Here is a 57,671-nt window from a genome sequence, read left to right as displayed (position 1 = left end):
GCTTTTCATCTTGCCAAACACGAAAATGCAGCCGGCTTTATGGCAGAAGCAGTACACCATCGAGATGGCGCACCCGCCATTCTGGTAGCAACTTTAGGTCCCGGAGCCATGAATGGGGTCAATGTCGTTGCCAACGCCATGCAGGACAGGGTGCCTATGATCGTGTTGACAGGTTGTGTCGACGCTGACGAAGCGCTGACCTACACACATCAAGTGATGGACCACGGCCAGGTATTCCAATCCATCACCAAGGGTACGTTTCTTTTGACAGCCCGTGGCGCCGACGTAATCACGGACAAGGCCGTTTCCCTGGCCAATCAACCTCGTCCCGGTCCTGTCCATATTGATGTGCCGATCTCAGTTGCCGATACCCGCGTGAAAAATGTTAAACGCCGCCGTTTGGCTAAAGCGGCTGCAGTCTCACCGAAAGGCGAGTGCCTTGAAAAGGCCCGTCGGTGGGTGTCAGAAGCAAAACGACCGATCGCCATAATTGGGCTGGACGTAATGTATGACGGCTCTCGCTGTGTCGTGCAGGCGTTTTTGGAACATTTCGGCATCCCGTTCGTAACGACGTATAAAGCCAAAGGAATTGTGCCCGAGGATCACCCCCTGTGCCTTGGCGGCGCGGGCTTGTCGCCATTGGCCGACAAACATCTGGTGCCCCTGGTGGAACAGGCTGATCTTGTCCTGTGTATCGGCTATGACCCTATCGAAATGCGTCCCGGCTGGCGCGAGATTTGGGACCCAGAGGAAAAACGGGTCATCGATATATCGGCCGTAGCCAATGACCACTACATGCATCAAGCTGGTTTAAACCTGGTCGCAGATACCGGATTGACCCTGGAGGCCATAGCCAAGGGAACCTCGGCCCGTGAAACTTGGCCAAATGGTGAGCCTGATGCCGCTAAACTTGCTCTTTCAAAGGACTTTCCAATCGATGATGAATGGGGGCCGGGTGCAGTGATCGCCGAAACCCGCGCCGCGTTACCCCCAGAAACACTTGCCGCTGCCGACAGCGGTGCGCATCGAATATTACTAAGCCAGATGTGGCAATGTGCCGAAGAGCGCGGTCTAATTCAGTCCACCGCGCTGTGCACAATGGGATGCGCTCTACCGATGGCGATTGGTCTGAAACTAGCGGAACCCGATCGCCCTGTGATCAGCTTTTCCGGTGACGCCGGTTTCCTGATGATTGCAGGAGAGTTATCGACCGCAGCCGAACATGGCGGGAACCCAATATTCCTGGTCTTTGTTGACGCCAGCCTAGCCTTGATCGAGTTGAAGCAACGTCAACGGCAAATGGGTAATCGCGGAGTGGACTTCGACCGTCATGACTTTGCTGCCATTGGCCGGGCATTTGGCGGCTACGGACACACCGTCCGCAATCGCACGGAACTTCGCGCCGCCTTAGATGAAGCGATAAAAGCCGACAAATTCAGCGTGATTGCAGCTGAAATCGACCGCGGAGGTTACGATGGCCGCATCTGAAGGCCCATTGAAAGGTGTTAAGGTTCTGGACCTGTCTCGCATATTGGCTGGACCTACTTGCACACAATTGCTGGGTGATTTGGGTGCCAGCGTCATAAAAATTGAAAACCCTGCGACTAGGGGCGATGATACACGTCAGTGGGGGCCGCCTTATGTCGAAGATGCCGAGGGCAACCGCTCGGACCTGAGCGCTTACTTTATGTCATCGAACCGCAATAAAAAGTCGGTGGCATTGGATATTGCTACACCAGAGGGGCAGGCGCAAATTCGGCGCTTGGCTTCACACGCGGACATTTTGATTGAAAACTTCAAACCGGGCGGTTTGGCCAAATATGGTTTAGACTACAAGACTATTTCGCAAGAGTTTCCCGGCCTCGTCTATTGCTCAATCTCTGGATATGGGCAGACTGGTCCAAACGCTTCAAAACCCGGCTACGATCTGATGGCACAAGGTTATGGCGGTGTCATGTCGTTGACCGGGGACCCTAGCGGTGCGCCGATGAAGGTAGGTGTCGGGATTGCCGACGTAATGTGCGGCATGTACGCATGCGTCGGAATTCTCGCCGCTTTGCGCCACCGCGATCTTACCGGCGAGGGCCAACAAATAGATTTGGCTCTGGTTGACACGCAAGTTGCTTGGTTGATCAATGAAGGGGTAAATTATCTGACCTCCGGCGATGTACCACAACGGCGCGGCAACGGGCACCCAAACATTGTGCCCTACGACGTTTACGAAACCGCAGACGGTCATGTTATTTTGGCGGTAGGGAATGACAGCCAGTTTCAAAGGTTTTGCCAGTTTTTGGAAAGGCCAGACCTTGCGGTGGACCCGCGGTTCGCAACCAACCCGTCCAGACTGGAACACCGCGAGGAATTGAACGCAGTGCTGCGCCCTGCTGTCCGAGGCCGAGATACAGACGCTGTTATTTGTGGTCTGGAAGCACTGAAGGTGCCAGTAGGACCGGTTCAATCTATTGATCAAGTCTTTGCGACAGAACAGGTCTCCGCACGGCAAATGCAGATCAAGATGCAGGCCGAACCAGGTTCCGTGAACCTGATTGGAAATCCGCTTAACTTTTCGCGGACACCTGTCACCTATCGCAGCGCCCCACCCGTTTGCGGGGCCGATACAGATGCTGTTTTGAGTGCTCAAAACCCCTTTGAGGATTGAAACACTCTGCCTAATTCGGCAGCAAGTTGCTGAAACATGTCGTTGAATCGGCGGTTTTATTCGCTTTTTCCATACACGAACTTTCACCAATTCGAGAGCAGGGTCGATACTGTTACGACGCCGCTGCACACTCTGATAAATCGAAATGTGTCAGATACCTCAATCGGATTGGACCCAAGCATGAAGCAAGACGTTTTCGGACAGATGAACACCTTGACGCAGCCGGCGAGTGTCGACGCGTGGAATGGCGTTCTTCTTGGGTTCATGGCCCATGCTGCGGTCACACCTCAGCATTTGGGTAAGGTTCTCGAGCTTGAGCCGGATTTTGCACTGGGTCACGCGGTTAAAGGATTATTCATGGTTCTGCTTGGCCGCCGCGAAATGCTGCCCGTTGCGGTCGAAGCGTTGTCGGCGGCCCAATGCGCAGCGGAACGTCAACCTGTTACTGAGCGCGAACAACTTTACATGGAAGCCTTGAAACTGTGTTTAGACGGGCAACATGTGCAAGCCGTCCAAAAGTTCGAAGCAATCCTGCGCAACCACCGCGAAGATACGCTGGCGATGAAGCTCAGCCACGCGATCCGCTTCGTTTTGGGCGACTCGAACGGAATGAGACGGTCGATTGAACGGGTTATGCCCGCTTATGCGCCCGATCATGCAGGGCGCGGTTATCTGCTGGGCTGCCATGCCTTTGCTCTGGAAGAAACAGGGGCTTACGAAAAAGCCGAAATTGCTGGTCGCCAAGCCTTATGGATGGTGTCGGACGACGCCTGGGGATTGCATGCGGTGGCGCATGTCCATGACATGACCGGCAACGCGGCTTTGGGACTAAATTGGCTGGCTGGACGTGAAGATGCATGGGCCCACTGCAACAACTTTCGCTATCACGTCTGGTGGCACAAAGCCTTGATGCACTTAGACTTGGGACAGGTCGATGAGGTGATTGATCTTTATGATCAACAGATTCGCCAGGACAAGACAGATGACTATCGCGACATCTCGAACGCCACTTCACTGCTTTCGCGCCTAGAGCTTGAGGGTGTGAACGTCGGAAACCGCTGGGAGGAGTTGGCCGACCTGAGTGCCACAAGAACAGAAGATGGCTGCCTGATATTTGCGGACTTGCATTACCTGTTAGCTCTGACCGGCGACAACCGACAGGACGCGACAGCCAAAATTTTGCACCGCATCCACAAAGACGCAAGCACGGCAGAAGATGACGTTACCGGCCGAATGGCTGATCCGGGCGTAGCTGCCGCCAAGGGGCTTGAAGCATTTGGCGACGGGCGGTACGGAGCGGCCTTCGAATACCTGAGCGCCGTACGCGGATCAATGCAACGGGCTGGTGGGAGCCACGCGCAACGTGACATCTTTGAACGGATTACAATCGATTCCGGCCTGCGTGCAGGACGTCTGGACGACGCAGAACGAATTTTAGATGACCGACGTATGAAACGAGCAGGCGGCGAGGACAATTATGCACTTGCACGTCGCGAATTGATTGAAGCCGCCCGCAATAACGGCGACGTCCAAAGCGTCCCGGCAGAATGACAAAGTAGACTAAGAAGGACAGAAAACGTATGGCGACCGTTTCGCCCGCTTCTGATTTCGCGCAGGTTTCGGTTTCGGCCGCGACCCCTGCTAGAACGCGCGATCCAAGGCTGGATTTTTATCGTGGAATCGCGATGTTCATTATCCTGATCGCACATATTCCTAACGACCCTTGGGCCAGATGGATTCCTGCACGATTTGGTTACTCCGATGCGACTGAAATATTTGTTTTCTGTTCGGGCATGGCCTCGGCTATTGCATTTGGCGGTGCGTTCATGCGCAAAGGGTGGTTGCTAGGCACCGCGCGCGTCGCGTTTCGCATCTGGCAGGTTTACTGGGCTCACATCTGTCTGTTTTTCTTTGTTGCCATGTCTATGGCTGCACTGGATCAATCCGGACTGTTTGAAAAGTCTTATGTGTCATCGCTAAACCTGCAGCATTTTTTTAATGACCCGATGCCCCAGATGGTTGGATTGTTCACTCTGACATATGTCCCGAACTATTTTGACATTTTGCCAATGTACCTGGTCGTCCTTGCCATGATGCCTTTGTTCATGGGGCTTTATCGAATTGGTTTTTGGGCCGTAGCCTTAACTTCCGCCACAGTATGGTTGGTGGCGCAATTTGGTGTTCTTGCTTTACCCGCTGAGCCTTGGTCGGATCGCCAATGGTTTTTCAACCCGTTCGGCTGGCAGTTGCTGTTTTTCACCGGTTTTGCCTTCATGCGGGGTTGGATACCCGCACCTCCGGTCTCGAAGACGCTGATTTGGGCATCGGTGGCATTTCTGATCTTGTCGATGCCATTCGGTTCCTGGAAAGTCTTTATGTGGATCGACGGCATCGCCCCTGGTGTGGCGGATAGCATTCGCGATGTTTGGCCGCAAACTAAAGAATTACGCAACAAGACAGACTTTGGCTTGTTCCGCTATATCCATTTCCTTTCATTGGCCTATCTGGGTTGGGTTGCTGCAGGTGAACATGGGCACCGCCTGATCGCCACTGGGCACAGTGCAGGTGCGCGCATCTGGCAATGGCTTATGGCCGTGATCTCCAAGGTCGGGCAGCAATCTCTCGCCGTCTTTGTGTTTTCCATGGCTGCAGCTCGACTTATAGGCGTCGGCTTGGATCAGACTGGGCGGGATGTTGCCAGCGTATTCGCCGCCAACTTGATTGGCTTTGCCATGATCATCGGCGTGGCCTATCTGGCCGCGTGGTTCAAATCACACCCATGGAAATCGAAAAAATGAATTTCACACGTCGCGCATTTCTGGCTTCTAGTACTGCTCTGGCCATGGCTCCGTCAGCGTTCGCCACAGGAGGCGAAGTGCCCTTTGACCGAAGAGATGTCATTGCATTGGCTCGTGATCTGGCTAGTCGCCCTTATGCCGAACGCGAGATGGTCCCGCAAGAGTGGCAGGATCTGACTTATCAACAATACCGTTCAATCCGGTTTCGCCTTGATCGCGCGCTTTGGTACGAGACAGAGACCCCGTTTAACGTCGATTTCTTCACACCGGGCCTCTACTTTCCACGCACCGTAAAGGTCTTGACTGTAGAACGCGGCATGGCTTCCCCGGTTGCATTCGATTTGGACATGTTCGACAAGTCCAAAGATGTGCCGCAATTGCCTATCGATGACACCCTGGGATTTTCCGGCCTACGCCTGCGCACGGAAATGCACCGCCCCGGCAAGACCGATGAATTCTGTGTATTTCAGGGCGCTAGCTATTTCCGAGCCATTGGCTTGAACGAAGTCTATGGCCTGTCGGCTCGGGGTTTAGCCCTGAAAACAGGAGATCCAGACGGCGAGGAATTTCCTGAATTCATTCGTTTCTGGCTGGAGCGTCCCGAACCCGGGCAGCGAGAGATGGTTGTCCACGCACTATTGGATAGTCCAAGCGTAACCGGAGCATATCGTTTCAAAGTCTCCGCTGGTTCTGATTGTGTTATGGATGTCGAGGCGACACTTTTCCCACGCAAGGAACTGCCCCATGTTGGAATCGCCCCAGGCACATCTATGTTCCTGTTCGATCAGACCAATCACAGCCTGTTCGACGATTTTCGCCCCGCAGTACACGACAGTGACGGCCTGCTTATCCGGAATGGTGCTGGGGAAGTGATTTGGAGGCCTTTGGCCAATCCGGCGCGCCTGCAGATTTCTTCATTCGTAGATCAAAACCCGCTGGGGTTCGGTCTATTGCAAAGAAAAAGGAAATTTTCGGACTATGCCGACCTAGAGGCGCTGTATCACAAGCGACCCAGCTTGTGGGTGGAACCCAAAGGTGATTGGGGCAAGGGTTCCGTAACATTGGTTGAAATCCCTGCGGATCAAGAGATTTATGACAACATCGTAGCCTATTGGCGCCCTGCCCAGCCCTATGCAGCCGGATCACAGGTCGATCTTTCCTACATGCTGGTCTGGGGGGAAGAACCTCAGCGCACCGCAATGCCCCGAGTCATCAACACGGCGATGGGTGAAAACACTTTTGGCGACGGGCGTCTTGCCGTAATCGATTTTGAGGCCAGCGACCTGTTTGAAGACCTCAGTGCGGTCTCGATCTTTGCCAACTCACCCCATGCCAAAACCTCTGATGGGGTACTGCAACGCAACCCAGACACAGGCGGTGTTCGGCTTGCATTCTCGTTCGAACCTGGCGATCGGGACCACGTAGAATTACGTGCGCAGCTACTGGTCGGCAAACAGCCTGCATCCGAAGTCTGGCTGTACAGATGGACTGCATGAATCGCGATTTGCAGATAATGCCGCCAGAAGCACCTCTGGCGATGCCAGCGCAGAATTTCGGCGCTGATTTTCGGGATTCTCACGTTCCTTACGCACCAAATAATCAATTGATAGGGTTTTGGCGGGCTCTCGCCTTTTCGCCAGCAATGGCGGCGACCCTGGCCCTTTTGTGGGTAATGTCCGATTGGTTCGCTGCCGAAGGGATAAACCTGATCGAAGGCATCTTGCTTGCATTGATATCGTTCAACTTCTTTTGGATTTCCTTCACCGTATGCACGGTTTTGCTCGGCATGATTTCCTTGTCGCGACTGGAAATATCTAAACGCGAAGGCCGCCCTGAACCGCTGCGCGTAGCTCTTTTAATGCCGATTTATAATGAGGTTCCTTGGTTTGTTCTGGGCAATGCCCGAACCATGTTGGAAGAGTTGCGCGAACGCAGCGGGCAGCATCACTTTGCGATGTTTATTCTGTCGGACACCCGAGACCCCGAAATCGCGGCACAGGAACAGGCTAGTATCGAAGCACTGCGCACGAGATTGGCGCCTGGGCTAGAACTTTATTACCGTCGGCGCGAACAAAACACCGACCGCAAGGTTGGCAACATTGGCGACTGGGTAAACCGTTGGGGTGCAGATTGGGATGCAATGCTGGTTTTGGATGCGGACAGCCTGATGACTGGTCGCGCCATTATGCGCTTGACTGACTCATTGGCTCGAGACACCGGCGCTGGTCTGATCCAGAGCTATCCACAGCTGATCGGAGCGCAATCAGTCTTTGCTCGCATGCAGCAATTTGCCAACGGGGTTTACGGCATAGCATTTGCTGAAGGTTTGGCCCGTTGGTGCGGACAAGAAGGCAATTATTGGGGCCACAATGCGATCATACGAACAAAGGCGTTCGCGAATTGCGCCGGCCTGCCAAAGATAAGATCGATCAATGGCCAGGAAAAGCTGATTATGAGCCACGATTTTGTCGAGGCTGGATTGCTGCGGCGTGCAGGTTGGGGCGTTCGGTTTCTACCGCGTATTCGCGGCTCATATGAAGAAACGCCCCCTACCCTTATCGACCATGCAATGCGTGATCGTCGTTGGTGCCAGGGCAATCTGCAGCACCTAAAGCTGCTGGGCTCGACCGGGTTTCGCGCGGTGTCACGCTTCCATATGTTCCACGGAGCCGTTGGCTACCTGATGTCCCCGCTCTGGTTCGCTCTGTTGGTCATGTGGGCCGTTATCGGTCAAGGCAAGGACGCGTCAGTTCTTCATTACTTCAGTCCTGACAACCCGTTATTTCCCCAATGGCCCGAGATGTCTGAAACACGCCACGTTCTGATCATTCTCGTGATGTACGGCATGCTTCTTGCGCCCAAAATCCTCGGTGTCCTCGCTTTGCCATTAAGCGGGGTGCGATACACCGAATTCGGCAGTGGGGTACGATTTGCCGTTTCTTTCGCTTCCGAAGTCGTACTGTCAATCCTTTACGCCCCGATCCTTATGGTGCAGCAAATGATCGCTGTTTTTCGGACAGTTTTGGGCATTCAGCGTGGTTGGTCACCGCAGGTCCGCGACGGCGGTTCTTACAGCCTGCGGACTCTCGCGTTCTGCCATGCATTGGAGACAATCAGCGGTTTGTTCTTAGCCGCAGGAATCGTGGCCGGCCTTGTGTCGGTTTGGTTGGCGCCAATTGCGATAAGCTTGGCGATGGCCATTCCGCTATCTGCGTTCAGCGGTGTTTCCGTGGGCGCCGCCCGCCACATGGTAGGAACACGCGAAGATTTCAAAGAGCCCGCTATTACGCGATCTGCCCGTCAGCACAGAAACGAACTCAGGCGCCTACTCGAAGGAAAACAAACGTTAAACCCGGCTGAATAATCAGCTTCCGGGTAAACCTTCGTACCAATCTAACACCATGTCGGCCCATCCCTGAGGTACATTATGACCGCCGGGGAAAAGAGCAAACTCTAACGCGGCACCATCGGCGCAACCATTCCATTTTCGGAGCATGAACTGGTCAGTTGTTCCAAACCCGCTTGGCTTTGTATCCGCGCATTCGTTGGCCTCGCGCCAGATTTCCAGGCCCACAAAAATATCACCCTGATGGAAGCGGCCTCCGCCCAATATGCGCCCCTCTAATGGAACTACGTTGTCGGTCCAACCATGGGTGTGAAACAATCGCACAGGACCATTGCACTCTTCGGGATGCGGACGCCAAAACCCGCCTGAGACGGGAACATAGGCCGAAAACGTTCCGGGTGCATGGCAAGCCAGGTAATTGACCATGAACCCACCCGCAGAAAATCCGCCCAACAAGACCCGAGTGGTGTCTATTCCGAAACGGTCAGCGGCATCCTGAACCACTTCGGTTAAAAATGCTGTTTCGTCGCGCCCTTCCCAACCGGGAAAAAAATTCCAGCTTTGCCGTCCATTGCGCATTGCACCTTCCGGAGCCATCACCGCATAGCCCCTTTCTAAGAGGGGTTCGACCATGCCCCGATTTTTCATCGTTCCAGTGCCTGTTCCTCCATATCCGTGCAAAAAAACTAATAACGGCGGACTTTCCGCGTCTGGCAGTTCGATCTGATACCCGCCATTTGCGGTCTCACACATCCCTTTTTCTGCGTCGCACGCGGCATTCGCAGAATGTGCCGACAAAGCAATACAAGCCACCAAAAATGGTTTTACTGCCATCAAACATTTTCCTCGTAATTTTTGACCGGCAATCCAGCGCGGACCCATCCTGGCCCGGCAGCAGACCCCAACATGCCCTCGGGCACGTCGATAATCCTGACGAATCCAGCTTCGGTCAGTTTGTTGCTGAGTCGTGCAGAGCGAACCCCGCGTGCACAAATTAGTGCTACAGGTTTGTTTTGATCACCCTCCAAAAGATCGGTCAGTACTTGGGAAAAATCTTCGCGCCGCATATCTAGCGGATACGCGCCCTCGCCGATTCCGGTCGACCGCCACTCCTTTGGTGTCCGAATGTCTAACAACAAAATGTCACCGGATACGGCCCGTTCGTGGGCGTCCGCGACCGCGAGTTGTTCTCCCGGATAATCTTGCGGGGTAAAACGGTATTCGCGAATTGCAATGCCACCGGCAATTGCCGCACCGGTTCCCAGAATAACCCATCTTCGCGTCCGTTTTGTCAATTGCTTCACGCAATAACCTCCTGTCTCGACAAAACGAACTCTACCATATCGCGTTTCCATTTGCCGTCAGAGATTTGCGTCAAACGCATCAAGTTCCCGTCAGAAAAATTTCCTTGTACGCTGCACTGAAGCCTTGCCTTAGAACGCAATGAAAAATTTGCAATATCTGGACAGTCATAAAATTATCCGTACTAATTTGGACCAAACTGACCGCTCAGACCGGAGTATCGCAATTGTCCCTATTCCTTATCGCGGCCCTTCCATTTCTTGGAGCTGTCTTTCCCGCTTTGCTGATCCGCGCGGGACGCAACGCGGCAGCCTCCGCAGCAGGCTTGACGACTTTTTTGGCCTTAATGGGACTTTTGATCCACATTCCAAGCGTTATGCGGGGTGAAATTGTCACCGCCCGGTTCGACTGGATACCGGGGCTGGGTCTCAACGCAAACTTCATGCTGGACGGTTTAGGTTTCCTGTTTGCTTTGTTGATACTTGGGATCGGGCTGCTGATTATTTTGTATGCGCGGTTTTACCTGTCGCGCGAAGACCCGATGGGGCAGTTCTACACTTATCTGCTGCTTTTCCAGGGTGCTATGGTCGGGATCGTTCTTTCCGACAACATCCTTCTTCTGCTTATTTTCTGGGAGCTTACATCGCTAAGTTCATTCTTGCTGATCGGATATTGGAAGCACCTGCCCGAGGGTCGACAGGGTGCTCGGATGGCATTGGCCGTCACAGGTTCAGGTGGTCTCGCGATGATTGCTGGTATGTTGATACTAGGTAACATTGTGGGCTCTTACGACCTCAGCGTTATTTTGCAGAACAAAGAACTCGTTCAGTCCTCGCCCTATTACCTTCCGGCACTGATCCTTATCCTTTTAGGTTGTTTTACGAAATCGGCACAGTTTCCGTTTCATTTTTGGCTTCCGCACGCCATGGCCGCGCCAACCCCCGTTTCGGCCTATCTGCACTCTGCCACTATGGTGAAGGCTGGCCTATTTTTGATGGCAAGGATGTGGCCAGTACTGGCTGGGACCGATGCTTGGTTTTACATCGTTGCGACAACAGGTCTGGTAACGATGCTGATCGGGGCGGTCATTGCACTGTTCAAGGATGACTTGAAGGCGCTGCTGGCGTTCTCGACCGTTTCGCATTTGGGGCTGGTCACAATGCTGCTGGGTTTCGGCACCAAATTTGCCGCTGTAGCAGCCGTGTTTCACATAATAAACCACGCGACCTTCAAGGCTGCACTTTTTATGACTGCCGGGATAGTCGATCACGAAACCGGAACGCGCGATATTAAACGTTTGGGTGGATTACGCCACCTGATGCCAATCACGTTTACAATCGGAACAATCGCGGCACTTTCCATGGCGGGTTTGCCGCCATTGAACGGCTTCCTTTCAAAAGAAATGATGCTTGAGGAAACGGTCCACACAACGTGGCTGAACTCTCACTACCTTGTGCCCGGGCTTGCCCTTTTAGCCGCCTTGTTTTCCGCTGCGTACTCATTCCGGTTCGTCGGTCATGTTTTCTTGGGACCAGAAAGGGACGATTATCCGCATCACCCTCATGACCCTCCGGTCGGATTATGGCTAGCGCCTGCGTTTCTTGTAGTTCTGGTTGTTCTCATCGGATTGTACTCCAACGCCATTGTCGGACCTCTGGTTGCAGTTGTCTCCAGTGCGGTTATTGGCGGAGAAAAACTACCTTATTACTCGCTGAAGCTTTGGCATGGTTTTACCCCGGCACTTTACATGTCGATTGTCGCGGTTCTTGGCGGTCTTTTCCTGTTGTCGCTCTACCGCCGAGCAGACCATCTGTGGAACGTACTACCCCGCCCAGAAGCCAAGACCATCTTTGACGCGGTCATACTCGCGCTGACAAAGCTAAGCCGATGGATCACAGACGAACTGCACAATGGTGTTTTAAGCCGCTACGCGGTCATCTTTGTGATCTTTACTGTTGGGCTTGGAATTTACGCATATTCCAGTGGAACGATCGGAGTTGAGACGCGTGTTCCTCTGCCTGCGCAAACCATTCCAATTATTGGTTGGATTTGCCTTGTTGGTGCAACGCTGGCGATTATGTGGTTCCACCGCAACCGGCTGCTATCGCTGGTTCTTATCGGTGTTGTCGGTCTAATCGTGTCAATGGCGTTTAACTATCTTTCGGCACCAGATTTGGCGCTGACCCAGATCTCGGTCGAAGTTGTCACGATGATCCTGCTGTTGCTGTCGCTGAACTTTCTACCTACCGAAACACCATGGGACAGTACGGCGCCGCGCCGTTGGCGAGATGCCGTAATCTCAGTAGTGGCCGGAATTGGCGCGGGTGGGTTGATTTATGCCCTGATGATGCGCGATTTCGCCTTTCCGACAATTTCGGAATTCCATCTGGCGAACTCTTACAAAGGCGGCGGGGGTACCAATGTGGTCAACGTGATTTTGGTAGATTTCCGGGGTTTTGATACATTTGGCGAAATCATCGTACTGGGTATCGCTGCCCTCATCATTTTTGCGCTCACCGAAGCTGTTCTTAGCACCAACGTGCGCGCCTACCTTTTGAACCGCAAACCGCATTGGCCACAATCCGGGGACTCGCACCCGCTGATGATGGTTGTTGCAACCAGGGTTATGATGCCGATTGCCTTGATGGTTGGTGCTTACATCTTTTTCCGCGGCCACAATCAGCCCGGCGGAGGTTTTATCGCCGGCCTGATCGTGGCGATCGCATTCCTGATGCAATACATGGCCAGCGGCTATACCTGGGCTATAGAGCGCCAAAGGTTCTATTATCACGGAACTATCGGTTGGGGTGTTCTCATTGCTGCTGCCACCGGTCTGGGGGCATGGTTCAATGAACGTCCGTTCCTGACCAGCGACTTTGGTTATATCCACTGGCCACCTCTTGAAGAGTTCGAATGGGCCACCGCAATCTTGTTCGATACCGGTGTTTTCCTGGCAGTTCTTGGTGCCGTTATGTTGGCGCTGGACAGCCTGTCCCGATTTGCGTGGCAACCGGGCATGGCCCAAGAATTTCCGATGGATATCAACCCGCTGCGGGATGATCCGCCGGAAGATGAAAATGAAAAGGAGCAGGCCTGATGGAAGCGCTTGTAGCCTCTGCCGTTGGCGTCATGACTGCCGCTGGTATTTTCCTGATCCTTCGTCGCAGGACTTTTCCGGTTATTCTGGGTCTGTCGCTCATTACGTATGCTGTCAACGTATTCCTGTTCGCTACCGGCAGGCTGGCACTCAATGCGCCAGCGGTTCTAAACAAGTACAAAGATGTCCCGTACACCGATCCACTGCCCCAGGCGCTTGTGCTTACAGCAATCGTGATATCCTTTGGAATGACGGCCGTTATCGTGATGATCGCGTTAAGTGCCTATTTGTCATCAAAAGATGACCACATCGACATGACGGCGCAGGACGTTGTGGATGCGCCGGGAGATGACGCATGAACCACTGGATCGTTGCGCCGATCGTCCTCCCCGCGATCCTGGCCCCATTTATAATTATGGTCCTGCGCTACCACCTTGATCTCCAACGTATATTTTCCGTAGCTGGGGTTGTGGGACTGCTGGGAATCGCGTTGACCATCACGGCCCAGGCAAGTGGCGATGTAATTCAAGTCTACGAGCTGGGAAATTGGCCCGCACCTTTTGGTATTGTCTTAGTATTGGACCGTATGTCCGCCATGATGGTCCTGCTGACAGCACTGCTGGCCCTGCCGATCGTCTTATATGCAATAGCGTCGGGTTGGGATGATAGGGGAAAACACTTCCACTCGCTGTTCCAGTTTCAGCTGATGGGCGTATGCGGTGCTTTCCTGACCGGAGACGCATTCAACCTATTTGTCTTTTTCGAAGTGCTTCTGATCGCATCTTACGGGTTGATGACACATGGCGGCGGCGCGATCCGACTAAAGGCGGGAGTGCAATATGTAGCTTATAACCTGTTGGGTTCGACCCTGTTTCTGTTTGCTCTGGGCACGATATACGCGGTGACGGGAACCCTGAACATGGCGGACCTTGCGGTGCGCGTAGCTGAAATTCCGCCTGAAGATACTGCGCTATTGCGGGTTGGTGCAGTCCTGTTACTGTTGGTGTTCTGTATCAAGGCCGCTGTTCTGCCACTGCATTTCTGGCTTCCTTCCAGCTATGCAAACGCGCCCTTACCAGTCGCGGCTCTTTTTGCGATTATGACCAAAGTCGGCGCATATTCTATCCTTCGGGTGTATACTCTCGTGTTTGGGCCAGAGCTCCCTGTTTCGGAGGGGTTAGCTGGAGAATGGTTGGTGCCAGCAGCGTTGTTGACGCTGGCCGTCGGCACAATCGGTATACTTGGATCACAGCATATTGCACGCATGGTTGCTTTTTGTGCCATCGCGTCGATGGGAACCCTTTTGATCGCCATATCGCTGTTTAATGAGGCCGCAACCGCTGCGGCGCTTTATTACGTCTTCCACTCGACACTGGCGACCGCCTTGTTGTTCCTTGTCGCCGATTTGGTGATGCAACGCCAGACCGGTGCGATCAGACCCGTGGCACCAATGCCGCAAGGCGGGTTGATTGCGGCGCTGTTTTTTGTGGGCGCCATCGCTATGGCCGGAATGCCGCCATTGTCCGGTTTCATTGGCAAGTTGCTGGTGCTTGATGCCACGCGCGATGCTTCCAACACCCATGCTGTATGGGCCGTGATCCTGATCGGATCCTTCGTGACCATTGTGGGCCTCGCCAGAGCCGGGTCATTGATTTTCTGGAAAAGCCATGACGCCCAACACAACACTGAGGCCGACCCAGAAAATCAGGAAGAAATTCCGCATCCGCCTGCACCCGAACCTATGCCCGGTTTGACTTTTTCAGCCGTTTTTGGACTAGTTTTAGGGCTTGTCCTGTTGACCCTTTTTGCGGGTCCTGCGCTTCAATACGCCAGCAACACGGCTGAGCAATTGTTCACGCCCGAAAACTACATTTCGGCTGTATTAGGAGGAGAACAGTGATGAAACTGCTCCGCCGTATATTCCCCCACCCTCACCTGACATTTCTTTTGACGTTGGTTTGGATCCTTTTGGCGAACAAACCTTCGCTGAACTCGCTGGTTTTTGGTTTGATCCTCGGAATTATTATTCCATTCATTACGCAACCCTATTGGCCGGACAGACCGAAACTGCGTAACTGGCCGATGGTGGTAGAGTACATGCTGGTCGTTCTTTGGGATATTGTCATTGCCAACATCACAGTTGCCCGCATCATACTTTTCAAACGCAATGCTGACCGACAACCTAACTGGGTGTCTATCCCGTTGGAATTGCGAACGCCCGAGGCAATCACTGTTCTGGCTGGAACAATTACAATGACGCCCGGCACTGTCAGTTGCGACCTGTCGGCACAAGGTCACAACCTTTTGGTTCATTGTCTTGATAGCCCCGACCCGAATGCGGTTCGTGATCAAATCAAACAACGCTACGAACGCCGCCTAAAGGAGATTTTCGAATGATCACCTATGCGACTTACTTTGCTTTCTCTTGTTTTGGCGCGGCGATCATTTTGTGCCTTTGGCGGATCATCAGCGCCGAGGGTGTTGGCACCCGCGTTCTGGCGCTCGACACTATGGTAATCAATACGATCGCCTTGATAATCCTTTATGGACTCAGGTTGGGCACAGAAATATTTTTCGAGGCTGCCATGATAATCGCAATGCTTGGTTTCGTTTCTACAGTGGCCTACGCGCGGTTTATGCTGCGCGGCAACATTATCGAGTGAGGTTATGATGCAGTTCCTGTTCGAAATCCTCATCTCATTTTTCTTAATCGTTTCAGGTATCTTTGGCTTTGTCGGGTCGTTTGGAATGATAAAACTGAAAGACCCAATGTCCCGTCTGCACGCGCCAACCAAGGCGACAACTCTGGGCGTCGGCGGCGTATTGCTTGCATCTATTTTTCACTCAGGTTTGATCGAAGGACAGCTGTCTTTACACGAATTGCTTATTACCCTGTTTTTGTTCCTTACGGCTCCGATCACGGCCCTGTTTATTGCCAAGTGGCATATACACAGGCATGAAAAGCCCGTCGATCTGCCGGATGCGGGCGAGGATGAACTGTGGGCAACTCATGCGGTTGAACAGGTCGAAGACGTGCCCGAGCACAGCGCGAAGTAACTCCAATGCACACTCCTCCGCTGCCTTTGACCCGTGATTTGGTCTTGATTGGCGGAGGCCATACTCACGCCTTGTTACTGCGAAAGTGGGGTATGAACCCGTTGCCCGGTGTTCGGGTAACAGTAATAAATCCTGGTCCGACTGCACCTTATTCAGGGATGCTGCCTGGGTTCGTAGCCGGCCATTACGATAGGGTCGAGCTGGATATAGACCTAATTCAACTGGCCAGATTTGCCGGTGCTCGCATTGTGTTAGGGGCTGTGGACGGCATAGACACCGATGAGCGACTGGTTCACGTTCCAGACCGCCCGCCGATAGCATTTGATGTAGCTTCGGTGAATGTCGGGATAACTTCGGAAATGCCGGAATTTCCCGGTTTCGCCGATTACGCTGTTCCGGCCAAACCGCTTGGCCAATTTGCCGCAAATTGGGGTCAGTATTTGGAAGGTGATGGCCCCGCTTCCGTCGCCGTTATTGGCGGTGGCGTTGCCGGGGTCGAGCTGGCCATGGCCATGGCCCATGCGCTGAGCGCAAAAGGACGAGAGTCGCGCGTCACATTGATAGATCATGCAAGCGTGCTGAATTCTACTGCCCCTAAAACCACTGCGACTATCCTTCAAAACATGAAAGGGCTTGGGATTGAAGTCGTCGAAAACGCGAAGATCGCAGAGGTTACAAAGGAAGGAATTAAGTTCGTGGATGGCCGAAGCATCCCAGCTGATTTTGTCACTGGAGCCGCAGGTGCTCGACCTTATGATTGGTTGGCCCGAACTGGACTAGCGCTGGATAGCGGATACATCCGCGTCGACGCGCACCTTCAATCGAGTAACACCGCGATTTTCGCGGCTGGCGATTGTGCCCATTTAGCGCATAACCCTCGCCCCAAGGCTGGCGTTTTCGCGGTACGAGAGGCTCCGGTTCTATACAACAACTTACGGGCGGCTCTTGGTTCAGGACGAATGCGTCGTTATAGACCGCAAAAAGACTACCTCAAGTTGATTTCACTTGGCGGCAAGTCAGCGCTGGGCGAACGGTTTGGCACGTCTTTTAGTGGTCCGTTGATGTGGGTTTGGAAAAACCACATCGATCAGAGTTTTATGAACCGGTTCCGAGATTTACCCCAAATGAAGGCTTTGGCCCTTCCAAGGCAACGCGCTGCCGGTCTACGTGAGGCGTTGGGTGACAAACCTATGTGCGGCGGTTGCGGCGCCAAGGTTGGGCGAAATGCTTTGCGGACCTCACTTCGGAACCTGCCACCGCCTAAACGAGAGGACATAACACCCCTGCCCGGCGACGATGCAGCGTTACTGACGACAGGAGGGGTTCACCAAGTCATGACCTCGGATCATCTGCGCGGCTTCGTTCTTGATCCCGTCCTGATGACGCGTATAGCTGCTGTCCATGCTCTGGGTGACATATGGGCTATGGGGGCCGCACCACAGGCTGCGACTGCAACGATTATCCTTCCGCGAATGTCGCCTGATCTGCAGCGCCGCACAATGTCCGAGATTATGGAAACTGCTACCGACGTTATGCGTAACGCAGGGGCAGAAATTGTGGGCGGTCACAGCTCATTGGGTGACGAGATGACAATCGGATTCACCCTAACCGGACTGTGCGACAAAAAGCCGATTACCTTATCTGGGGCACAACCCAATGACGTTTTGATCCTGACCAAACCGTTGGGAAGTGGTGTTCTGATGGCTGCTGAAATGGCGGGTAAGGCCAAAGGTACCTGGATGGCAGAAGCCTACGGATTGATGGCGCAACCACAGGGTGCCGCGTCTGCCATTCTGACCCAAGCAAGTGCTATGACCGATGTAACCGGGTTTGGCCTGGCTGGGCACCTGCAGGGAATATGCGCTGCCGCTAGCTGTGGCGCCACGATAATCCTTGAATCCGTGCCGTTTATGGCCGGTGCCGCTGAACTCAGTGAACAAGGCATACGGTCGACAATATTTCCAGAAAACAGGTTGATCACGCCCGAGCTGCCCGGAGGTAGTAATGCGGATATCTTGTTCGATCCGCAAACCGCAGGCGGATTGCTAGCTGCGGTAAAGGCTGTTGAGGCAGAAGCATTGTTGGACCAGTTGCTGCGGGCTGGGTTTACGGCCGCGATTATCGGGCACCTTAACAGCGCCCCCGGCCTGCGGCTTCAGAGTTGAGCAAGAACTTCTTGAACCCGGCTTGCAGCCGTGGCTAGCCCATTGTTATCCAGTGTGGCCAATTCGATCTTTGCAATTATTTCCGCACGCTGACAGCGGCGTGACTTGGCATATGCCAAATCATAATGCTGCTCCATCAAAGCGCGGGTCAAAGCGTGTTTGTCATTGGACTCGATCATTGCAAGCCAACTGTCTACAACCGAATGACCACGATGGAAGCGCAATGGCGACAACCGATCTCGCAGGCGCTCATGGTCCGAAAGTATATCATCGTAGGTTTTGACCAGATAAGTAGTGCGCAACTCAATAGGGGCCGAAACCAAAATACGCGGTGCGTTGCACAATGCGGTCCAAAATGTTGGGGGCAACAACAAATTGCCAATTTTAGAAGATTCTGCCTCGACCACGACAGGTCGATTTTTGTCCATTTCACACAATTTCTTAGCCAGAGCAGATTCAAAGGCCTTTTGGGTTGGTTGCCCACCCGGTCTTTCACCCAATAGAGATCCGCGATGGTTGGCCAGCCCTTCGAGGTCCAGAACTTGTATTCCAAGCGTCTGTAACAATTGCAGGAGTTCTGTTTTGGCGGTCCCTGTATTTCCGTCCAATGCCACGATCCTAAGGGGTAATGGGTCTTGGTATAAGTACTTATTTACAAGGCGTCGGTAGCTTCGATAGCCACCTTCAATGACTTCGGCGCGCCATCCAATCTGCTGCAACATCCATGAAAATGAACCGGAACGTTGCCCGCCCCGCCAGCAATAAACAAGTGGTTTCCATCCACCTTCGTGATGACTGAGGCTATTTTCGATGTGAGCTGCCGCGTTACGGAAGACCATCGCTGCACCAACCTTGCGCGCCAGAAACGGGTTTTGCTGCACATAGATCGTTCCTACCGCGGCCCGTTCTTCGTTATCAAGAACCGGAAGATTGATAGCCTCTGGCAAGTGGTCTTCGGCAAATTCCGCAGGGCTGCGCACGTCGATGACGGCATCGAATGAATGCATATAGAGTTGCGACAGGTCAGAAAATTTCAGGGCCATATCAATCCTCTATCCGGCCAAGGACGAGAAGGAAAGTTGCAGTTAGTCACCTTGGACAGGTTCTATCAATCCCGGTCCCGAAGCACGGTTGGAATTTACTGCGCGTCCGACACGATGGAATTCCAGAATTTCCTCTGCACCCGGACACATAAGTTTTGCAGCTCCTTTCCCGGCCTCCCCCAACCAGAGCGCCCAATCCTCGGGCTCTAGTATCAAAGGCATCCGGTGGTGAATATTGCCGAGTTTTTTGTTCGCCGCTGTCGTAACGATCGCACAGGTTCTCTGCCGTGCGGTTTCAGGCCCCCAATCCTGCCAAACGCCGGCAAAAGCGATGGCCCCGCTGTCGTGGCGGTGGATGTACCATGGTAACCTTTGCCCATCCTCGGATTTAGTCCATTCGTAAAAACCCGTCGCAACAACCAGGCATCGCCTTTCGCGGCAAGCAGCGCGAAAGGCGGGTTTGTCGGCCAAGGTCTCAGCCCGGGCATTGATCAACAATGGCCCAGCAGTTTCTGTTTTGTACCAATGCGGCAGAAACCCCCATCGTAGCGCATCCAGACGACGCGCGCCGTCCGATGAACGCACCACGTGCACCAAGTTCGTTGGACACACATTGAAATTGGGAACATGCGGCAAATCGTTGGCCGGACGTGCGGCGAACAGCTGAGCCATCGCATCGTTCGGAAGTGTTATTGCAAATCTTCCACACATGTTAATGATTTGATAACCATTCTTGTCAGCACGTACGCGGAAAATGCGCCCTATGGCACAACAAACAGCGAAATCCCTAAAGAGCAAAGCGTTAAGTGATCTTAAGTCTGGGAAATTTCCACAGGCAGTGAAAAAGGCGCAGCTTGGTGCCAAGAAATTTCCTAATGATGTGGATTACCACGCAATAGCGGGATTTGCCCTGACACAAATGGAACGTTATCGACAGTCGATTTCGCATTTCGTCGAAGCCGCGCGAATTAAGCCTGAAGACGCACAATTCGCTGAAAATCTGGCAAACGCCTTGATGCAGACGGGTCAAATTCCGCAAGCGCTGACTTACGCGGAAAAGAAGCTCAGGCAATTCCCAAACAATAGCGAGCTAACCAGGGTCATTGACGAGATCGGCATGAAAGGAACCAATAGTCGGCAGATCATCGACTATACGACTCAGCGTTTGACTGCTGAACCTGAAAACCCGGTGTTATACCTGAACCGGGGTCGCGCTTACGGACGCGTCGGTTTTTTAGCACAAAGTTCCGCTGATTATGCTCGCGCATACGAGCTTGCCCCCGACAATACCGAAATCGCCTGTCAAATGGCAATCGATCTGCGTCATTCGGGCGATATCCACGGCAGCACGAAAATGCTCCACGATGTTTTGCAGTCAGATAGCCAGCATGCAAAGACCCTGCATCAATTGGCGACGATGGCCGATCGAGACGAAGCGCAAGAACTGCTGAACAATGTTGAAACGGCCATCGCCGCGCAGCCACACACCGATGTAGACTTGGAGTTCGCCAAGGCCCATTTGATATCCCGTATGGATAGTCTGGCTGCGGCAATGCCCCAGTTCGCGCACGCCAATACCGCTCAACATCAGGTAAACCCCTACGACCCCGCCGCAGAAGAAGATCAGCTGAACCGCATTCGCAACCTATTCCCAATCGACAATACGCTCCCTGAATCGGATGAAACTTCGACCCCGATGCCCATATTTGTAGTCGGGCAACCTCGCTCGGGTACTACGCTGATGGAAATGATGCTAAGCGTAGTAAATGAAGTTTTCGGCTGCGGCGAGCTGTCTCTGGCTGGGGATTTGTCCCGACCTTTTATTGATGATCAAAAGTCCTTTAATGAACAGGACGCGAAAGCTTTTGCGCGGGATTACTGCAACTTGATGCCGCCACTACCAGATGGCGCAACTGCGTTCATCGACAAGATGCCACACAACTATCAACTTCTTGGTTTCTTGGCGGCCGCCTTTCCAAACGCCAAATTTATCAATATCTTACGCGATCCCCGTGATGTTGGGTTGTCCAAATGGACACGACGATTTCCGGCACTCGGCATGAGGTATTCCTCGAACCTAAGGGCGATTGCCCATTCGGCCAACTTGTATCGCCAATATATGAATCATTGGGATCGGATTTTCGGTGAACGCATCATGGCGATTTCCTACGAAAACCTCGTTGGCAATCCCGAAGCTTACAGCCGAAAAGTGGCTGCCTTTTGCGGAATAGGCTGGACCGAACGCATGATCCACCCAGAAGAAAACACTAAACAGGTGCGAACGGCCAGCGCCGATCGGGTTCGCAGAGCAATTACGACCCGGTCCATTGGTGGTTGGCGCAAAGTCGAAGATCACTTGAAGCCCATGCTGGATGACTTGGACCGTTCACTCTGGCCAGAATACGATTTGAATTGAAATGAAAAAAGGCCGCCCGTGACAGGCGGCCTTAAAAGGTTGAGCCAACTTACTTCTGTTTTATACGTCCATCCAGATAAGGCTGATATGGCGCGTTTTCGGCTAGGTACTCAGCTGTTACGTCGGCAAGGTCGGGGCCAAAATCATAGGCGTTTTTGTCGTCGCCCTCGAACATTTTGTAGCCGTCGCCGCCATTGCGAACGTAATTATTCGTGACAACCAGATAAGTCGCCGCCGGGTCAATCGGCTCAAAGCCATCTCCTTTGGCAACCAACACCTCGACAATTCGGCCTTCGTTTGGGGCAACTGCGGGATCCCAAGTAAAAGTCATTCCAGCGACCTGAGGGAAGCGGCCTTTGACTTCTTCGACTTGGCTAACACCGTTTTCAAGTGCGTCGATTACGCCCTGACCACTTATTTCAAACGTCGAAAGAGTGTTTTGGAATGGCAGTACAGTCAGCACCTCGCCCATAGTCACGTCGCCCGGATCGATCGACGCCCGCAAACCACCTGAGTTGGCGATCGCCAGTTGCACGCCCTGATCGGCCACGCGTGCCAACATCGCGTCTGCCACTAGGTTGCCCATCTCGCATTCCTGAACGCGACAGATCGCACGGTCACCTTCAATGGCGGCCGCCGAATTTGCCACAACCTTGTTTCGGATTTCCTCCAGTGGTTTTGCCAGCTCTGCAATTCGGTCTAGCGCCGCCTGATCCTCTGTCACGGTGTTGTCCATGATCAGAGGCTCACCGCTTGCTTCGATGACGTTTCCATCGTCGTCGAAGGTCACATTTAGCTCGCCCAGGAACTTGCCGTATGCGTAGGCTTGGACAATTTGAACACCGTTCACAACGGTGGGGTAAGGGCCAACTGCCTTATCGGATACGTTAGACAGGTAAGTGTTCGAATGTCCGCCCACAATCACATCGACACCAGTCGTCTCTTGCGCAACGCGCTGGTCAACTCCGTAGCCGGAATGACTTAGAACGATGATCTTATTTACGCCCTCAGCAGTCAGTTTTTCGACTTCGGCTTGAACGGCGGGCACAGGATCAGAAAAAGTGATATTCGGACCGGGCGAGGCCAGATCGTGCGTATCTTCGGGGGTAAGGCCAACCAAACCAATCTTTTCACCGCCAATTTCAATAACGGTCGATTTCTTTATTTTGTCCGTTAGCAGCTCTTCATCCTTAATGTCCGCGTTCGACATCAATACTGGAAAATCTACTGAATCGATGAACCCACGAAGAACTTCGGGCCCGTCGTCGAATTCGTGATTGCCAACCGTCATCGCGTCGTAACCAAGTTTGTTCATGAACTCGGCTGCAACCTTTCCCTTGTAATATGTGTAGAACAACGAACCTTGAAATTGGTCGCCGCCATCCACAAGAATAGAATTGTCGGCACGATCGCGCGCTTCTTTCACCGCAGTCACCAAACGTGCCGAGCCGCCAAAGCATTTGCCCTCGGCGTTGTCTTCCTCTCCGCAGCCACTGTCATATTTGTTGATCGGCTCGAAACGAGCATGAAAGTCATTGGTGTGCAGAATCGTCAGTTTATAATCTGCTGCCGCCACCCCTGCGGTTAGACCGAAAACTGCGGCTGTAGCCAGAAATCTGGTAAGCATTGAGAAACTCCCTGTTATTGATTGCCAAGATCGTGCGACGTCAGCGGTAAAGAGTCAAAGGGGGAAATCCGTCTTGATTCCGCGCTTTGACCCGGGCATCACAGGGCCATGCTTATTTACAAGATTTTTAGGGCTGAAGAATGGGCAAAGCTGCAGGCGGATGGAGCGACCGACGGCGCACCGATTGATGTCTCGGACGGATATGTCCATTTCTCGACCGCCGAGCAGGCCGCTGAAACCGCAGCTAAGCATTTCTCGGGGGTCGAGGGATTAACGCTGTTAGCCTGCGATCCAGATTCCATGGGCAGCGATCTGACGTGGGAACCGTCACGTGGCGGGGCGCTGTTTCCGCATCTATACCGCCAGATTCGAATGACCGATGTGATATGGTCGCGTCCCCTGCCACTTGAAGGCCAGGCGCATGTGTTTCCAGAGGAAATGAAATGACGGGTTTCGTTGATCCTGAGCGCAAACAATTCGAAGCATTCAAAGCACTCGATCGCGATCATCCAATCGAGATGCTGAACCTTGTTCGTTTTCGGGCCAATGCAGTTTATCCCAAAGGTCATACGCTTGCTGACGCGAGGCTGACCGGGGCCGAGGCATATCATCGCTATGGTTTAGAAACCGCTCCGATTATCGCGCGATTGGGGGCGACAATCCTGTGGCGAGGAACTTTTCAGACAACGTTAATAGGCCCAGGCAACGAGTCTTGGGATGAGGTTTTCATTGCCCGTTACCCTACAGCACACGTTTTTCTGCAGATGGTAACTGACCCAGACTATCAAAAAGCGGTAGTGCACAGGCAAGCTGCCGTGGATACTTCGCGGTTGATCCGCTGCGCGCCCAGTCAGAGTGGAACTTCGTTCGGATGAAACTGACCGAGAAACTTGGGCTTTCCGCGCTGCATATGTTGGATCCGGAAACGGCCCATGGGCTATCCATCAAAGCGTTAAAATCCGGACTGGCGCCTATGCCCGGCCCGGTTACGTCTCCGCGCCTTTGCACACGGGTTGCGGGCTTGGACCTTCCCAACCCAGTGGGTCTGGCCGCCGGATTTGACAAAAATGCTGAGGCATTAGGCCCACTTTCGCGCGTAGGATTCGGATTTATCGAGGTCGGGGCAGCCACTCCCCGCCCCCAATCAGGCAACCCCAAACCGCGCCTTTTCCGATTGACCGAGGATGCGGCGGCCATCAATCGATTTGGCTTCAACAACGAGGGGATGGAGATCATATCGCAGCGTTTGGCCAACCGTCCGTCAGATGCCGTGATCGGTTTGAACCTAGGCGCAAACAAGGATAGCGATGACAGGCCTGCAGACTTTTCCAAAGTGCTGTTGCATTGCGCAAAACATCTTGATTTCGCTACAGTAAACGTGTCTTCGCCTAACACAGAGAAACTGCGCGACCTGCAAGGCAAAGCCGCGCTCAGCGCCTTGCTGAATAACGTAATAGAAACGCGTGACGAACTGCCTCGCGCCTTGCCGATATTTCTGAAAATTGCACCAGACCTTACCGATAACGAGCTGCAAGACATCGCGGACGTTGCCCAGGAAACCGGTGTAGACGCAGTGATCGCCACCAACACCACTCTGTCGAGAGACGGTTTGCAAAGTGCACACAAACATCAGGCCGGCGGCCTGTCAGGCGCACCTTTGTTCGAAAAATCCACCCGCGTCCTGGCTAGACTAAGTGAACTGACTGAGGGGAATATCCCTCTGATCGGCGTCGGCGGCATCAGCACTGCACAACAAGCCTATGACAAAATATGTGCGGGCGCGTCGGCTGTGCAGTTCTACACTGCGATGGTATTCGGCGGAATTTCACTAGCTGCAGAAATTGCGATCGGCCTGGATAAGTTGTTGGAACGTGACGGCTTTGAAAACGTGGCGTATGCGGTTGGAACAAAAAGAAAGGATTGGCTTTGATCGAATATTGGCACAACCCGCGCTGCTCTAAGTCACGCATCGGATTGGCATTGTTGGAGGAGAAAGGCGCAGTCCTCAACATTCGTAAATATCTCGAAGATACGCCGACCGAAGACGAGTTGCGAGATGTTCTAGAAAAACTCGACCTACCTGTCATCAGAATGGTCCGCACCGGTGAAAGACTGTTTAAAGAGGTCGGGCTAGCTAAAACTACGACGGATGCAGAGCTGATCCGAGCCATGGTTGACAATCCAATCTTGATCGAACGCCCAGTAGGAATTTCCGGAGATACAGCAGTCATCGGACGCCCTCCTGAAAACTTGCTGGCTCTGCTTTAGCCGATCTGCGCCTCAAGCCGCGGATAGCGCCAGCCCAATGTAACACCGCGCACAATGTTCAGAACCATAAGTGCCGCCCAAAGGCCATGGTTTCCAAATGCCGGAACCAAGATCGCCAAGGCAATCACATAAACGGAAACCGATTGGATCATAGCGTTTCGCATCTCGCGCGTCCAAGTCGCGCCGATGTAAATGCCATCGAACATCCAACTGGCCACACCGATGATCGGTGCAAGGGCCGCCCAAAACAGAAATTCGCGACCCGCTTCACGTACTTCTGGAGATGTCGCCATAAGATCGATCAGGGCAGGCCCGGCCAGAAAAAACACAAGCCCCAAGACAACCGCGCCACCCAAACCCCACTGAGAAGCCATCATTGACGCCTGTCGGACGCGTGCGCGATCACCTGCGCCAACCGCTCCACCCACCAACGCCTCAGCAGAAAAAGCGAAGCCGTCCAATGCAAACGCTGTGATTTCAAGAAATTGAAGCAGAACTTGATTTGCGGCGAGGTTCACGTCTCCCAGATCAGACCCAACGAACAAAAACGTAGTGAATGCACCGGTCAACAACACCGATCGCACCATTATGTCTCCATTGACTTGCATCATGCGGCGCAGGCGTGAGGCGTCAAATATACGCGGCCAATCTCGCCATTGGTTACCGCCGAAAGCGTCACCGCAAAGCCAAAGCCCGAGGGCCAGCCCTGTCCATTCCGCAATCAGGGTGGCAACTGCGACCCCTTCAACACCCCAACCCAATCCAAGGACGAACCAAAGGTCCAAAAGAATGTTCAGACCATTCATCCAGACTTGCAGTAAGAACACGCCCCGAGTCCGCTCAATGGCGATCAACCATCCGGTAATTGCATACAGCGCGATAGTTGCCGGCGCCCCCCAGATTCGTATCTGCAAGTAATCACGGGTCAGCATCTCCACCTCTGGGCTGGCCGGAGATAAGGCAAACGCGCCTAAAAACACCCAAACCTGAATGATGATAAAGAAAAAGCCTGCAACTCCGCCCAACAGAAGGCCGCGCATCAGCAAGGCTCCGGTTTCCGCAGTATCACCCGCGCCTCTGGCTTGCGCGGCCAGACCCGTCGTGCCCATGCGCAGAAAACCGAATATCCAGTAAATCGACGCCAGGATTACTGCGCCCATACCCACGGCTCCGATCGGCGCGGCCTGCCCCATCTGTCCCACCACGCCTGTGTCAACCGCCCCTAGTATTGGAACCGTGGCGTTGGACAGAACAATCGGCGCCGCGATCTTTAACACCCGCCGATGCGTAATAGGCGCTGCTGCGTCCTCCATCACCGGGGCTGGGTCTCTGGGTCCTGCGGCATCAGGAAATGTCCTGTTCCCTGCGCAAACAACTTGGCATGGTTGTCCTGCCACGCCTCGACCCGGACCGATGCATATCTGCGCCCAGACCGATTGATAAAGGCCCGCGCATACGCATCGCGCGGTAAGCCCGAACGTAAGTAATCAACCGTGAAATCAATTGTTTTGGGAAACCGGATCCTCTCATCAGTCACAATGTCATTAGCGTCGATTTCGCCAGTTTCGATTTTGGGGAACATGTTTTCCCAGCTCAGGGTGATTACAGCTGTCACTTCGAGAAATGCCGCCGTAACGCCGCCATGCAAGGCAGGCAAAAACGGATTTCCGATCAACTTCTCATCGTAATTCAAAATGCCGGTCAGTTCGTCCCCGCGCCGGTCAAAACCGATGTTGAGGAAACGAATATACGGCACGCCTTCGACCAGCGCCGTTAACGCGGCATCACGGCGTTGTTTGACCACTTGCATGGGTTCGGGACGAGGACGCGCCATTCACCGACCCTCCACGGTAAAGGCGCCCGATGCGGTAGCAACAGGTCGGTCAGCGTCATCGTCGGTTGCGGTTGCCCGCACAAAAGCAACGTTGCGGGTAATGTGATAGCAAGTTGCACGCGTCCGAATGCTCTGCCCCGGCGTCGCCGCGCGCATGTAGTCAATGCGCAGGTCAATCGTAGCCGTGCCTCCCGGGGTCGATGGGTGGCTCATGACTGCTGCACCGCAACATGTATCCAGCATGGTCGAAACTGCCCCGCCATGAATGACACCTGTTCGCGGGTCTCCGATCAATTGTTCATTATAAGGCATGGAAATCTCGGCCTCGCCTTCGCCGATATGGGTTAAATCTAGGCCCAGCGCTTTGGCATGGGGAATGGCCTCGATAAATTGGCGCGCTAATTCTGTCTTATTGACCATAGTGTTGCGTCCCGTACTGTGCACGCCCTTTATGAGCCGCAGGTCCGGCAAAGGGCAAGCCCACCTGTTGCGCTTGAAGCCACGACGCCCTAGGTTTGCTGCGGAGGAGACCAGGGATGTCCGACGACCGTTTGTCATTCAAAGAAATGTGTGCAGAGTTCGAAGTGACTCCACGCACCCTGCGTTACTACGAGTATATTGAACTGCTGCAACCGGATCGCGACGGGCGATCACGGTTCTACGGGCCACGAGAATGTGCACGCATGAAACTGATCATGCGCGGTCGGAAATTTGGCTTTCAGCTGGAAGAAATTCGCCAGTGGTTACTGATCTATGAAGATCAAGGGAACGAAGCGCAAATGGCAACCTTTGTTGAAATGGCTGATCGTCAGATGGAAGAGCTGAGAAAGCAACGGCAACAATTGGACGAGGCAATGGACGCGTTGCAGGAATTACGCGACCAGACCGCAAACTCGATACGCTGAAACGCCCGAGCACTTCTAAAGCGTCTGGTCTTGACATCGGTCCCAAGCCAATGCCGACCTCTACACAGAGGAATAATCTTACCCAAAACGCGGGATGACGTGACCTGATGTTACGTCAACTCAAAAGTGACGTAGCGTTTGCATTACGTAAACGTCATCTAAGTGTTGTATGTTCTCCATCGACTGCGCAATTCAGACACAGACGCCAGTGATGAGAGTTTGAAAAATGACCGAAGAACTGATGACAATCCGAGAAATGTGCGCGACATACGACGTCACGCCACGCACCTTACGGTTCTACGAGGCCAAGGAACTTTTATTTCCAATCCGTGAAGGCCAAAAACGTCTGTTCACCAAACGCGACCGCGCACGGCTGAAATTGATCCTGCGCGGCAAGCGTTTTGGCTTCAGCCTAGAAGAAATTCGCCAGCTTCTGGATTTGTATCACGTAGGTGATCAGCAACTGACCCAGATGTCCCGCACCTATGAAATAGCATGCGAGCGACTGGCAGACATGGAATTACGACGCGAAGAACTGACTCAGGCCATCGACGATCTGAAAGAGCAGTTGCGGTGGGGCGAAAAAGTTATCGCCTCGATGAAACAGGAAAAGAAGGCGGCCGAGTGATCCTCTCGCCAGCCTGCCACCCGAACATCTGAATTAAGGGAGCTTCAAATGCCCGTATTTAACGCGCCGACAAAGGACACTCAGTTCATTCTGCATGATGTTCTCAAAGTTTCGGAATCTGACATTCCGGGCTATGACGAGTTGGAGGCAGATTTTACCGCCGCAGTTCTGGAGGAGGCTGGAAAAGTAGCCTCAAACGTTCTTCACCCGCTGAACACGGTGGGTGACACCGAAGGCTGTCGTTTAGAAAATGGCATCGTCTACACCCCCACCGGCTTTAAGGATGCATTTGAGCAAATGAAGGAAGGTGGCTGGACTGGCCTTGACATGCCAGAGGAATATGGCGGGCAGAATATGCCTTATGTCATAGGCACCGCAGTGGGCGAGATGTTTTCTGGCGCAAACCAGGCGTTCGTGATGTACCAAGGCCTGACCCACGGCGCGGCTTCGGCAATTTTGGCGCACGGGTCCGATGCGCAAAAAGACAAGTACTTGCCCAACATGGTCAGCTGTGAATGGACAGGCACCATGAACCTTACCGAACCCCATTGCGGCACCGATCTGGGCCTGATGCGAACCAAGGCAGAGCAGCAAGATGACGGTTCATACAAGATTTCCGGTCAGAAGATTTTCATCTCGGCGGGTGATCACGACATGGCCGACAACATAATACACTTAGTATTGGCCAAGATTCCCGGTGGCCCCGAGGGCATCAAGGGCGTGTCTCTGTTCATCGTGCCCAAGTTCGTCGTAAACGAGGACGGCTCGCTGGGTGAGCGGAACGGTGTTTCGGTCGGCAAAATCGAAGAAAAGATGGGCATCCACGGCAATTCGACCTGTGTCATGAACTATGACGAAGCGACCGGCTGGCTGCTGGGCGACGAGCACAAAGGCATGCGCGCCATGTTCACAATGATGAACGAGGCACGACTGGGCGTTGGTATGCAGGGTCTGTCTCAGGCCGAGGCCGCGTTTCAGAACGCGCTGGAATACGCCAAGGATCGCCTGCAGGGTCGAGACGTGACAGGTCCAAAAAACCCCGACGGTCCCGCCGATCCGCTGATCGTACACCCAGATATCCGCCGCAGTTTGATGGACCAGAAAAGCTTTACCGAGGGCGCACGTGCATTCATTCTTTGGGGCGCCACTATGATCGATAAAGCGCATCGTTCAAGCGATAAGGACGCTGACGGCTTGATCTCTTTGCTGACACCGGTGATCAAAGGCTTTCTGACCGATGAAGGCTATGACATGACCGTTAAGGCGCAGCAGGTCTATGGTGGTCACGGCTACATCGAAGAATGGGGCATGTCGCAATACACTCGCGATGCGCGCATCGCGATGATCTACGAAGGCGCAAACGGCGTTCAGGCGCTGGATCTTGTCGGCCGAAAGCTGGCGCAGGATGGTGGCAAGCACGTCATGGCCTTTTTCGAAATGGTCAAGAACTTTTGCATAGAAAACGGCGGCAAAGACGAAGCTTACGACAAGGACTTCATTGAACCTCTGAAATCCGCGTCGAAAGACCTGCAGGCCGCTGGAATGTATTTCATGCAAGAGGGTATGAAGAACCCGAACAACGCTCTTTCCGGCTCCTATGATTTCATGCATATGTTCGGCCATGTCTGTTTGGGCCTGATGTGGGCAAAGATGGCCAAGGCCGCCGGAGATGCTCTGGAAGCTGGCGCGTCAGATAAGAATTTCTACGAGACCAAGATCAGTACCGGTCGCTATTACATGGCTCGCAGATTGCCCGCTACGGCAATGCATTTGGCGCGGATTCAGACCGGTGCAGACACGGTGATGGCGCTGGACGCAGCAAACTTTTGACCTCAACCTCGGGTCCCGGCAAACGTGCCCGGACCCGGCTCACCGAAGGGCACCAAATGCCGAAACGCTTTCGCCTTACCAGACGCTTTCCCGTTGCGATGACCGAAGACGGGTATCGCAAACTAAAAAGTTTTTCGCGCGAAGCGGGTTTGGACGAAGGCGAGGCCCTTTCGTTTTTATTTGAGAATTTCAACAGCGTGATTGATGAAGACAACCTGACCCACAGGTTACGTATCTTTAATTCCGAACTGGAATCGCGAAAGCGTTGATCCTCAAGCTCGCTCGCCATCAGACGAGCGGAGAAAAAGACAAATAGCGCCACGGGAGGGGCGATTGCATGACCATCAAATTGCACTGTTTCGGAGAAAGCGGAAACTCCTACAAGGCAGCGTTGGCGCTGGAAATGTCCGGATTGGAGTGGGAGCCGGTATTTGTCGACTTTTTCAACGGCGAAACACGTAAGCAGGAATTCCGAGACAGTATTAACGAGATGGGAGAGGCACCTTTCCTCATTGATGGCGATTTTCGAACCAGCCAATCCGGCGCCATACAGGCTTACGTAACCGAGAAATCAGGAAAATTCGGCGGTGCTTCCCGCGAAGAGAACTACGAGGTACTTCGCTGGGTGCTGTGGGATAACCACAAACTTAGCTCGATGGCAGGAATGACTAGATTCTTGGTAAATTTTTTACCGGAAGAACACCGTAACCCGGATGTGATCGCCTTCAATCAAGGGCGTCTGAAGGCTGCTTATCAGATTTTGGACTCCCACCTCGATGGCCGCGACTGGATCGTTGGCGATGGCGTAACCAACGCGGATCTTAGTTGCTGCGGATACCTGTATTACCCCGAACCATTCGGCTTTGATCGCGCCGACTGGCCAAATATCGACGCTTGGTTGACTCGATTGTCTGAGCAACCCGGCTGGAAACACCCCTATGACCTGATGCCCGGCAACCCGTCGGATCGCGCTTAAGGAGACACCCATGACCGAAGCATATATATATGACGCCCTGCGTACCCCACGCGGCAAGGGTCGGAAAGATGGCAGCCTGCACGAAGTAACTTCGGTGCACCTGTCCGCACAAACCCTTAACGCTATGAAAGAGCGCAATAATTTAGAAGGTCACGCTGTCGAGGACGTGATCTGGGGTAACGTCACACAAGTGATGGAACAAGGCGGCTGCCTGGCGCGTTCGGCGGTTCTGGCATCAGATCTGGACCAGTCCATTCCTGGCCTAGCGATCAATCGGTTTTGTGCTTCGGGCATGGAAGCAGTGAACCTGGCGGCAAACCAAGTCAAAGGTGGCGCCGGAGAGGCCTATATTGCCGGTGGAGTTGAAATGATGGGGCGCGTCGCCATGGGTAGCGATGGAGCCGCAATTGCTGTTGACCCCTCACTGGCGATAGAAACATATTTCGTTCCGCAGGGAATATCGGCTGATATCATCGCCACCGAGTACGGGTTTGATCGTGATCAGGCCGATGCCTTGGCGGTCGAGTCGCAAAAACGCGCGGCGAAGGCTTGGGAAGAGAACCGTTTCGAAAAGTCGGTGATTACCATCAAGGATCAAAACGGTCTGACCATTTTGGACCGCGATGAATACATGCGCCCTGGCACCGATATGCAAAGCCTTGGCGCATTAAATCCCTCATTCGCAATGATGGGAGAGCAAATGCCGGGCTTTGATAAGGTGGCTATGTTGAAGTACCCGCATCTGGAAAAGATCAACCACATCCACCATGCAGGTAATAGCTCTGGCATTGTCGACGGCGCAGCTGCAGTCCTGATAGGCAACAAGGAATTTGGCGGAAAATATGGTCTGAAGCCCCGGGCCCGTATCAAGGCGACTGCCAAAATCGGTACCGATCCGACCATCATGCTGACCGGTCCGGTGCCCGTTACCGAGAAAATCCTTGCGGATAAAGGCATGCAGATCAGCGATCTGGACCTTTTCGAAGTGAACGAGGCCTTTGCCTCGGTCGTTTTGCGTTTCCAGCAGGCGTTTGATGTTGATCCTGAGTTAGTCAACGTCAACGGTGGCTCAATTGCCATGGGTCACCCGCTGGGTGCGACCGGTGCGATGATCATCGGCACTTTGTTGGACGAATTGGAGCGTCAGGACAAGGAAACTGGTCTGGCAACTCTGTGCATCGCGTCGGGTATGGGCGCCGCAACTATCATTGAGCGCGTCTGATGCCAAAGCTTGACCTTTCTCGGATCCCTTTCAAGGGCGGCTCGTCCTATCCCGGCAAGTTGGCCGAGGCGACTGCTGGTCGTTTCGTGCAGCGCGTCGGTGATGCGGGCGGGCTGACTCAGTACGGTGCAAACATCGTTCGTTTGGAGCCGCAGGGTATGTCCTCACTGCGCCACTACCACATGGAGCAGGACGAATTCGCAATCATGCTCAGCGGCACCTGCGTACTGGTTGACGATAGTGGTGAACACCAGATGCAACCCGGTGACTGCGCTGCTTGGCCCGCAGGGGAACCGAACGGCCACCACCTTGTGAACAAGACCGACGTGCCCGCGACCTTTCTTGTGGTCGGAACGCGGACCCCGACCGAGACCGGCTATTACAGCGACATAGATATGATGGTGAAGGATGACGAAAACGGATTCTCTTTCACGCGGAAAGACGGCAGCCCGCTGACGGCTGACCAGATTGGAGATGACAATGACTGATTTCACTCTGACGAAAGACGGCGACGGCGTCGCCCTGATCACCTGGGATGTGCCGGGGAAAACTATGAATGTGATGTCGTTTGACGGCTTGGCGCAGTTGAGTGACCTAATCGACCAGGCGTTGGCCGATGACGAAGTAAAGGGCGTCGTCATCACTTCTGGCAAGGAAGGATCGTTCGCTGGCGGGATGGACCTGAACCTTTTGGCCGTTATGAAGGAACAGGCGGGCGACGACCCAGCCAAAGGACTGTTTGAAGGCACAATGCAAATGCACGCCCTGCTGCGTAAGATTGAATTGGCGGGCATGGACCCCAAGACAAAGAAGGGTGGCAAACCGATCGCGACTGCCCTGCCCGGTACGGCGGCTGGCATTGGTATGGAGCTGCCTTTATCTACGCACCGCATCTTTGCCGCTGAAAACCCGAAGGCAAAATATGGGCTACCCGAGATAATGGTCGGCATTTTCCCCGGCGCGGGTGGAACAACCCGAATGGTCCGCAAAGTAGGCCCCATTGCAGCGGCGCCCTTGTTGCTGGAAGGCAAGATGTTGGATGTTAAAAAGGCAAAAGGTGCAGGTTACGTTGATGACATCGCAGAAGATCCGGTTGCAGCCGCAAAGGAGTGGGTGCTGAACGCCAAGGATGCCGATTTGGTAAAACCTTGGGATGCAATAGGCTATAAAATGCCCGGCGGTGCGCCATACCATCCTGCAGGTTTTATGAACTTCGTCGGCGCTTCCGCAATGGTGAACGGTAAAACCCAAGGAGCATTCCCAGCAGCCAAGGCATTGCTGAGCGCGGTCTATGAAGGAGCGCTGGTTGATTTTGACACGGCACTTAAGATCGAAGCACGATGGTTCACCTCGGTGCTGATGAATCCGTCATCGGGTGCAATGATCCGCTCGCTCTTTTTAAACAAAGAAGCATTGGAGAAGGGTGCTGTACGTCCAGTGGGCGTTCCAGACCAATCGGTTAAGAAGATCGGTGTCCTGGGTGCGGGAATGATGGGTGCAGGTATCGCTTTGGTTTCGGCGCAGGCTGGGATGGAAGTCGTTCTGATCGATCGCGACCAAGAAGCCGCCGACAAGGGTAAAGCTTATACCGAGGCCTACCTGGACAAGGGCATAAAACGCGGCAAGACCACAGCTGAGAAAAAAGAAGGCATGTTGGCCCGCATTACTGCAACACACGATCTGGATATACTAAAGGGCTGCGACCTGATCATTGAAGCCGTGTTCGAGGATCCGAGCGTTAAAGCAGAAATGACAAAGAAGGTCGAAGCGATCATACCAGAGGATTGTATCTTTGCCTCGAACACCTCGACTCTGCCGATCACCGATCTGGCTAAGGCATCCGTTCGACCGGACCAGTTCATCGGCATCCACTTCTTCTCGCCAGTGGAAAAGATGTTTCTTGTTGAGATCATCAAAGGCAAGGAAACAGGGGATCGGGCGGTCGCCAAGGCATTGGATTACGTGCGACAAATCCGCAAAACCCCAATCGTCGTTAACGATGCGCGTTTCTTCTATGCGAACCGCTGCATCATTCCTTACATCAACGAAGGGTTGCGGATGATCACCGAAGGGGTCAGCCCGGTATTGGTCGACAATGCCGCGCGTCAACTTGGCTTCCCAGTTGGTCCAATTCAACTGAATGACGAAACTTCCATTGATCTGGGGGCCAAGATTGCGCGCGCTACCAAGGCTGCAATGGGGGACGCATACCAAGAAAGTCCAGCCGATGACCTAATTTTCTGGATGGAGGCAGAGGGCCGTCTTGGTCGAAAGGCAAATGCCGGCTTTTTTGACTATGACGACAAGGGCAAACGCACTGAATACTGGAAAGGATTGCAGGCGAAGTACCCGCATGCCGACAACCAGCCTGACCTGATTGAAGTGCAGGAACGTTTAATGTTCGCTCAGGTTCTCGAAGCTGTCCGCGCTCTTGAAGAAGGCGTTCTGGAAGATATCCGTGAAGGGGATGTTGGCGCTATCCTCGGCTGGGGTTTTGCCCCATGGTCGGGTGGACCGCTGAGCTGGCTGGACATTATAGGCACCCCATATGCGGCCGAGCGCTGCGACCAGTTGACCGAAAAATTCGGTGAACGTTTCGCTTGCCCACCGTTGCTGCGTGAAATGGCTGAAAACGGTCAGAGCTTTTACGGTCGGTTCAACCCAGAAACAAAGGCTGCCTGACAAATTGATGCAGGCGTGTGAAGCCACCTGCCTGCATCCTTAACATTCCATCAATTCTGCTGTCTTGCACGCATGACCAGAACAGTTGCACTTGGGCGACCCGGGCGACCTGAACGTCGAACCCCTAGCGTCGGGCGCATAGGGGAAACTGAATTTTTGTGGATGACCTTCGGTGGTGCGACCGAGGGGTCTGTAATTGCCGAAAAATTGCCATTTCTTGCCATCGCTTCAATGTATTCTGCGGCGGCGTCATCACCCAGAACCTCGTAGGTTGGCTGTCCCACCGCAGCTTGCCGGCGAAATCGGCAGGCCGTGCAATATGCCAGCAAACCGCCTTCGATGATTATCACTTCAGCTTGATCGAAAAACAAAGTTGTGACTTCAAACATTGTCGCGGGAGCATGCGATCGCAGTTCGCCTTTGCCGCCAAGCAATCTGGCGGGAACGATAGACAGGCCACTCATGGAAGAATCAAGCTTTTTAAGTTTCATTGCCACGCCTTGTTCTGGCAGAAGCCAGACCGGCCGCTTGTTGCCGACAGCCTGAGATGGCACATGAACCGGCAGACACTCGGCTCTTGTTTCACCTGAAGGAATTGCAACCGTATCTGTAGAAATCCGGCGTATTTCCCGTACACCGTCGTTCAATGTTCGGACAAGATCTCCCGGCGCCATGTGCTCCACCGACTTCCAGCCTTCTGGCGTTGCTATCTTAGTCCCATGCACAAATCCGCCACGTCTCGCGGATACTGCGCGCTGGCTGACCGCCCGCTGAATACTGACCGATTGAACAGAAGAATCAGGTAAACTCACTACTTTTAACACGTGCCGGCTCCCTTTAGTGGCACCTTCATAACGACCAAACAGTGCTAGCATGAAAACGGAGAGCGAGACTTCTTTTGGCCACATTTGAGCCGGCATACGGCCTAAATCGGCGCAATATCACTTTCTTAGCAAACAAAATTGATCTCAACCCATACTTTGGGCCGCTTTTGGAAACGAAAGCCTAGAATGGATTTCCCGCATTTTCCGATTCTGAGTCGATTTGAAGCAATCATTCATTCTGTTCCAGCGGCTTATTGTGCAAGAGCATTTTCTTCGTCGGGTTCTTGACTAAACAGCTGGCCAATGCGCGCTTAGTTGTTCCAGCCCATGGGCTATTCCGGTCGCAACAAGTTTGCGCCGAGGGATTGCAACATGCTAGAATTGAAAAAAATAATTCGAGCAGCATTTCAACATGACCGCCCTTAAACAATTCCAGCGGATCGAAGCCACGGGTTTGTGGCGCTCTTCACCCGAAGAGCAACGACGCGAGGTCGTCGTTTCGATCGGCGAGGCAACGCTGACAATCTCGGATTTTAACGACCGCGCACTGACACACTGGTCACTAGCTGCCTTGGTTCGCCAAAATCCGGGCTCCTTCCCGGCAATTTTCAACCCAGATGGCGATCCGGACGAGACGCTTGAACTGCCAAAGTCAGAGACCACGATGCTGGAAGCCATCGATCGACTACAACGCGCGATCGACCGGTCCCGGCCTCATCCGGGCCGCCTGCGCTGGGCTTCGGTTGGCGGGGTTGTGTTCGCCGTTTTGGCTGTATTGTTCTTGTGGTTGCCTCACGCTTTGCAAAATCATGTTGTTTCAGTTGTTCCGGAAATCAAACACCAAGAAATAGCCGCTGCTGTCCTGAAAAGGATCGAGCGTGTATCGGGAAAAGCCTGCACCTCAAGGGAAGCGATGGTATCGTTGCAGAAACTGGCGAACAGGACGGGTGTCAAACAAATTGTGATTGTGCCTGCCGGTGTGCCCGACGCCCTTAGCTTACCTGGCGGAACTGTGGTTTTAAACCGCGCTTTGGTTGAAGACCACGAAGACCCCGCTGTTGCTGCTGGATACGTCCTTGCAGCCCGCGCACAAGCGGCAGCACAGAATCCGCTGGACGAATTGCTGGATCGTACTGGGCCTATTGCCGCGTTCCGCCTGCTGACCACGGGCGAGTTAACATCCGACATCATAGACAGTTATACCGAGCAGGTCCTGACCGAACCGATCCCAAACGTTTCAGATACTGATCTTCTGGCGATGTTCGCACAGGCTGCCATGCCTTCCACTCCATATGCCTACGCACGTGACGTTACCGGAGAATCTGTGCTTGGCCTGATTGAAGCCGACCCGATGGCTGGCAGAGAGTTGGAACAGGTATTGCCGGATCGTGATTGGATCCAACTGCAGAACATCTGCGGTCAGTGATCAGCGCTATTTGGTACCGAACATACGGTCACCAGCATCGCCAAGCCCTGGCATGATGTAACCCTTCGAGTTTAATTCGCGATCAACCGCTGCAGTAACGATCTTCACGTCCGGATGCGCCTCTTTCATCCTTTCGACTCCTTCCGGAGCGGCAAGCAAGCATAAAAAGCGGATGTCGACCGCACCTGCTTCCTTCAGCAGGTCGACGGCGGCGGCAGAGCTGTTGCCAGTCGCCAGCATCGGATCAACGGCGATTACTAAACGGTCCTTTAAACCTTCCGGGGCCTTGAAATAATATTGAACAGGTTTCAGCGTCTCTTCATCGCGATATAGTCCGACGAAACCCACGCGGGCAGATGGGATCAATTCCAGAACCCCATCCAGCATACCGTTTCCGGCGCGCAATATCGATACAAGAGCCAGTTTTTTACCCGCTAGAATAGGCGCATCCATCTCTTCCATCGGCGTTTCGATGTGGCGTGTGGTCAGCTGCATCTCACGTGTGACTTCATAAGCCAGTAGCAAAGTTATCTCACGCAGCAATTGCCGGAAAACCGCTGTCGAAGTGCCTTTGTCCCGCATGAGCGTCAGTTTGTGCTGTACCAGCGGGTGATTTACGACAGTCAGATGGTCGCTCATTGTTTCTCCAGTCTCTTTTTTACTTTCTCGCGGGTTGCATCATCGCAAAATGCCGCTTCCAATGCGGTATTATTCAACGCAGCGAAATCTTCAGCGTCCCAGCCAAAGGCTTGGTGCAACATCTCATATTCACGCCGCATTGTGGTGTGAAAAAACGGCGGGTCGTCTGTTGAAACGGTTACCTTTACTCCGGCATCGCGCAACTTCGCAATTGGGTGCGAGTCGAACTCTGGATACAGCCCAAGCACCACGTTCGAGCCTGGACAGACTTCGAGCGTGATTCCGCGATCAATCAACTCGTGCACCAGGTCCGGATCTTCAATAGCTCGAACACCGTGGCCAATCCGTTCAACACCCAGATGCCGGATCGCGTCCCGAACACTTTCTGGTCCGCCAAACTCACCAGCGTGTGTTGTCAATTGCAGGCCAGCTTCGCGTGCACAGTCAAAGGCCCACTTGTAATCTGCTTGTGCACCAACAGACTCGTTCCCGCCCATGCCGAAACCAGTAATCCAATCTCCGGCAGTTTCGGCTGCGCAATACGCGCTGCGCTTTGATTGCTCTGGCCCGAAATGGCGAACGCAAGTCACCACGCCGCGCAAAGTAATTTCAAACTTACGCTCCGCCTCTTCTGCCGCGTCCTGAATGGCGCTTAAATAATCTTTCCACGCGGACAAGTCGCCGCCGCCACAGAAATCCGGGCTGAGGAAAGTTTCCGAGTAAATCACTCCGTTTTCAGCGCTTTCCTCTAATATAGCCAAAGTAAGACGGCGAAAATCCTCAGGCGAATTAAGGACTTGGCACGCCGCCTCGTAAACGTTGAGGAAATGGGAAAAGTCGCGAAAGTCGTACGATCCGTTTGACTTGAATATCCCACTCAAGTCGACACGTTTTTCATGGGCAAGCTGACGTATGAACGCCGGCGGGGCCGCACCCTCGTGATGTAGGTGCAATTCAATTTTGGGCAGCTCGGCTACATTCATAAAAAAGTCCTACCCGGACCCTGTGCCGGGATGTTCAGATGGTCCGCGACACTGGCTGCGATGTCAGCAAAATTTACCTGCCCGATCTCGCCGCCCCCCTGCCCGGCTATCAATACAGGTACCTGTTCCCGGGTATGGTCGGTGCCAGTCCAGCTTGGGTCATTGCCATGGTCCGCAGTCAACAGCAACAGGTCATTTGGGCAAAGCTTGTTTAGGATCAATCCAATTTCGCGATCAAACCACTCCAACGCACGTGCATATCCGCTGATATCGCGGCGGTGACCATATAAGCTGTCAAACTCAACAAAGTTTGCAAAAGTCAGGCTCCCTTCCGCAGCTTCATCTGTCAGCTTGGACAAATGCTGCATCAATTCAGCATCTGAACCTTTGTAAAGCTCATCAATCCCTTGCATCGAAAAGATATCGCCAATCTTACCTAATGCGTAGACGTGCCGTCCCGCATCCTGCACCCAGTTTGTAAGAACAGGCGCAGGAGGCAATATCGCGAAATCCTTCCGGTTCGTGGTGCGCGTAAACCCCAAATCGGGAGTTCCGACAAAGGGACGTGCGATAACCCGTCCGACTTTCATTTCGTGCAGGCGTGGAGCAAGCGTACGACACATCTCCAGCAACCGATCTAGTCCAAATGTCTCTTCATGCGCAGCAATCTGAAAAACACTGTCTGCTGATGTATAACAGATCGGCCGTCCCGACTGCATGTGTTCGGCCCCCAGTTCGGCAATGATTGCCGTACCTGAGGCATGGCAATTGCCCAAGATACCGTCCGCACCGGCCGCCGACGCGGCCGCTTGGCTTAGATCAGCAGGAAATGCCGGGACGGTGTCAGGGAAGTAATGCCAATCCCACGGCACCGGCAACCCCGCAAGTTCCCAGTGACCAGAAGGCGTGTCCTTGCCCCGAGAATGCTCGCGCGCGCATCCCCATTTTCCGATAGGTTTACCGTTCAACCCCGGCGTGGACGCGTTTGAGGCCAATCGCACAGCCGCGCCCAGCCCCAACCCGTCAAGATTGGGAAGGAAGAGCGGACCAGAGCGTCCGTCTTCGGCGTGACCGTCCGCGCAAGCCTGGGCAATATGGGCTACGGTGTTGGCGCCTGCGTCTGGGATTTCACCGTTAAAAAAAACGTCGGCATCCTCTGCGCCACCAATCCCAACCGAGTCCATGACCAAAAGGAATGCACGTGTCATGCAGTAATCCTTTCATGGACAAGATCGGGTATCTCAACAGGAGTGTCAGATATTGTAACGGAAGCCAAAATACCTGCTTCTGCCCGACGGGCTACATCCTCGCGGGCGGCGTGGACGACGGCAATGGGTTCGCCCTTGGCCACCCGGTGTCCGAGTCGAAGCAGTCCCGATATCCCAACTGCTGGGTCTATGATATCACTTTCAACCTGACGTCCTCCGCCCAACGAAACAACGGTGAGACCCAGAGCTTCGCCGTCAAACGCCGCAATGTATCCACCACGAGGCGCAGAAACCTCTTGGATCACATTCGCTTCGGGTAAAAAGCGGGCCCAGTTGTCGACAAACTGGACAGGGCCACCCACCGCAGCCATCATGCGGCCAAATCGCTCAGCGGCCTTACCGTCGCGTATGATTGTGGCAATTCGTGTGCGACCTTCTTCCAATGTGTCACACAGGCCTGCATCCACTAGCAGTACGCCGCCAAGTTCGGCTGAAATCTCAACCAAAGGTGAAATATTGCCGCTAGTGAGAACTTTCATAACTTCGGCCACTTCCAGCGCGTTACCCAAAGCTGGGGCAAGAGGCTGCGACATATCCGTTATAACAGCGCTCGTTCGACATCCTGCGGCATTGGCAGTCTCGGTCAACGCCTTGGCGAGATCGCGGGCGGCCTCAACGGTTTTCATAAAAGCGCCGCTACCTGCCTTGACATCCAGTACAAGAGCGTCAGGGCTGACCGCTAGTTTTTTTGACAAAATGGATGCCGTGATTAAATCCAGGCTCTCAACCGTGGCAGTTACATCGCGCACTGCGTACAATCGCCTATCTGCTGGGGCTATTTGGCCAGTTGCACCTACAATTGCCGCGCCAGTGTCACGCAACACTTGCTGCAGTCGATCCTGTCCAATTTGGGTGCTTACACCGGGGATTGCTTCCAGCTTATCAAGCGTACCGCCTGTGTGACCCAAACCCCTGCCCGAGATCATCGGAACATATGCACCGCATTCGGCCAAAGCCGGAGCTAGTAAAAGGCTGACACAATCACCAACTCCACCGGTCGAATGTTTGTCGATTACAGGGCCATCCACGTCCCAGCTTAGAACATCGCCGCTGTCGCGCATCGCAATGGTCAGATCGGCACGCCCTTTAGACCCCAACCCACCCATGCAAACTGCCATTGCGAAGGCCCCAGCTTGCGCATCGCTGACGCTGCCATCAGCCAGCCCTTGCGCAAACCAATAAAGTTCCTCGCTGCTGGGTACTTCTTCACGACGCAGCTTTGCGATGATCGAACGCGCGTCCATTGCGTCAGCTATCCTCCATATGCGAAGCGTCGAATGCTCCCGGTAAAAGCTGGCCGATCGTAGTTTCAAACTCATCGCCTTCGACAGTTGCCAGAGTCACTTTGACATCCCGGTTACCAAACTCGGCCAGCTTTTGTCTGCATCCCCCGCAAGGCGGTACCGGTTGAGGGCTTGAGGCGACCACGTAAACTTCGGCCAGCTTTTGCTCACCGGCTGCGACCATTGCAGCAATTGCGCCTGCCTCTGCGCAAGTGCCTTCTGGATAGGCCACGTTTTCAACATTGCAGCCTGAAAAAATTTCACCAGAGGTCGACCGCAAAGCCGCGCCAACCTTGAAATTCGAATATGGCGCATAGGCCTTTTCGCGGACAGACAAGGCAGCTTCTTTAAGCGACATGACGATTTCCCATTTTTTGATCATATGGTCAGAAAATTTCAACCTAGTAGAAAGAATTGGAGGAGTTAAGGCCCAGACAGTTACATTCCTACCAGATTTGCAGCTATTTTAACGTGGTTTCAAACGTTCCCGGCAAAGTCACCTCAAGCAGCTCAACATCATCCGTGGGTTCGTCAAGCTTCGTGAACATCCCCGGTGGTATGACAAAGGCATCACCCTGTTCCAGCCTGAAAGGGTCCCGCCCCTCACCGTTGAGAGTCACCTCTCCGTTCATGACAAATGTGAAATGAATGTCGGTGTCGTGGCTGGTCCAAACTGGATCGCCTTGACCCCTGCGAACAACCTGAACCCCCGCAACGCCTTTGGTGTTCTCTGCAATTGTCGTATCGCGGCATATATACCCCGGCAAACGAAATTGCTGCCAGACGGCGTCTTTGGCTTGATTATACACAAACCGCTGCCCCTGCCACTCCCGTTCAGGTCGGAAGTGCGGCGTTGGCAAACTCATCTCATGATCGATTTCAGTGACATGTTCAGCAGGCACACCGATTTCGATGACCTGCACATTGTCTGAGGCCTCAAGAACACGATGGCGGATCTCGGGTGGTTGGATAAAACAGTCGCCCGTTGTCAACCGCAGCTTGTTGCCTTGATCCTCATACACAACATCAACCCATCCGTTGATGCAAAAGATCAGCTGAAACCCGACTTTGTGGAAATGAACCATGTCAGGCACCGGTCCGCCATCTGGAATGCGAATGTGGCTGGCAATGATAGACCCGCCCAGCCTATCTGGAACAAGGTCACGATAGTGCATGCCTGCCCGCCCAATTATCCAGGGAGCCTGATCCTTAAGTCGTCGCACGACAAAGGAATGCACTGTTTCCGGCATAACCATGGGTGGATCGAGTTCTTCAATTTCCACCCTTGTGCCATTAGGCGCGACCAAAGCGCGTTGGCCATCGGCAAATTCATCCGGACGATCGGTGAGAATACGCAGGGTGCCAGGTGGCTCTGGGGCATCCTTTTCAATTCGCACGCGCAGCCCGTGCCCGGAAAACACCGCAACCCGCGGATCATCAGCCGGATAGATCATATCCATCCGCATGCCCAAAACCTTGGTGAAAAAGGGAATGTCGTCTCGCAATTCCTGCGTTGGAAGGCGTATTTCCGCTTTAGTCTGACTGTGGTTCTGGCGCGATGTCATATGATGTCTCGTCAATTTCGGTTTTTGGCCATCCGATCAGAACGGCAGCCAAAATGCCAATTGAAAAGAACATCTCAAGCGTTTCTTCCAGAACAAAAAGGCGAACAAGCATGGTTTCTGACAGGCCCGCGCTCAACATACCTGACATTTCTTCGATAAGCTGTGCGACGACCGCCGCTGAGCCCGCCAATACAAAGATAATCAGAAAAGGCGCTTTTTGCTTGAATGCACGCCATGCGTTCGGCAACCCGTGCCAGAACAGACCGCCGATCACGATCACGGCTAACGCCAGACGGATAATGGTTAAATCAAGTAGATTGTCCAATCCATTAAGTGCCCAGAAAGCCAGACTGTCATGAGCGTAAATGTCCGCTTCCAATTCGCGTTCAGCCAACAGAAGGCAAACCAGCCCTATGTAAAGACGGCCCAATCCGGGATATCTCCAAAGCGCCGCAAACCCAGCCGCTAAAAGTGCAGCCGCCGAGGCGGTCTCGATCAATCCGCCTTCCTGATTCAAGGTCGAAGCCTGATGTGGCCAAATGCTAATGGCCGCCAAAAAAACAATTACAAACAACAATACTGCAAAAGCCACGATTCGAGCGGGAACAAATGGCATTGGACCAGCCGAAATCGCCGGCTTGACCGTAAATTCGTCTTTATAGCTCATAGAGGTCTTTCGGTGCTCGACGATGTTATTTATTCGAAGTTGGCGAAATGTAAGAATTTGACGACATTTTTCAACCAGCAGAAATCAAGCGTTACAAAAGTGTTGCAAAACGACCGAGCGTAGCCAAGCCAACACAAATAATTTAGCCTTAAATCAAATTTCTTAGGGAGCTGAATCGCCGATGTCTGAAACACCCAGCCTGCGGCAGGCCGCGCTTGAATATCATGCTTTTCCAAAACCCGGTAAGCTTGAGATCAAGGCCACGAAACCAATGGCCAACGGCCGTGATCTGGCCCGTGCATACTCGCCCGGTGTCGCTGAGGCCAGTTTGGAAATCAAGGCTGACGCAACAAATGCGGAAAAATACACGGCTCGCGGTAACCTTGTCGCTGTGGTGTCGAACGGGACTGCGGTTCTGGGTCTGGGCGACATCGGTGCATTGGCATCAAAACCTGTAATGGAGGGCAAAGCGGTCCTGTTCAAAAAGTTCGCCGGAATCGACTGTTTCGACATCGAAGTGGACCAGCACGACCCTGAGAAATTAGCCGATATCGTATGCGCGTTGGAACCGACATTCGGAGCCATCAATCTCGAAGACATAAAAGCGCCGGATTGCTTTATAGTTGAAAAACTTTGTCGGGAAAGAATGAACATTCCTGTCTTTCACGACGATCAACACGGCACCGCCATTGTGGTCGGGGCCGCAGCCAAAAACGCTTTGCACGTTGCAGGCAAGGCGTTCGAGGACATTAAGGTCGTTTCAACCGGCGGAGGTGCTGCGGGTATTGCCTGCCTGAACATGTTGGTAAAACTCGGCGTCAAGCGAGAGAATATCTGGCTGTGTGACATTCACGGATTGGTCTACAATGGCCGGACCGAAGACATGAACCCGCACAAGGATCAATTTGCCCAGGATTCGGATTTACGCTCTTTGGACGATGTGATTGGCAGTGCAGACCTTTTCCTTGGTCTGAGTGGTCCGAATGTTCTGAAGCCCGACATGGTTAAGAAGATGGCAAACCAGCCCATCATTTTTGCCTTGGCAAACCCAACGCCGGAAATCCTGCCAAAGACTGCTCGGGAAGTTGCGCCTGATGCCATAATCGCCACGGGCCGAAGCGATTTTCCCAATCAAGTCAACAACGTTCTTTGTTTTCCTTTCATTTTCCGCGGAGCTTTGGATGTAGGCGCAACCGAAATCAACGACGCAATGCAAATTGCTTGCGTCGACGGAATTGCAGAAATGGCACGCGCGACAACCAGCGCCGAGGCGGCGGCGGCCTACAAAGGAGAGCAACTGACATTTGGCCCAGATTACCTGATCCCAAAACCGTTTGATCCGCGTCTGGTGGGGGTGGTTTCTTCATCGGTTGCCCAAGCCGCGATGGACAGCGGTGTCGCAAAACGCCCTATTGAAGATATCGAAGCCTATAAGGAGCGATTGAACCAAAGTGTGTTCAAGTCTGCCTTTCTAATGCGTCCGGTATTTGAAGCAGCAGCTGTTGCGTCGCGCCGGATCGTATTTGCCGAAGGTGAAGACGAACGGGTTCTGCGTGCTGCTCAAGCCATTTTGGAGGAAACTACCGAAACACCAATCCTCATTGGGCGACCGGACGTGATAGATGCGCGTTGCGAACGACTTGGGTTAACGGTGCGGCCAGGTCAGGACTTTCAAATCGTAAACCCTCATGACGACCCGCGATACTACGACTATTGGAGTTCCTATCACCAAATTATGCAGCGTCGGGGCGTGACTCCTGACTTGGCAAAAGCGATCCTGCGAACGAACAACACGGCCATTGGGGCAATCATGGTTCATCGCGGCGAAGCTGACAGTTTGATCTGTGGAACTTTCGGAGAATACCGCTGGCATCTGAACTACGTCGAACAAGTGCTGGGTAATGCAAACCTGTATCCACACGGCGCACTTTCGTTAATGATCCTTGAGGATGGCCCCTTGTTCATTGCCGACACACATGTGCGACAGCTGCCAAGCCCAGAAGAACTAGCCGAAATCACAATCGGTGCCGCCAGACACGTCCGTCGATTTGGCATCAAACCCAAGATCGCGTTCTGCTCGCAATCGCAATTCGGAAACCAGACTGAAGGCTCGGGAAAGCGTCTTCGGGAAGCAATAAAAATTCTAGATGCCGCACCGCGCGACTTTGTTTACGAAGGTGAAATGAACCTTGATTTGGCTTTGGATCCTGAATTGCGGGACCGCATCTTTCCCAATTCTCGTTTGGAAGGGGCCGCAAACGTTCTGATTTTCGCGCATGCTGATGCAGCCAGCGGTGTGCGAAATATCCTGAAAATGAAGGCTGATGGTCTTGAAGTCGGCCCGATCCTAATGGGGATGGGCAACAAGGCACATATCGTAACACCTTCAATCACAGCACGAGGATTGCTGAACATGGCCGCGATTGCCGGGACCCCGGTGGCCCATTATGGCTAGGTGGGACGAGGGAAAGTTACGCACGCGCCTTTTGGTGTCTATCGGGGAATAAGGTTGATTCTGTTGGCGCTATCGGTGTGGGTCGGCTGAAGTTTGCACATTTGCAAACACGCCATTCTGGTATCAGAATCACCGATTTACCCAAAGGATTTGCAAAAATTTGCAGAAGAAGTCTACAAAATCTGCAAATCAATCGCGATAAACTGACGCGCCGTCATTTGAGCGGCTTGTTCACTGAAACGACGGTGCCTAACACATTGCAAGAGGATTCACCGAGGAGATCAACATGGCGTATCAGGATGTTTACGACGGCTGGAAATCCGATCCCGAGGCATTCTGGATGGAGGCCGCGAAAGGCATCGACTGGGTGCGTACGCCAAGCAAAGCCCTGTTTGACGACAATGCGCCTCTGTATGAGTGGTTCAGCGATGCTCAGGTCAATACCTGCTGGAACGCAGTAGACCGACATGTCGAAAATGGCCGTGGCGAACAAACAGCCATTATTTACGACAGCCCGATTGCGCACGCAAAACGAGAGATTTCTTATGTGGAACTGCGCAATCGCGTAGCAACACTAGCCGGTGCTTTGCGGGCCAAGGGCATCGAAAAAGGCGATCGGGTCATCATCTACATGCCGATGATCCCTGAAGCGCTGGAAGCTATGTTGGCCTGCGCGCGCCTTGGAGCGATACACTCAGTTGTTTTCGGTGGCTTTGCCAGCAACGAACTGGCCGTGCGAATAGACGATGCTAAACCCAAGGCGATAATTGCGGCGTCCTGCGGGATGGAGCCTGGCCGTGTCGTTCACTACAAACCTTTGTTGGACGGCGCAATTGACTTGGCCACCCACAAACCTGATTTTTGCGTAATCTTCCAGCGCGAACAAGAGGTTGCGAATCTGATCGAGGGCCGCGATTTCAATTGGCACGGGTTTCAATATGGCGTTGAACCTGCCGAATGTGTGCCAGTCGATGGAAATGATCCCGCTTATATCCTCTATACCTCTGGTACGACCGGTTCACCCAAGGGCGTCGTTCGTCCCACCGCTGGGCACCTTGTGGCGCTGAACTGGTCGATGAAAAACATATACAATGTCGACCCCGGAGACGTATTCTGGGCTGCCTCTGACGTGGGCTGGGTCGTGGGGCATTCCTATATTTGCTATGCGCCTCTCATACATGGGAACACGACCATCGTATTCGAGGGAAAGCCAGTCGGCACGCCAGATGCCGGCACTTTCTGGCGGGTGATTTCGGAACATAAGGTCAAGAGTTTCTTTACCGCGCCGACCGCGATCCGAGCTGTCAAACGCGAGGACCCAAAGGCCGAATTGATGGCTCAGTATGATCTGTCGAGTTTGGGTGCGCTGTTTCTGGCGGGCGAACGGGCGGACCCCGACACAATTATCTGGGCGCAAAATGCATTGAAAGTGCCAGTGATCGACCATTGGTGGCAAACCGAAACCGGGTGGACGATTGCCGGTAACCCTTTGGGAATCGAGGAACTGCCGACAAAACTTGGTTCCCCAGCCAAACCGATGCCCGGCTATGACGTTCAGATTCTTGACGAAGGTGGTCATCCTGTAAAACCTGGAGAACTGGGTGCAATTGCAGTAAAACTACCCTTGCCACCAGGAACACTGCCCACTCTTTGGAATGCCGAAGCACGGTTCAGAAAATCATACCTGGAACATTTTCCCGGCTACTACGAAACGGGTGATGCGGGTATGATCGACGAGGATGGATACCTCTATATCATGGCGCGCACTGACGATGTCATCAACGTGGCTGGTCACAGATTGTCGACTGGCGGCATGGAAGAGGTTTTGGCCGCCCACCCGGATGTGGCGGAGTGCGCGGTGATAGGCGTATCCGATCAACTGAAAGGACAGATGCCAGTTGGCTTTTTGTGCTTGAATGCAGGCTCGGATCGAAATCACGACGACGTTGTGCAGGATGTCGTTAACATGGTTCGCGAAAAGATTGGCCCGGTTGCTGCCTTTAAAAAAGCGGTTGTAGTTGATCGGTTGCCCAAGACACGCTCGGGCAAGATTTTGCGTGGTACAATGGTGTCGATAGCAGATGGCAAAGAATACAAGATGCCCGCTACAATAGACGATCCTGTCATATTGGACGAGATCACGTCCGCGTTGAAAACTATCGGCTACGCAAAGTAAATCTTTCTCGGGCGGTCCAACTGCCGCCTATATGATCTGTTTTTCTTGCAACCTACCGTGGGCCTTTTACTGTCAATCCAAGACAGTGAGGGCATATGATTAACTCTGAACTCTGGCGGCTGAACGCCATCGACCTGATCGCGCTGACGCGATCCGGGGACGTGAGCGCCGAAGATTCTGTTCGAAGCGCTATCGAGAGAATGCATCAGGCGAACCCTGATCTGAACGCGGTAGTTGAGGATCTAAGCGCCGAAGCGCTGGAGCGTGCCAGAAGCCTTGACCAAGCCCGTTCGAAAGGTATCGCGCCGGGACCGTTGCATGGGGTGCCCGTCACCATCAAGGTGAATGTAGATCAGAAAGGCCACGCAACGACAAATGGCGTCGTTGCGCTTAAGAATTTAATTGCGCCGGATGATGCGCCAGTTGTGACCAACTTGCAAAACGCCGGAGCGGTTGTGATCGGCAGAACGAACACACCAGAGTTTTCGTTCCGTGCCGATACGGACAACCAACTTTACGGTCGGACGCATAACCCGTGGGGTCGGCATATCTCTCCCGGAGGATCGTCGGGCGGCGCGGGAGCAGCGGTCATGGCCGGAATTGGTGCCTTGGCGCACGGCAACGATATTGGCGGCAGCCTGCGTTTTCCTGCGGCAGCCAATGGTGCGGTGACGGTAAAACCAGGCCTCGGCCGTGTCCCAGCGTGGAACCCCAGCCAAACCGCTGAACGCGGTCTTCTTGCCCAGTCTATGTCAGTGCAAGGGCTGATTACTCGCTCGGCTGCTGATCTCCATCTGGCAATGCCCAGCTTAATCGAAACAGACCCCAGAGACCCGTTTCACGTGCCAATGCCATGGCGCGGTTCAGATTCCGAAGGCACGATCAAAGTCGCCTTTACAAAGAACACTTTTGGTTATGCATTGCACCCAGAAGTTGAAAAGGCTCTCGATACCGCTCGCGAAGCACTGACTGACGCCGGATACGATATCAAAGAAGTAGACCCACCTGACGTCTTCGAATGTGGTCGCGCCGGATATCGGGCGCTTATGGGCGAAGTTATGACTCTTCTGCAGGGCGATATTACAGCTGCGGGTTCTCAGACAATCAAAGACATCTTTGGCGTCTACTTTCAGGAATTCCCGCCGATCGTTGAAACTGAGTTGGTAAGAATGCTGGCCAAACGGACATACTACGCCCGAGAATGGTCGCTGTTTTTACAGGACTACCATTTGGTCCTGTCACCTTTTTTGCCCCAGCCGTTTTTCAAACCTAACCGGGATACCGAAGGTGCTGAAGGCGTGCATGAAGTTCTTGGATGTGCGGTTTATTCCTATGCAATGAACTTTTTGGGTCTTCCAGCGGCTTGCGTACCAGCCCGCCTGGCTGATTTGCCCAACGGACCGCAACCGATCAACGTGCAAATCGCCGCCAGACGCTGGCGCGAAGATCTGGCTGTGGACGCTGCCGCCGCAATCGAAGCACGGGTCGGCCCAATGGCCCCCGTCCTTTGGGACAAACTGGAAACCTCTGTCTGAAAGCAAGGCTTGTGTGCCACAAAAAATAGATCCCGGGTCAATATGCCCGGGGTCCTCGTGCTAAAATATGCCCGGAATACTGATGACGAGCGTAGCACCACCTACCCACGCCAGCGCGAAAACTGCGCTATCATTCGAAAACACCGTTGGATGGCCACTCACTTCCATCCTAGCGTGTTCTCCGAGCAGAATCAGATTACCAGAGGGTTAATAGCTTTCCTGTGAACTGGTTCACACAAGCCGCTGGAAATACCTTCACACGGTCTGGTTCAGGTGAACTGTTCGGAAATCAAGCGCTCTTCTAAGCCGTGACCGGGATCGAATAATATTCGGTGCTGCACTTTCGGTTCTGATCGAATCTCGACCCAGTCGATGTCGGAGATTGAGATAGAATCCGCATCGGCCATAACAGGCCGTTTGTCCGCTTCGATTACATCAAACCGAACCTGAGCGGTCTTCGGTAATAACGCCCCACGCCATCGCCTTGGCCGAAACGCAGCAATTGCTGTAAGAGCCAAAACGTCCGCTCCGATAGGAAGGATCGGTCCATGGGCTGAGTAGTTGTAAGCTGTCGAGCCGGCTGGCGTGGACAATAGAGCCCCGTCACAAACAAGTTCTTCCAAACGCTCACGGCCATCTACACTAATCTTTAGACGCGCCGCCTGGGGGCCCGCACGCAATAGGGACACCTCGTTTATTGCCAGCGCCTCATGCATTGCGCCGGACTGGTCCATAGCCTTCATAAAAAGCGGATTGATGACTTCTTCCTCAGCTTCAGACAGCCGGGACAAAAGATCGGTTTCGCCATATTCGTTCATCAGAAATCCGATGGTCCCGCGATTCATGCCATAGACCGGCTTGTCCAAGTGCTGGGTGCTGTGGAGGGTCCGTAACATAAATCCGTCGCCGCCCAGCGCGACCACGACGTCTGCGTCGCGGGGGGACACATTGCCATAACGAGCCACCAAAGCTTCCCTAGCGGACTGGGCAACATCGACGTCGCTGGCGAGAAAGGCGATTCTTTTAGTCATCTGATCCGGTTTCCGGTATTGCACATTTGGTTCCGAAACAAACATACCTTTCCAAGATAGACCAGACTTGACGCCGCAGCGGGCTGAATCGTCGCTTTATGTCTTTTGCACGAGGAGTGTTTCCGATAGGAAATCCGCAAGTTTCCCCCAGCCATGTGGAGCCTCCATGAACGCCAATCTTCGTGACACCGGTTTTTTCACCCAGTCCCTCGCCGACCGCGACCCAGAGCTGTTCGGTTCGATCAAATCCGAGTTGGGCCGTCAGCGCGACGAGATCGAGCTGATCGCCAGCGAAAACATCGTCTCTGCAGCTGTGATGGAGGCGCAGGGTTCGGTCATGACCAACAAATATGCCGAAGGGTATCCTGGACGCCGGTATTACGGCGGATGCCAATTCGTCGACATTGCTGAAAACCTGGCAATAGACCGCGCCAAGCAGTTGTTTGGATGTCAATTCGCAAACGTTCAGCCGAACTCTGGTTCACAGGCGAACCAAGGTGTTTTTCAGGCTTTGATCAAACCTGGCGACACTATCTTAGGAATGAGTCTGGATGCTGGCGGCCACTTAACCCATGGTGCCCGCCCGAACCAATCCGGCAAATGGTTCAATGCCGTGCAATACGGTGTACGCAAGCAAGACAACATGTTGGACTATGACCAGGTAGAAGCGTTGGCGAAGGAGCACCAGCCGAAGTTGATCATCGCAGGAGGATCTGCGATTCCACGCCAAATCGACTTTGCCCGCATGCGCGAAATCGCCGATATGGTCGGCGCCTATCTGCATGTAGACATGGCGCATTTCGCTGGTCTGGTGGCGGCGGGCGAACACCCCTCGCCGTTTCCTCACGCCCACGTGGCCACAACAACAACGCACAAGACACTGCGTGGTCCGCGTGGCGGCATGATCCTGACCAATGACGAAGAAATCGCTAAGAAAGTGAATTCCGCGATCTTTCCCGGTATTCAAGGCGGCCCGCTTATGCACGTGATTGCAGGTAAAGCCGTTGCCTTTGGCGAGGCCCTTCAGCCAGCTTTCAAAGACTATATCAGGCAGGTTGTAGTGAACGCACAGGCGCTTTCGGATCAACTAATCAAGGGCGGTTTGGATACTGTCACTCACGGTACCGACACACATGTTGTGTTAGTCGACCTGCGCCCCAAAGGTGTCAAAGGCAACGCCACCGAGAACGCTTTGGGTCGGGCACATATCACCTGTAACAAAAACGGTGTGCCATTTGATCCGGAAAAACCGACTATTACCAGTGGCATCCGTTTGGGCTCACCCGCAGGAACGACGCGTGGTTTTGGCGAAACTGAGTTCCGCCAAATAGCGGACTGGATCATCGAGGTGGTCGATGGTTTGGCTGCCAATGGCGAGGATGGAAATGGTGAGATCGAATCAAAAGTCAAAGCAGAAGTTACTGAACTTTGCGCGCGCTTCCCGATCTATCCCAACCTGTAAGTAAGGCTTTACAGGGAAACGGCGCCTTAAGTTGGCGCCGTTTTTTTGGGTCTCACGGCAATACCGAAACGGTTAAATAAACCCACGCCAGTTGAGAACCACCAAAACTGCAACTGACAGTACTAAGAAACCCAAAGCAACAGAACCTAAGTAGCTAAGAAACCAACCCCAGCGGCGATCAGCCAAATTGATCGCATTCAGATGCTCCCGAACCTCCTCCGACGCTTTTTCAAGCGCGGGTGTGTCAAGGATCAACCTCAACCTTGGGTGTTCGGCCAATTTTTCAGCATTCGCCAAAACTAACGCCTGTTTGTAAACCCGACGCGGCAACCGCCGCTTGGCGCGCTTTACAGACTCAGACAAAGTCTTGTCGCGCAAACCTAGTTTTTTTTGCAGCAACAGAACCGTTTCAGCGATCTGAGACTGAATGTTTGCTTCGTGCGACATCGGTTCCTCCTGCGCAGTAATGTAACGCCCTCCGAAACCAGCGACAATGGGGGTGGTTGTTCCCCGCAGTGGCGGGTATCACGACTTTATGCTTAACACGATCCTCCACGGTGCCCCATCAGACCAACCACCGCTGCTGATTGCCCATGGCCTTTATGGTTCAGCGCGAAACTGGGGCGTTATCGCCCGCAGGCTTTCAGATGAAAGACAAGTTGTGGCGGTGGATATGCGCAATCATGCCTACAGTTTTTGGGATGAACATCATGACTATCCCAGTTTGGCGCAAGATTTAGCCGAAGTTATAGACTCGGTTGGTGGGCGTGCAGACGTGCTTGGACACTCCATGGGTGGCAAGGCATCGATGGTTTTGGCACTGGAACACGGCGCTTTGGTTCGCAAACTGGTTGTTGCCGACATCGCGCCGGTCACGTATTCCCACAGCCAGATTCAGTTTATCGAGGCGATGCGCGCCATCGATTTGGCGGGTATCACCCGCCGTTCAGACGCTGAAACGCAACTGGCAGAACTTGGGGTTGAAAAATCCCTACAGAGTTTTTTTACGCAGTCGCTGGACCTCGAACAGAAACGCTGGCGATTGAATCTGGATGTTCTAGGTGCCGAAATGTCAAAAATCATGAGCTTTCCCAAAACAGACAGCTCATGGGGCGGATCCGCTCTATTCTTAACCGGCGCGGCATCCGATTATGTGCTACCAGAGTATCGCTCTGGAATACGGGCATTATTTCCAAAAGCCCGTTTTGCGAAAATACCCGGCGCGGGTCACTGGCTTCATGCCGACAGGCCCCGTGAGTTCGAGGCCGCCGTCAGAACCTTTTTGAACGCCTGACTATTTTTGGTCTGCAACCGCGCCGCCGCCGTTTACCCAATCTGAGAACCCGCCCAGGTTATAGACTTGTTCGTAACCCATGTCCTTTAGCAGCTTGCCCGCCAAGGCCGCGCGGCCACCTGACGCGCAGTGCAGCACAATCGGTCGATCCAGCTGTAATTCCGGATCGTGCGAAGGTATATCCGGGTCGGCGCGAAATTCCAGCATGCCTCGCGAAATATGATGCGATCCTGCGGCGCGACCAGTCCGTTCCAACTCAGGCGCATCTCTGATGTCGAGCAGCAAAGCCCCCTGCTCAATCAAGTCTTTGGCGCGCTGTGCGTCGATTCTCTCGACCACGGCATTTGCGGCCTCCATCATGGCTTTGACCGTCAATGGCATGTACAAGTCTCCTGTGCAAATTCCACTGGATGCTAGCATGCAATTTTCAGAAGAAGTAGCCAGCGCAGCGCGCAAGCCATAACTTTAATGCTCCCGAAATGCCCGGGACATACTATCTGTCACCGGTTTGGCAATGTAGGCCGCGAATGTCCGCTCTTCGGTTTGGATCATAATTTCGGCTGGCATACCCGGAGTGGGCACGAAACCATTTACTCGACCCATTTCGTCAGGGGTCAGTGAAATCCTTGCAAGGTAAACTTCTTGCGGGATGCCTGCCGCGTCTTCAAGCAACGAGTCAGCCGAGACATAGAAGACCTCGCCGTACAAAACAGGCGTCGTCCTTTGGTTCAGGGCCACAAGGCGCACCGAAGCTATCTGGCCGGTTGCCACGCTGTCGATCTCGGTTCGCGGTATCTGGGCCTCGATGATCAGTGGCGCATCGGCGGGTAGAATTTCGGCAATTGGTTCACCGGTTTCAATGACGCCGCCAGGGGTATGGTGATGGAGCCGCACGACGGTTCCCGTAACCGGGGCCCGTACGACCGCGCGGTCCAGTATGCTGCGTGCCTGCCTTGCTTTTTCCCGAACGCTTTCAAGGTCTGCTTCGATCACGCCGAGTTCGTCCAAAGCCGCTTCACGATATGCTGATCGGGTTCTCAATATTTGCTCTTCGTATTTCAGCAGCATCTGGTTAACTTCTGCTGTTTCGGCGTTAAGCCTGGCCAGTTGCCCTTCGGCCTCGGCTTGGACACGTCGAATCGTGTTCAGATCACCCTTGCGCACCAATCCTTTTTCGAACAATGACGCTTTCGTATCATACTCTTCCTTCAGGATATCAGAGCGGCGCTGAAGACTGCTCAATTGGGCCTCAAACCCCGTAGCCCGGATGCGCAATGCCTCCATATTACGTTCAAGCAATGCAATGTCATTCATGAGTGTCTTGCGCGAAACATCAAAGCTCAGCTTTTGACTGTCGAGGATGGTCATCACTTCCACATCATCGGAAGCTTCAATCAGGTTGGCGGAAAAGACTAAGCGTTCTCTTTCACTGTGCTCGGCCAATAGCCTTTCGGTCATTGCCTGAAGTCGGATTTTGCGAATGAACAATTCACGTTCGTTTGCCTCGGCAGAAGTTTGGTCAAGGGTCATCAGGATTTGCCCCGCTTCGACTGCCTCGCCTTCGGACACAAGAATATCTTCGATAATGCCACCTTCCAGGTGCTGAACGATTTTGTTTCGTCCCGTTGCAACGAAACTGCCTTGTGCGATTACAGCTGCTGCAAGAGGCGCCCGAAAAGACCAAATACCGAACCCGCCAAAGCAAACCACCAGCATTATCAATCCAAGCACGATCTGTTTGTTAATCGAACGCGGAACTTCGGAATACCAATAGGCTGGCTCTTCGACTTTAACCAAATCGCTCATCGATTATGCCCCCTTACCCTGCAACTCGGGTTTTGGACGTGATCCGTTAAGTTGTTCCAGCACTTGCTCGCGCTGACCGAACAAAGCGACGCGCCCATCTGTCAGAAGCATGATTTTATCCACAACGTTCAAAAGTGTGGGTTTCTGCGTGATTACCACAACGGTGATCTTGCTTTCCTTGGCTTGTCCTATTGCCCGCGCCAGTGCTTTATCCCCCGCCACATCCAGATTAGAATTCGGCTCGTCCAATACAACCATGCGCGGATTTCCAAAAAATGCGCGCGCGAGTGCAATACGCTGTTTCTGTCCACCGGACAGGGGTGAACCGTCTGCCGCAACAACTGTCTCATAGCCCTGCGGGAGGGTCGCAATCATATTGTGCACGTCGGCCAGCACTGCGGCGTCGTGGATCTGTTCGTCTGTCGCATCCGCGCGCATGCGGCCAATGTTATCCTTTATTGTTCCGGGGAAAAGCTGTACGTCCTGCGGAAGGTAGCCAATGCTTTCGCCAAACTGTCGCGGATCCCAGTTGCGAATATCCATCAGGTCCAGTCGGACGCTGCCCGATGTCGGCAGGATCGACCCGACAAGTGTTTTACCAAGCGTGGTTTTACCAGCGCCCGAATTGCCAATGATGGCCAGCGTTTCACCCGGGTTCAGCGAGAAAGAGATTCCATTTAGGACAACGCGCTTGGTGCCACCAGGCACGTACAGCAGGCGCTCCACATCCACGCGTCCTTCTGGACGTGGCAGACGGAGTTTCTCAAACTGCAAAGCAGAATTTGACAAGAGCGCCTTGATCCGCCCAAACGAACCGCGGGTAAGCAGGAAAGTATTCCAACCTTCGATTGAACCTTCGATCGGCGCAAAAGCACGACCAGCGATTATCGATGCAGCGATAACCATACCTCCGGTGATTTCGCCCTGTAACGCAAGGAAAGCGCCCCAGCCTAGAATTCCGATTTGGGTCAACAGGCGAACCGCGCGCGATATCGCAGCAAATATCACGTTTCGGTCCTGCGCTCGCACCTGCCACGTTAATGACTGGGCTGTATCGCGACCCCAAATGCGCACTGCCTCTGGGATCATTGCAAGAGCATTGATGATCTGGCTGTTTCGCGCCATCGAGTCCAGGTGCTGGTTGGCCAGAGACTGTGCCTGATTGGCCTTTGCAAAGGGTTTGGCCGTCATTTTCTGGTTGATCAGCGCAATCGTCATCAACAGCAGCGCGGTCACGACCACGATCATACCCAGTTGCGGATGAACCAAGAAAATCATCAATATGAAAAGCGGTGCGAAGGGTACATCGAGAAATGAGATCAGCGTCCCAGAAACCAGAAATCCACGCACTTGCTGTAAATCTCCTAAGGTTTGATATTCTCGCCCGTTACCATGTAACGAG

Annotated in this window: 53 protein-coding genes (1 of these 53 running past the window's edge); 32 read left to right on the top strand and 21 right to left on the bottom strand. The window is 53.5% G+C overall.

Going from position 1 to position 57,671, the window contains the following annotated elements:
- The 6 genes from AC2FNE_RS09075 to mdoH all read left to right on the top strand — a co-directional run.
- Positions 1-1,488, top strand: partial view of a thiamine pyrophosphate-binding protein gene (locus AC2FNE_RS09075; RefSeq protein WP_170605078.1) — the 3' portion only. Its footprint begins 132 nt before the window's first position; the window shows 1,488 of its 1,620 coding nt (coding positions 133-1,620); its start codon lies off the left edge, out of view; it ends in the stop codon at positions 1,486-1,488.
- Positions 1,475-2,659, top strand: coding sequence for a CaiB/BaiF CoA transferase family protein (locus AC2FNE_RS09070; protein WP_170605077.1), 1,185 nt, complete (start codon positions 1,475-1,477; stop codon positions 2,657-2,659). The genes AC2FNE_RS09075 and AC2FNE_RS09070 overlap by 14 nt, the downstream gene beginning before the upstream one ends.
- A gap of 180 nt (positions 2,660-2,839) precedes the next feature.
- Positions 2,840-4,210 (top strand): tetratricopeptide repeat protein, encoded by a 1,371-nt coding sequence (locus tag AC2FNE_RS09065; RefSeq protein ID WP_496805212.1) that lies wholly within the window; start codon positions 2,840-2,842, stop codon positions 4,208-4,210.
- Positions 4,211-4,239: 29 nt separating this feature from the next.
- Positions 4,240-5,457 (top strand): OpgC family protein, encoded by a 1,218-nt coding sequence (locus AC2FNE_RS09060; protein ID WP_170605073.1) that lies wholly within the window; start codon positions 4,240-4,242, stop codon positions 5,455-5,457.
- Complete coding sequence (locus AC2FNE_RS09055) at positions 5,454-6,953, top strand: OpgD/OpgG family glucan biosynthesis protein (protein ID WP_496805211.1); 1,500 nt, start codon at positions 5,454-5,456, stop codon at positions 6,951-6,953. Before AC2FNE_RS09060 ends, AC2FNE_RS09055 begins: the two co-directional genes overlap by 4 nt.
- Positions 6,950-8,821 (top strand): glucans biosynthesis glucosyltransferase MdoH, encoded by a 1,872-nt coding sequence (gene mdoH / locus AC2FNE_RS09050; RefSeq protein ID WP_496805210.1) that lies wholly within the window; start codon positions 6,950-6,952, stop codon positions 8,819-8,821. The genes AC2FNE_RS09055 and mdoH overlap by 4 nt, the downstream gene beginning before the upstream one ends.
- Here the strand turns inward: mdoH and AC2FNE_RS09045 are convergent, their stop codons facing one another.
- Both AC2FNE_RS09045 and AC2FNE_RS09040 read right to left on the bottom strand, forming a co-directional pair.
- Positions 8,822-9,637, bottom strand: a complete 816-nt coding sequence (locus AC2FNE_RS09045) for a CE1 family esterase (RefSeq protein WP_170605067.1) — start codon at positions 9,635-9,637, stop codon at positions 8,822-8,824. It abuts the gene before it with no gap.
- Positions 9,637-10,107: a rhodanese-like domain-containing protein gene (locus AC2FNE_RS09040; protein ID WP_367648121.1), complete on the bottom strand. Its 471-nt coding sequence runs from the start codon at positions 10,105-10,107 to the stop codon at positions 9,637-9,639. The genes AC2FNE_RS09045 and AC2FNE_RS09040 overlap by 1 nt, the downstream gene beginning before the upstream one ends.
- 224 nt (positions 10,108-10,331) lie before the next feature.
- Here AC2FNE_RS09040 and AC2FNE_RS09035 point away from each other — a divergent pair, with 224 nt between their 5' ends.
- From AC2FNE_RS09035 to selD, 7 genes are read left to right on the top strand one after another with little or no spacing between them, the layout of a single operon-like run.
- The gene (locus tag AC2FNE_RS09035; protein WP_496773436.1) at positions 10,332-13,202 is read left to right on the top strand and encodes a monovalent cation/H+ antiporter subunit A; all 2,871 of its coding nucleotides are present in this window, start codon (positions 10,332-10,334) and stop codon (positions 13,200-13,202) included.
- Positions 13,202-13,561: a Na+/H+ antiporter subunit C gene (locus AC2FNE_RS09030; protein ID WP_170472998.1), complete on the top strand. Its 360-nt coding sequence runs from the start codon at positions 13,202-13,204 to the stop codon at positions 13,559-13,561. The genes AC2FNE_RS09035 and AC2FNE_RS09030 overlap by 1 nt, the downstream gene beginning before the upstream one ends.
- Positions 13,558-15,102: a monovalent cation/H+ antiporter subunit D gene (locus AC2FNE_RS09025; RefSeq protein ID WP_170605061.1), complete on the top strand. Its 1,545-nt coding sequence runs from the start codon at positions 13,558-13,560 to the stop codon at positions 15,100-15,102. The genes AC2FNE_RS09030 and AC2FNE_RS09025 overlap by 4 nt, the downstream gene beginning before the upstream one ends.
- Positions 15,102-15,599 carry a Na+/H+ antiporter subunit E gene (locus AC2FNE_RS09020; protein WP_170473002.1) on the top strand — a complete coding sequence of 166 codons (498 nt, stop codon included), beginning with the start codon at positions 15,102-15,104 and terminating at the stop codon, positions 15,597-15,599. The genes AC2FNE_RS09025 and AC2FNE_RS09020 overlap by 1 nt, the downstream gene beginning before the upstream one ends.
- The gene (locus AC2FNE_RS09015; RefSeq protein ID WP_170473003.1) at positions 15,596-15,865 is read left to right on the top strand and encodes a K+/H+ antiporter subunit F; all 270 of its coding nucleotides are present in this window, start codon (positions 15,596-15,598) and stop codon (positions 15,863-15,865) included. The genes AC2FNE_RS09020 and AC2FNE_RS09015 overlap by 4 nt, the downstream gene beginning before the upstream one ends.
- A gap of 7 nt (positions 15,866-15,872) precedes the next feature.
- On the top strand, positions 15,873-16,259 hold the full coding sequence (locus tag AC2FNE_RS09010; protein WP_170605059.1) for a Na+/H+ antiporter subunit G: 387 nt from the start codon (positions 15,873-15,875) through the stop codon (positions 16,257-16,259).
- Positions 16,260-16,264: 5 nt separating this feature from the next.
- A complete protein-coding gene (gene selD / locus AC2FNE_RS09005; protein WP_496805209.1) occupies positions 16,265-18,424 on the top strand; it encodes a selenide, water dikinase SelD in 2,160 nt (719 codons plus the stop codon).
- On the opposite strand, the gene mnmH is transcribed toward selD, so the two are convergent.
- Together mnmH and AC2FNE_RS08995 are read right to left on the bottom strand one after the other, a co-directional pair.
- Positions 18,415-19,467 carry a tRNA 2-selenouridine(34) synthase MnmH gene (mnmH, locus tag AC2FNE_RS09000; RefSeq protein ID WP_496805208.1) on the bottom strand — a complete coding sequence of 351 codons (1,053 nt, stop codon included), beginning with the start codon at positions 19,465-19,467 and terminating at the stop codon, positions 18,415-18,417. The genes selD and mnmH overlap by 10 nt on opposite strands.
- 42 nt (positions 19,468-19,509) lie before the next feature.
- Positions 19,510-20,178, bottom strand: coding sequence for an SOS response-associated peptidase (locus tag AC2FNE_RS08995; RefSeq protein WP_170473011.1), 669 nt, complete (start codon positions 20,176-20,178; stop codon positions 19,510-19,512).
- A 52-nt stretch (positions 20,179-20,230) separates the two neighbouring features.
- Here AC2FNE_RS08995 and AC2FNE_RS08990 point away from each other — a divergent pair, with 52 nt between their 5' ends.
- A complete protein-coding gene (locus AC2FNE_RS08990) occupies positions 20,231-21,883 on the top strand; it encodes a tetratricopeptide repeat-containing sulfotransferase family protein (protein ID WP_496805207.1) in 1,653 nt (550 codons plus the stop codon).
- A gap of 49 nt (positions 21,884-21,932) precedes the next feature.
- Here the strand turns inward: AC2FNE_RS08990 and AC2FNE_RS08985 are convergent, their stop codons facing one another.
- Positions 21,933-23,510 (bottom strand): bifunctional metallophosphatase/5'-nucleotidase, encoded by a 1,578-nt coding sequence (locus AC2FNE_RS08985; protein WP_170605051.1) that lies wholly within the window; start codon positions 23,508-23,510, stop codon positions 21,933-21,935.
- A gap of 108 nt (positions 23,511-23,618) precedes the next feature.
- On the opposite strand from AC2FNE_RS08985, the gene AC2FNE_RS08980 reads away from it, so the two are divergent.
- Genes AC2FNE_RS08980 through arsC form a run of 4 tightly spaced genes read left to right on the top strand, consistent with a single transcriptional unit; the run spans position 23,619 to position 25,778 of the window.
- Positions 23,619-23,957 (top strand): DUF952 domain-containing protein, encoded by a 339-nt coding sequence (locus tag AC2FNE_RS08980; RefSeq protein ID WP_170605050.1) that lies wholly within the window; start codon positions 23,619-23,621, stop codon positions 23,955-23,957.
- Positions 23,954-24,385 carry a DUF1330 domain-containing protein gene (locus tag AC2FNE_RS08975; protein ID WP_170473023.1) on the top strand — a complete coding sequence of 144 codons (432 nt, stop codon included), beginning with the start codon at positions 23,954-23,956 and terminating at the stop codon, positions 24,383-24,385. Before AC2FNE_RS08980 ends, AC2FNE_RS08975 begins: the two co-directional genes overlap by 4 nt.
- The gene (locus tag AC2FNE_RS08970; RefSeq protein ID WP_170605048.1) at positions 24,382-25,440 is read left to right on the top strand and encodes a quinone-dependent dihydroorotate dehydrogenase; all 1,059 of its coding nucleotides are present in this window, start codon (positions 24,382-24,384) and stop codon (positions 25,438-25,440) included. The genes AC2FNE_RS08975 and AC2FNE_RS08970 overlap by 4 nt, the downstream gene beginning before the upstream one ends.
- Positions 25,437-25,778 carry an arsenate reductase (glutaredoxin) gene (arsC, locus tag AC2FNE_RS08965; RefSeq protein WP_170605316.1) on the top strand — a complete coding sequence of 114 codons (342 nt, stop codon included), beginning with the start codon at positions 25,437-25,439 and terminating at the stop codon, positions 25,776-25,778. The genes AC2FNE_RS08970 and arsC overlap by 4 nt, the downstream gene beginning before the upstream one ends.
- Here the strand turns inward: arsC and AC2FNE_RS08960 are convergent.
- The 3 genes from AC2FNE_RS08960 to AC2FNE_RS08950 are packed head-to-tail and all read right to left on the bottom strand — an operon-like array spanning position 25,775 to position 28,032.
- On the bottom strand, positions 25,775-27,091 hold the full coding sequence (locus tag AC2FNE_RS08960; RefSeq protein ID WP_496805206.1) for an MATE family efflux transporter: 1,317 nt from the start codon (positions 27,089-27,091) through the stop codon (positions 25,775-25,777). The genes arsC and AC2FNE_RS08960 overlap by 4 nt on opposite strands.
- Positions 27,091-27,612: a PaaI family thioesterase gene (locus tag AC2FNE_RS08955; protein WP_170605044.1), complete on the bottom strand. Its 522-nt coding sequence runs from the start codon at positions 27,610-27,612 to the stop codon at positions 27,091-27,093. Before AC2FNE_RS08955 ends, AC2FNE_RS08960 begins: the two co-directional genes overlap by 1 nt.
- The gene (locus tag AC2FNE_RS08950) at positions 27,613-28,032 is read right to left on the bottom strand and encodes a PaaI family thioesterase (protein WP_170473031.1); all 420 of its coding nucleotides are present in this window, start codon (positions 28,030-28,032) and stop codon (positions 27,613-27,615) included.
- A gap of 116 nt (positions 28,033-28,148) precedes the next feature.
- On the opposite strand from AC2FNE_RS08950, the gene AC2FNE_RS08945 reads away from it, so the two are divergent.
- From AC2FNE_RS08945 to AC2FNE_RS08910, 8 genes are all read left to right on the top strand, one after another.
- Entirely contained in the window at positions 28,149-28,517 is a 369-nt protein-coding gene (locus tag AC2FNE_RS08945) for a MerR family transcriptional regulator (protein ID WP_170605042.1), read from the top strand.
- Between the two features lie 226 nt (positions 28,518-28,743).
- Entirely contained in the window at positions 28,744-29,145 is a 402-nt protein-coding gene (locus AC2FNE_RS08940) for a MerR family transcriptional regulator (protein WP_170605040.1), read from the top strand.
- A 48-nt stretch (positions 29,146-29,193) separates the two neighbouring features.
- Positions 29,194-30,975: an acyl-CoA dehydrogenase C-terminal domain-containing protein gene (locus AC2FNE_RS08935; protein WP_170605038.1), complete on the top strand. Its 1,782-nt coding sequence runs from the start codon at positions 29,194-29,196 to the stop codon at positions 30,973-30,975.
- Between the two features lie 56 nt (positions 30,976-31,031).
- The gene (locus AC2FNE_RS08930) at positions 31,032-31,244 is read left to right on the top strand and encodes a hypothetical protein (RefSeq protein WP_170473039.1); all 213 of its coding nucleotides are present in this window, start codon (positions 31,032-31,034) and stop codon (positions 31,242-31,244) included.
- A 68-nt stretch (positions 31,245-31,312) separates the two neighbouring features.
- Positions 31,313-31,951: a glutathione S-transferase family protein gene (locus tag AC2FNE_RS08925; protein ID WP_170605036.1), complete on the top strand. Its 639-nt coding sequence runs from the start codon at positions 31,313-31,315 to the stop codon at positions 31,949-31,951.
- 10 nt (positions 31,952-31,961) lie between these two features.
- Positions 31,962-33,173: an acetyl-CoA C-acetyltransferase gene (locus AC2FNE_RS08920; protein WP_496805205.1), complete on the top strand. Its 1,212-nt coding sequence runs from the start codon at positions 31,962-31,964 to the stop codon at positions 33,171-33,173.
- Positions 33,173-33,661, top strand: a complete 489-nt coding sequence (locus AC2FNE_RS08915; RefSeq protein WP_170605032.1) for a cupin domain-containing protein — start codon at positions 33,173-33,175, stop codon at positions 33,659-33,661. Before AC2FNE_RS08920 ends, AC2FNE_RS08915 begins: the two co-directional genes overlap by 1 nt.
- Positions 33,654-35,855, top strand: coding sequence for a 3-hydroxyacyl-CoA dehydrogenase NAD-binding domain-containing protein (locus AC2FNE_RS08910; protein ID WP_496805204.1), 2,202 nt, complete (start codon positions 33,654-33,656; stop codon positions 35,853-35,855). The genes AC2FNE_RS08915 and AC2FNE_RS08910 overlap by 8 nt, the downstream gene beginning before the upstream one ends.
- A 50-nt stretch (positions 35,856-35,905) precedes the next feature.
- Here AC2FNE_RS08910 and AC2FNE_RS08905 read toward each other — a convergent pair whose 3' ends face one another.
- The gene (locus tag AC2FNE_RS08905) at positions 35,906-36,679 is read right to left on the bottom strand and encodes a Hint domain-containing protein (RefSeq protein WP_367648120.1); all 774 of its coding nucleotides are present in this window, start codon (positions 36,677-36,679) and stop codon (positions 35,906-35,908) included.
- Positions 36,680-37,091: 412 nt separating this feature from the next.
- Here AC2FNE_RS08905 and AC2FNE_RS08900 point away from each other — a divergent pair, with 412 nt between their 5' ends.
- Positions 37,092-38,105 (top strand): hypothetical protein, encoded by a 1,014-nt coding sequence (locus AC2FNE_RS08900; protein ID WP_170473057.1) that lies wholly within the window; start codon positions 37,092-37,094, stop codon positions 38,103-38,105.
- 6 nt (positions 38,106-38,111) lie between these two features.
- Here the strand turns inward: AC2FNE_RS08900 and upp are convergent, their stop codons facing one another.
- From upp to AC2FNE_RS08865, 7 genes are all read right to left on the bottom strand, one after another.
- A complete protein-coding gene (gene upp, locus AC2FNE_RS08895; RefSeq protein WP_170473060.1) occupies positions 38,112-38,744 on the bottom strand; it encodes a uracil phosphoribosyltransferase in 633 nt (210 codons plus the stop codon).
- Positions 38,741-39,727 (bottom strand): adenosine deaminase, encoded by a 987-nt coding sequence (locus AC2FNE_RS08890; protein ID WP_170605027.1) that lies wholly within the window; start codon positions 39,725-39,727, stop codon positions 38,741-38,743. The genes upp and AC2FNE_RS08890 overlap by 4 nt, the downstream gene beginning before the upstream one ends.
- The gene (locus AC2FNE_RS08885; RefSeq protein WP_496805203.1) at positions 39,724-40,935 is read right to left on the bottom strand and encodes a phosphopentomutase; all 1,212 of its coding nucleotides are present in this window, start codon (positions 40,933-40,935) and stop codon (positions 39,724-39,726) included. The genes AC2FNE_RS08890 and AC2FNE_RS08885 overlap by 4 nt, the downstream gene beginning before the upstream one ends.
- Positions 40,932-42,239, bottom strand: coding sequence for a thymidine phosphorylase (locus AC2FNE_RS08880; RefSeq protein ID WP_170605023.1), 1,308 nt, complete (start codon positions 42,237-42,239; stop codon positions 40,932-40,934). Before AC2FNE_RS08880 ends, AC2FNE_RS08885 begins: the two co-directional genes overlap by 4 nt.
- A 4-nt stretch (positions 42,240-42,243) precedes the next feature.
- The gene (locus AC2FNE_RS08875) at positions 42,244-42,660 is read right to left on the bottom strand and encodes a cytidine deaminase (protein WP_170605021.1); all 417 of its coding nucleotides are present in this window, start codon (positions 42,658-42,660) and stop codon (positions 42,244-42,246) included.
- A gap of 79 nt (positions 42,661-42,739) precedes the next feature.
- Positions 42,740-43,843, bottom strand: coding sequence for a cupin domain-containing protein (locus AC2FNE_RS08870; protein WP_170605019.1), 1,104 nt, complete (start codon positions 43,841-43,843; stop codon positions 42,740-42,742).
- On the bottom strand, positions 43,812-44,510 hold the full coding sequence (locus tag AC2FNE_RS08865; RefSeq protein WP_170605017.1) for a hypothetical protein: 699 nt from the start codon (positions 44,508-44,510) through the stop codon (positions 43,812-43,814). The genes AC2FNE_RS08870 and AC2FNE_RS08865 overlap by 32 nt, the downstream gene beginning before the upstream one ends.
- A 181-nt stretch (positions 44,511-44,691) precedes the next feature.
- Between AC2FNE_RS08865 and AC2FNE_RS08860 the strand changes: the two genes are divergently transcribed.
- The 3 genes from AC2FNE_RS08860 to AC2FNE_RS08850 all read left to right on the top strand — a co-directional run bounded on the left by AC2FNE_RS08860 (position 44,692) and on the right by AC2FNE_RS08850 (position 50,676).
- Positions 44,692-46,965, top strand: coding sequence for an NADP-dependent malic enzyme (locus tag AC2FNE_RS08860; RefSeq protein ID WP_170605015.1), 2,274 nt, complete (start codon positions 44,692-44,694; stop codon positions 46,963-46,965).
- A gap of 286 nt (positions 46,966-47,251) precedes the next feature.
- Positions 47,252-49,141, top strand: a complete 1,890-nt coding sequence (gene prpE / locus AC2FNE_RS08855) for a propionate-CoA ligase PrpE (protein WP_170605014.1) — start codon at positions 47,252-47,254, stop codon at positions 49,139-49,141.
- Between the two features lie 95 nt (positions 49,142-49,236).
- Positions 49,237-50,676: an amidase family protein gene (locus AC2FNE_RS08850; protein ID WP_496805202.1), complete on the top strand. Its 1,440-nt coding sequence runs from the start codon at positions 49,237-49,239 to the stop codon at positions 50,674-50,676.
- 269 nt (positions 50,677-50,945) lie between these two features.
- Here AC2FNE_RS08850 and AC2FNE_RS08845 read toward each other — a convergent pair whose 3' ends face one another.
- Positions 50,946-51,707 (bottom strand): NAD kinase, encoded by a 762-nt coding sequence (locus AC2FNE_RS08845; RefSeq protein ID WP_170473088.1) that lies wholly within the window; start codon positions 51,705-51,707, stop codon positions 50,946-50,948.
- Positions 51,708-51,873: 166 nt separating this feature from the next.
- Between AC2FNE_RS08845 and glyA the strand changes: the two genes are divergently transcribed.
- Positions 51,874-53,169: a serine hydroxymethyltransferase gene (glyA, locus tag AC2FNE_RS08840; RefSeq protein WP_170605010.1), complete on the top strand. Its 1,296-nt coding sequence runs from the start codon at positions 51,874-51,876 to the stop codon at positions 53,167-53,169.
- A gap of 72 nt (positions 53,170-53,241) precedes the next feature.
- On the opposite strand, the gene AC2FNE_RS08835 is transcribed toward glyA, so the two are convergent.
- Positions 53,242-53,616, bottom strand: coding sequence for a hypothetical protein (locus tag AC2FNE_RS08835; RefSeq protein ID WP_496805201.1), 375 nt, complete (start codon positions 53,614-53,616; stop codon positions 53,242-53,244).
- A 46-nt stretch (positions 53,617-53,662) separates the two neighbouring features.
- On the opposite strand from AC2FNE_RS08835, the gene AC2FNE_RS08830 reads away from it, so the two are divergent.
- Positions 53,663-54,463 (top strand): alpha/beta fold hydrolase, encoded by an 801-nt coding sequence (locus AC2FNE_RS08830; RefSeq protein ID WP_496805200.1) that lies wholly within the window; start codon positions 53,663-53,665, stop codon positions 54,461-54,463.
- Here AC2FNE_RS08830 and AC2FNE_RS08825 read toward each other — a convergent pair whose 3' ends face one another.
- The 3 genes from AC2FNE_RS08825 to AC2FNE_RS08815 all read right to left on the bottom strand — a co-directional run.
- The gene (locus AC2FNE_RS08825) at positions 54,464-54,844 is read right to left on the bottom strand and encodes a rhodanese-like domain-containing protein (protein WP_170605008.1); all 381 of its coding nucleotides are present in this window, start codon (positions 54,842-54,844) and stop codon (positions 54,464-54,466) included.
- Positions 54,845-54,928: 84 nt separating this feature from the next.
- Positions 54,929-56,269, bottom strand: coding sequence for an HlyD family type I secretion periplasmic adaptor subunit (locus tag AC2FNE_RS08820; RefSeq protein ID WP_170473100.1), 1,341 nt, complete (start codon positions 56,267-56,269; stop codon positions 54,929-54,931).
- A 3-nt stretch (positions 56,270-56,272) separates the two neighbouring features.
- Positions 56,273-57,671 (bottom strand): type I secretion system permease/ATPase (locus tag AC2FNE_RS08815; protein ID WP_496805199.1); only part of this gene is annotated, 1,399 nt, incomplete at its 5' end.

It is taken from the genome of Ruegeria sp. YKSD179 (genome assembly GCF_059612885.1).
The sequence above is the reverse complement of the archived record's forward strand: the minus strand, read 5'-3'. Positions and strand labels throughout refer to the sequence as shown.

Bases quoted from the DNA above. Each gene is read 5' to 3' on its own strand.
- AC2FNE_RS09070 (WP_170605077.1), top strand. From the start codon at position 1,475: ATGGCCGCATCTGAAGGCCCATTGAAAGGTGTTAAGGTTCTGGACCTG.
- AC2FNE_RS09065 (WP_496805212.1), top strand. From the start codon at position 2,840: ATGAAGCAAGACGTTTTCGGACAGATGAACACCTTGACGCAGCCGGCG.
- AC2FNE_RS09060 (WP_170605073.1), top strand. From the start codon at position 4,240: ATGGCGACCGTTTCGCCCGCTTCTGATTTCGCGCAGGTTTCGGTTTCG.
- AC2FNE_RS09055 (WP_496805211.1), top strand. From the start codon at position 5,454: ATGAATTTCACACGTCGCGCATTTCTGGCTTCTAGTACTGCTCTGGCC.
- mdoH (WP_496805210.1), top strand. From the start codon at position 6,950: ATGAATCGCGATTTGCAGATAATGCCGCCAGAAGCACCTCTGGCGATG.
- AC2FNE_RS09045 (WP_170605067.1), bottom strand. From the start codon at position 9,637: ATGGCAGTAAAACCATTTTTGGTGGCTTGTATTGCTTTGTCGGCACAT.
- AC2FNE_RS09030 (WP_170472998.1), top strand. From the start codon at position 13,202: ATGGAAGCGCTTGTAGCCTCTGCCGTTGGCGTCATGACTGCCGCTGGT.
- AC2FNE_RS09025 (WP_170605061.1), top strand. From the start codon at position 13,558: ATGAACCACTGGATCGTTGCGCCGATCGTCCTCCCCGCGATCCTGGCC.
- AC2FNE_RS09020 (WP_170473002.1), top strand. From the start codon at position 15,102: ATGAAACTGCTCCGCCGTATATTCCCCCACCCTCACCTGACATTTCTT.
- AC2FNE_RS09015 (WP_170473003.1), top strand. From the start codon at position 15,596: ATGATCACCTATGCGACTTACTTTGCTTTCTCTTGTTTTGGCGCGGCG.
- AC2FNE_RS09010 (WP_170605059.1), top strand. From the start codon at position 15,873: ATGCAGTTCCTGTTCGAAATCCTCATCTCATTTTTCTTAATCGTTTCA.
- selD (WP_496805209.1), top strand. From the start codon at position 16,265: ATGCACACTCCTCCGCTGCCTTTGACCCGTGATTTGGTCTTGATTGGC.
- mnmH (WP_496805208.1), bottom strand. From the start codon at position 19,467: ATGGCCCTGAAATTTTCTGACCTGTCGCAACTCTATATGCATTCATTC.
- AC2FNE_RS08995 (WP_170473011.1), bottom strand. From the start codon at position 20,178: ATGTGTGGAAGATTTGCAATAACACTTCCGAACGATGCGATGGCTCAG.
- AC2FNE_RS08990 (WP_496805207.1), top strand. From the start codon at position 20,231: ATGGCACAACAAACAGCGAAATCCCTAAAGAGCAAAGCGTTAAGTGAT.
- AC2FNE_RS08985 (WP_170605051.1), bottom strand. From the start codon at position 23,510: ATGCTTACCAGATTTCTGGCTACAGCCGCAGTTTTCGGTCTAACCGCA.
- AC2FNE_RS08980 (WP_170605050.1), top strand. From the start codon at position 23,619: ATGCTTATTTACAAGATTTTTAGGGCTGAAGAATGGGCAAAGCTGCAG.
- AC2FNE_RS08975 (WP_170473023.1), top strand. From the start codon at position 23,954: ATGACGGGTTTCGTTGATCCTGAGCGCAAACAATTCGAAGCATTCAAA.
- AC2FNE_RS08970 (WP_170605048.1), top strand. From the start codon at position 24,382: ATGAAACTGACCGAGAAACTTGGGCTTTCCGCGCTGCATATGTTGGAT.
- AC2FNE_RS08960 (WP_496805206.1), bottom strand. From the start codon at position 27,091: ATGGAGGACGCAGCAGCGCCTATTACGCATCGGCGGGTGTTAAAGATC.
- AC2FNE_RS08955 (WP_170605044.1), bottom strand. From the start codon at position 27,612: ATGGCGCGTCCTCGTCCCGAACCCATGCAAGTGGTCAAACAACGCCGT.
- AC2FNE_RS08950 (WP_170473031.1), bottom strand. From the start codon at position 28,032: ATGGTCAATAAGACAGAATTAGCGCGCCAATTTATCGAGGCCATTCCC.
- AC2FNE_RS08945 (WP_170605042.1), top strand. From the start codon at position 28,149: ATGTCCGACGACCGTTTGTCATTCAAAGAAATGTGTGCAGAGTTCGAA.
- AC2FNE_RS08940 (WP_170605040.1), top strand. From the start codon at position 28,744: ATGACCGAAGAACTGATGACAATCCGAGAAATGTGCGCGACATACGAC.
- AC2FNE_RS08935 (WP_170605038.1), top strand. From the start codon at position 29,194: ATGCCCGTATTTAACGCGCCGACAAAGGACACTCAGTTCATTCTGCAT.
- AC2FNE_RS08930 (WP_170473039.1), top strand. From the start codon at position 31,032: ATGCCGAAACGCTTTCGCCTTACCAGACGCTTTCCCGTTGCGATGACC.
- AC2FNE_RS08925 (WP_170605036.1), top strand. From the start codon at position 31,313: ATGACCATCAAATTGCACTGTTTCGGAGAAAGCGGAAACTCCTACAAG.
- AC2FNE_RS08920 (WP_496805205.1), top strand. From the start codon at position 31,962: ATGACCGAAGCATATATATATGACGCCCTGCGTACCCCACGCGGCAAG.
- AC2FNE_RS08915 (WP_170605032.1), top strand. From the start codon at position 33,173: ATGCCAAAGCTTGACCTTTCTCGGATCCCTTTCAAGGGCGGCTCGTCC.
- AC2FNE_RS08910 (WP_496805204.1), top strand. From the start codon at position 33,654: ATGACTGATTTCACTCTGACGAAAGACGGCGACGGCGTCGCCCTGATC.
- AC2FNE_RS08900 (WP_170473057.1), top strand. From the start codon at position 37,092: ATGACCGCCCTTAAACAATTCCAGCGGATCGAAGCCACGGGTTTGTGG.
- upp (WP_170473060.1), bottom strand. From the start codon at position 38,744: ATGAGCGACCATCTGACTGTCGTAAATCACCCGCTGGTACAGCACAAA.
- AC2FNE_RS08890 (WP_170605027.1), bottom strand. From the start codon at position 39,727: ATGAATGTAGCCGAGCTGCCCAAAATTGAATTGCACCTACATCACGAG.
- AC2FNE_RS08885 (WP_496805203.1), bottom strand. From the start codon at position 40,935: ATGACACGTGCATTCCTTTTGGTCATGGACTCGGTTGGGATTGGTGGC.
- AC2FNE_RS08880 (WP_170605023.1), bottom strand. From the start codon at position 42,239: ATGGACGCGCGTTCGATCATCGCAAAGCTGCGTCGTGAAGAAGTACCC.
- AC2FNE_RS08875 (WP_170605021.1), bottom strand. From the start codon at position 42,660: ATGATCAAAAAATGGGAAATCGTCATGTCGCTTAAAGAAGCTGCCTTG.
- AC2FNE_RS08870 (WP_170605019.1), bottom strand. From the start codon at position 43,843: ATGACATCGCGCCAGAACCACAGTCAGACTAAAGCGGAAATACGCCTT.
- AC2FNE_RS08865 (WP_170605017.1), bottom strand. From the start codon at position 44,510: ATGAGCTATAAAGACGAATTTACGGTCAAGCCGGCGATTTCGGCTGGT.
- AC2FNE_RS08860 (WP_170605015.1), top strand. From the start codon at position 44,692: ATGTCTGAAACACCCAGCCTGCGGCAGGCCGCGCTTGAATATCATGCT.
- prpE (WP_170605014.1), top strand. From the start codon at position 47,252: ATGGCGTATCAGGATGTTTACGACGGCTGGAAATCCGATCCCGAGGCA.
- AC2FNE_RS08850 (WP_496805202.1), top strand. From the start codon at position 49,237: ATGATTAACTCTGAACTCTGGCGGCTGAACGCCATCGACCTGATCGCG.
- AC2FNE_RS08845 (WP_170473088.1), bottom strand. From the start codon at position 51,707: ATGACTAAAAGAATCGCCTTTCTCGCCAGCGACGTCGATGTTGCCCAG.
- glyA (WP_170605010.1), top strand. From the start codon at position 51,874: ATGAACGCCAATCTTCGTGACACCGGTTTTTTCACCCAGTCCCTCGCC.
- AC2FNE_RS08835 (WP_496805201.1), bottom strand. From the start codon at position 53,616: ATGTCGCACGAAGCAAACATTCAGTCTCAGATCGCTGAAACGGTTCTG.
- AC2FNE_RS08830 (WP_496805200.1), top strand. From the start codon at position 53,663: ATGGGGGTGGTTGTTCCCCGCAGTGGCGGGTATCACGACTTTATGCTT.
- AC2FNE_RS08825 (WP_170605008.1), bottom strand. From the start codon at position 54,844: ATGCCATTGACGGTCAAAGCCATGATGGAGGCCGCAAATGCCGTGGTC.
- AC2FNE_RS08820 (WP_170473100.1), bottom strand. From the start codon at position 56,269: ATGAGCGATTTGGTTAAAGTCGAAGAGCCAGCCTATTGGTATTCCGAA.